At 45.0% G+C, this 57,671-nt stretch carries 53 protein-coding genes (2 of these 53 running past the window's edge); 27 read left to right on the top strand and 26 right to left on the bottom strand.

From position 1 onward, the window contains the following. The 4 genes from G496_RS0105540 to G496_RS0105525 all read right to left on the bottom strand — a co-directional run. Nucleotides 1-57, bottom strand: partial view of a hypothetical protein gene (locus G496_RS0105540; RefSeq protein WP_027178409.1) — the start only. It extends 462 nt beyond the left edge of the window; 57 of the gene's 519 nt are visible here — the first part of the coding sequence; its start codon is at nt 55-57; the stop codon falls past the left edge of the window. Further along, nucleotides 41-526: a hypothetical protein gene (locus G496_RS0105535; protein WP_027178408.1), complete on the bottom strand. Its 486-nt coding sequence runs from the start codon at nt 524-526 to the stop codon at nt 41-43. The genes G496_RS0105540 and G496_RS0105535 overlap by 17 nt, the downstream gene beginning before the upstream one ends. Beyond that, nucleotides 526-1,422, bottom strand: a complete 897-nt coding sequence (locus G496_RS18930; RefSeq protein ID WP_245577871.1) for a caspase family protein — start codon at nt 1,420-1,422, stop codon at nt 526-528. The genes G496_RS0105535 and G496_RS18930 overlap by 1 nt, the downstream gene beginning before the upstream one ends. 399 nt (nt 1,423-1,821) lie before the next feature. Continuing rightward, the gene (locus G496_RS0105525; RefSeq protein WP_027178407.1) at nt 1,822-3,036 is read right to left on the bottom strand and encodes an ISL3 family transposase; all 1,215 of its coding nucleotides are present in this window, start codon (nt 3,034-3,036) and stop codon (nt 1,822-1,824) included. Nucleotides 3,037-3,275: 239 nt separating this feature from the next. Between G496_RS0105525 and G496_RS20450 the strand changes: the two genes are divergently transcribed. The 7 genes from G496_RS20450 to G496_RS0105490 all read left to right on the top strand — a co-directional run bounded on the left by G496_RS20450 (nt 3,276) and on the right by G496_RS0105490 (nt 10,552). Next, nucleotides 3,276-4,562: a caspase family protein gene (locus G496_RS20450; RefSeq protein ID WP_156900596.1), complete on the top strand. Its 1,287-nt coding sequence runs from the start codon at nt 3,276-3,278 to the stop codon at nt 4,560-4,562. 1,067 nt (nt 4,563-5,629) lie between these two features. Then, entirely contained in the window at nt 5,630-6,586 is a 957-nt protein-coding gene (locus tag G496_RS0105515; RefSeq protein ID WP_027178406.1) for an integrase domain-containing protein, read from the top strand. A 57-nt stretch (nt 6,587-6,643) separates the two neighbouring features. Then, nucleotides 6,644-6,793, top strand: coding sequence for a hypothetical protein (locus G496_RS21065; protein WP_156900595.1), 150 nt, complete (start codon nt 6,644-6,646; stop codon nt 6,791-6,793). Between the two features lie 236 nt (nt 6,794-7,029). Beyond that, nucleotides 7,030-8,109: a tyrosine-type recombinase/integrase gene (locus G496_RS0105505; RefSeq protein WP_027178405.1), complete on the top strand. Its 1,080-nt coding sequence runs from the start codon at nt 7,030-7,032 to the stop codon at nt 8,107-8,109. A 106-nt stretch (nt 8,110-8,215) separates the two neighbouring features. Continuing rightward, nucleotides 8,216-9,118 (top strand): FecCD family ABC transporter permease, encoded by a 903-nt coding sequence (locus G496_RS18920; RefSeq protein WP_245577869.1) that lies wholly within the window; start codon nt 8,216-8,218, stop codon nt 9,116-9,118. Next, the gene (locus G496_RS0105495; protein WP_245577868.1) at nt 9,115-9,897 is read left to right on the top strand and encodes an ABC transporter ATP-binding protein; all 783 of its coding nucleotides are present in this window, start codon (nt 9,115-9,117) and stop codon (nt 9,895-9,897) included. The genes G496_RS18920 and G496_RS0105495 overlap by 4 nt, the downstream gene beginning before the upstream one ends. A 43-nt stretch (nt 9,898-9,940) precedes the next feature. Then, a complete protein-coding gene (locus tag G496_RS0105490) occupies nt 9,941-10,552 on the top strand; it encodes an FmdE family protein (protein ID WP_027178403.1) in 612 nt (203 codons plus the stop codon). 60 nt (nt 10,553-10,612) lie between these two features. Here the strand turns inward: G496_RS0105490 and G496_RS18915 are convergent, their stop codons facing one another. Both G496_RS18915 and G496_RS0105480 read right to left on the bottom strand, forming a co-directional pair. Beyond that, nucleotides 10,613-11,176: an OmpA family protein gene (locus tag G496_RS18915; RefSeq protein ID WP_051294845.1), complete on the bottom strand. Its 564-nt coding sequence runs from the start codon at nt 11,174-11,176 to the stop codon at nt 10,613-10,615. A 156-nt stretch (nt 11,177-11,332) separates the two neighbouring features. Further along, nucleotides 11,333-14,215: an insulinase family protein gene (locus G496_RS0105480; protein WP_027178402.1), complete on the bottom strand. Its 2,883-nt coding sequence runs from the start codon at nt 14,213-14,215 to the stop codon at nt 11,333-11,335. A 226-nt stretch (nt 14,216-14,441) separates the two neighbouring features. Here G496_RS0105480 and G496_RS0105475 point away from each other — a divergent pair, with 226 nt between their 5' ends. The 3 genes from G496_RS0105475 to G496_RS0105460 all read left to right on the top strand — a co-directional run bounded on the left by G496_RS0105475 (nt 14,442) and on the right by G496_RS0105460 (nt 17,032). Beyond that, nucleotides 14,442-15,071 (top strand): peroxiredoxin, encoded by a 630-nt coding sequence (locus G496_RS0105475; protein ID WP_027178401.1) that lies wholly within the window; start codon nt 14,442-14,444, stop codon nt 15,069-15,071. Nucleotides 15,072-15,303: 232 nt separating this feature from the next. Continuing rightward, nucleotides 15,304-16,038, top strand: a complete 735-nt coding sequence (locus tag G496_RS0105465; RefSeq protein WP_027178399.1) for a class I SAM-dependent methyltransferase — start codon at nt 15,304-15,306, stop codon at nt 16,036-16,038. Between the two features lie 115 nt (nt 16,039-16,153). Then, nucleotides 16,154-17,032 carry a DMT family transporter gene (locus G496_RS0105460; protein ID WP_027178398.1) on the top strand — a complete coding sequence of 293 codons (879 nt, stop codon included), beginning with the start codon at nt 16,154-16,156 and terminating at the stop codon, nt 17,030-17,032. A gap of 45 nt (nt 17,033-17,077) precedes the next feature. On the opposite strand, the gene G496_RS0105455 is transcribed toward G496_RS0105460, so the two are convergent. Genes G496_RS0105455 through G496_RS0105445 form a run of 3 tightly spaced genes read right to left on the bottom strand, consistent with a single transcriptional unit; the run spans nt 17,078 to nt 19,774 of the window. Beyond that, nucleotides 17,078-17,812 carry an OmpA family protein gene (locus tag G496_RS0105455; protein WP_027178397.1) on the bottom strand — a complete coding sequence of 245 codons (735 nt, stop codon included), beginning with the start codon at nt 17,810-17,812 and terminating at the stop codon, nt 17,078-17,080. Nucleotides 17,813-17,828: 16 nt separating this feature from the next. Next, entirely contained in the window at nt 17,829-18,605 is a 777-nt protein-coding gene (locus tag G496_RS0105450) for a motility protein A (protein ID WP_027178396.1), read from the bottom strand. Beyond that, on the bottom strand, nt 18,602-19,774 hold the full coding sequence (locus G496_RS0105445) for a cyclic nucleotide-binding domain-containing protein (protein WP_027178395.1): 1,173 nt from the start codon (nt 19,772-19,774) through the stop codon (nt 18,602-18,604). The genes G496_RS0105450 and G496_RS0105445 overlap by 4 nt, the downstream gene beginning before the upstream one ends. Before the next feature lie 197 nt (nt 19,775-19,971). On the opposite strand from G496_RS0105445, the gene chrA reads away from it, so the two are divergent. From chrA to G496_RS0105410, 7 genes are all read left to right on the top strand, one after another. Beyond that, nucleotides 19,972-21,123, top strand: a complete 1,152-nt coding sequence (gene chrA, locus G496_RS0105440; RefSeq protein ID WP_027178394.1) for a chromate efflux transporter — start codon at nt 19,972-19,974, stop codon at nt 21,121-21,123. A gap of 12 nt (nt 21,124-21,135) precedes the next feature. After that, nucleotides 21,136-22,527: a phospholipase D-like domain-containing protein gene (locus tag G496_RS0105435; protein ID WP_034632450.1), complete on the top strand. Its 1,392-nt coding sequence runs from the start codon at nt 21,136-21,138 to the stop codon at nt 22,525-22,527. Between the two features lie 67 nt (nt 22,528-22,594). After that, complete coding sequence (locus G496_RS0105430; protein WP_027178392.1) at nt 22,595-23,509, top strand: zinc dependent phospholipase C family protein; 915 nt, start codon at nt 22,595-22,597, stop codon at nt 23,507-23,509. 723 nt (nt 23,510-24,232) lie between these two features. After that, complete coding sequence (locus tag G496_RS0105425) at nt 24,233-24,487, top strand: hypothetical protein (RefSeq protein ID WP_027178391.1); 255 nt, start codon at nt 24,233-24,235, stop codon at nt 24,485-24,487. 174 nt (nt 24,488-24,661) lie between these two features. After that, nucleotides 24,662-25,633, top strand: a complete 972-nt coding sequence (gene sppA / locus G496_RS0105420; RefSeq protein ID WP_027178390.1) for a signal peptide peptidase SppA — start codon at nt 24,662-24,664, stop codon at nt 25,631-25,633. A gap of 279 nt (nt 25,634-25,912) precedes the next feature. Further along, complete coding sequence (locus G496_RS0105415) at nt 25,913-26,779, top strand: ChbG/HpnK family deacetylase (RefSeq protein WP_027178389.1); 867 nt, start codon at nt 25,913-25,915, stop codon at nt 26,777-26,779. Next, complete coding sequence (locus G496_RS0105410; RefSeq protein WP_034632447.1) at nt 26,776-27,777, top strand: glycosyltransferase family 2 protein; 1,002 nt, start codon at nt 26,776-26,778, stop codon at nt 27,775-27,777. The genes G496_RS0105415 and G496_RS0105410 overlap by 4 nt, the downstream gene beginning before the upstream one ends. Nucleotides 27,778-27,870: 93 nt before the next feature. Here the strand turns inward: G496_RS0105410 and G496_RS0105405 are convergent, their stop codons facing one another. The 7 genes from G496_RS0105405 to G496_RS0105375 all read right to left on the bottom strand — a co-directional run bounded on the left by G496_RS0105405 (nt 27,871) and on the right by G496_RS0105375 (nt 34,882). After that, entirely contained in the window at nt 27,871-29,208 is a 1,338-nt protein-coding gene (locus tag G496_RS0105405) for an HD domain-containing protein (protein WP_027178387.1), read from the bottom strand. A gap of 81 nt (nt 29,209-29,289) precedes the next feature. Continuing rightward, nucleotides 29,290-30,558, bottom strand: a complete 1,269-nt coding sequence (locus tag G496_RS0105400; RefSeq protein ID WP_027178386.1) for a dihydroorotase — start codon at nt 30,556-30,558, stop codon at nt 29,290-29,292. 11 nt (nt 30,559-30,569) lie between these two features. After that, nucleotides 30,570-31,496, bottom strand: a complete 927-nt coding sequence (locus G496_RS0105395; protein ID WP_027178385.1) for an aspartate carbamoyltransferase catalytic subunit — start codon at nt 31,494-31,496, stop codon at nt 30,570-30,572. A 115-nt stretch (nt 31,497-31,611) separates the two neighbouring features. Then, entirely contained in the window at nt 31,612-32,748 is a 1,137-nt protein-coding gene (locus G496_RS0105390; protein WP_027178384.1) for an amidohydrolase family protein, read from the bottom strand. Nucleotides 32,749-32,791: 43 nt separating this feature from the next. Further along, the gene (locus G496_RS0105385; RefSeq protein WP_027178383.1) at nt 32,792-33,145 is read right to left on the bottom strand and encodes a hypothetical protein; all 354 of its coding nucleotides are present in this window, start codon (nt 33,143-33,145) and stop codon (nt 32,792-32,794) included. Nucleotides 33,146-33,389: 244 nt separating this feature from the next. Continuing rightward, nucleotides 33,390-33,593 carry a hypothetical protein gene (locus G496_RS18910; protein WP_034632443.1) on the bottom strand — a complete coding sequence of 68 codons (204 nt, stop codon included), beginning with the start codon at nt 33,591-33,593 and terminating at the stop codon, nt 33,390-33,392. Nucleotides 33,594-33,760: 167 nt separating this feature from the next. Further along, nucleotides 33,761-34,882: an AI-2E family transporter gene (locus G496_RS0105375; protein ID WP_027178382.1), complete on the bottom strand. Its 1,122-nt coding sequence runs from the start codon at nt 34,880-34,882 to the stop codon at nt 33,761-33,763. Nucleotides 34,883-35,093: 211 nt separating this feature from the next. Here G496_RS0105375 and G496_RS0105370 point away from each other — a divergent pair, with 211 nt between their 5' ends. The 4 genes from G496_RS0105370 (at nt 35,094) to G496_RS0105355 (ending at nt 39,553) form a co-directional block, all read left to right on the top strand. Beyond that, on the top strand, nt 35,094-36,689 hold the full coding sequence (locus G496_RS0105370; RefSeq protein WP_027178381.1) for an ArnT family glycosyltransferase: 1,596 nt from the start codon (nt 35,094-35,096) through the stop codon (nt 36,687-36,689). 528 nt (nt 36,690-37,217) lie between these two features. Next, complete coding sequence (locus tag G496_RS0105365) at nt 37,218-37,457, top strand: helix-turn-helix domain-containing protein (protein ID WP_245577867.1); 240 nt, start codon at nt 37,218-37,220, stop codon at nt 37,455-37,457. Between the two features lie 14 nt (nt 37,458-37,471). Next, nucleotides 37,472-37,861, top strand: a complete 390-nt coding sequence (locus tag G496_RS0105360; protein WP_027178379.1) for a hypothetical protein — start codon at nt 37,472-37,474, stop codon at nt 37,859-37,861. Nucleotides 37,862-38,116: 255 nt separating this feature from the next. Continuing rightward, nucleotides 38,117-39,553, top strand: a complete 1,437-nt coding sequence (locus tag G496_RS0105355; RefSeq protein ID WP_027178378.1) for an HAD hydrolase family protein — start codon at nt 38,117-38,119, stop codon at nt 39,551-39,553. 118 nt (nt 39,554-39,671) lie between these two features. Here G496_RS0105355 and hemW read toward each other — a convergent pair whose 3' ends face one another. The 5 genes from hemW to G496_RS0105330 all read right to left on the bottom strand — a co-directional run bounded on the left by hemW (nt 39,672) and on the right by G496_RS0105330 (nt 45,173). Then, the gene (gene hemW / locus G496_RS0105350) at nt 39,672-40,868 is read right to left on the bottom strand and encodes a radical SAM family heme chaperone HemW (protein ID WP_027178377.1); all 1,197 of its coding nucleotides are present in this window, start codon (nt 40,866-40,868) and stop codon (nt 39,672-39,674) included. A 92-nt stretch (nt 40,869-40,960) separates the two neighbouring features. Next, a complete protein-coding gene (locus G496_RS0105345; protein ID WP_027178376.1) occupies nt 40,961-41,782 on the bottom strand; it encodes a universal stress protein in 822 nt (273 codons plus the stop codon). A gap of 341 nt (nt 41,783-42,123) precedes the next feature. Next, on the bottom strand, nt 42,124-42,678 hold the full coding sequence (locus G496_RS0105340) for an epoxyqueuosine reductase QueH (RefSeq protein ID WP_034632440.1): 555 nt from the start codon (nt 42,676-42,678) through the stop codon (nt 42,124-42,126). After that, the gene (locus tag G496_RS0105335; protein WP_027178374.1) at nt 42,671-44,137 is read right to left on the bottom strand and encodes an Rne/Rng family ribonuclease; all 1,467 of its coding nucleotides are present in this window, start codon (nt 44,135-44,137) and stop codon (nt 42,671-42,673) included. Before G496_RS0105335 ends, G496_RS0105340 begins: the two co-directional genes overlap by 8 nt. Before the next feature lie 64 nt (nt 44,138-44,201). After that, nucleotides 44,202-45,173 carry a radical SAM protein gene (locus G496_RS0105330; protein WP_027178373.1) on the bottom strand — a complete coding sequence of 324 codons (972 nt, stop codon included), beginning with the start codon at nt 45,171-45,173 and terminating at the stop codon, nt 44,202-44,204. Nucleotides 45,174-45,542: 369 nt separating this feature from the next. On the opposite strand from G496_RS0105330, the gene G496_RS18905 reads away from it, so the two are divergent. Beyond that, nucleotides 45,543-46,481, top strand: coding sequence for a tRNA (adenine-N1)-methyltransferase (locus tag G496_RS18905; RefSeq protein WP_051294844.1), 939 nt, complete (start codon nt 45,543-45,545; stop codon nt 46,479-46,481). 178 nt (nt 46,482-46,659) lie between these two features. On the opposite strand, the gene epsC is transcribed toward G496_RS18905, so the two are convergent. The 5 genes from epsC to G496_RS0105290 all read right to left on the bottom strand — a co-directional run bounded on the left by epsC (nt 46,660) and on the right by G496_RS0105290 (nt 51,709). Continuing rightward, nucleotides 46,660-47,547, bottom strand: coding sequence for a serine O-acetyltransferase EpsC (gene epsC, locus G496_RS0105315; RefSeq protein ID WP_027178371.1), 888 nt, complete (start codon nt 47,545-47,547; stop codon nt 46,660-46,662). A 202-nt stretch (nt 47,548-47,749) separates the two neighbouring features. Beyond that, nucleotides 47,750-48,673 carry a cysteine synthase A gene (gene cysK, locus G496_RS0105305; RefSeq protein WP_027178370.1) on the bottom strand — a complete coding sequence of 308 codons (924 nt, stop codon included), beginning with the start codon at nt 48,671-48,673 and terminating at the stop codon, nt 47,750-47,752. A gap of 167 nt (nt 48,674-48,840) precedes the next feature. Next, on the bottom strand, nt 48,841-50,037 hold the full coding sequence (gene nifS, locus G496_RS0105300) for a cysteine desulfurase NifS (RefSeq protein WP_027178369.1): 1,197 nt from the start codon (nt 50,035-50,037) through the stop codon (nt 48,841-48,843). A 1-nt stretch (nt 50,038) separates the two neighbouring features. After that, on the bottom strand, nt 50,039-50,875 hold the full coding sequence (gene nifU / locus G496_RS0105295; protein WP_027178368.1) for a Fe-S cluster assembly protein NifU: 837 nt from the start codon (nt 50,873-50,875) through the stop codon (nt 50,039-50,041). A 483-nt stretch (nt 50,876-51,358) separates the two neighbouring features. After that, nucleotides 51,359-51,709, bottom strand: a complete 351-nt coding sequence (locus tag G496_RS0105290) for a hypothetical protein (protein ID WP_027178367.1) — start codon at nt 51,707-51,709, stop codon at nt 51,359-51,361. Between the two features lie 412 nt (nt 51,710-52,121). On the opposite strand from G496_RS0105290, the gene G496_RS0105285 reads away from it, so the two are divergent. From G496_RS0105285 to G496_RS0105265, 5 genes are all read left to right on the top strand, one after another. Next, on the top strand, nt 52,122-52,742 hold the full coding sequence (locus tag G496_RS0105285; RefSeq protein WP_027178366.1) for a TetR/AcrR family transcriptional regulator: 621 nt from the start codon (nt 52,122-52,124) through the stop codon (nt 52,740-52,742). A 433-nt stretch (nt 52,743-53,175) separates the two neighbouring features. Then, nucleotides 53,176-53,757, top strand: coding sequence for a TetR/AcrR family transcriptional regulator (locus G496_RS0105280; protein ID WP_027178365.1), 582 nt, complete (start codon nt 53,176-53,178; stop codon nt 53,755-53,757). A gap of 53 nt (nt 53,758-53,810) precedes the next feature. Continuing rightward, nucleotides 53,811-54,413, top strand: a complete 603-nt coding sequence (locus G496_RS0105275) for a DUF1007 family protein (RefSeq protein WP_027178364.1) — start codon at nt 53,811-53,813, stop codon at nt 54,411-54,413. A 13-nt stretch (nt 54,414-54,426) separates the two neighbouring features. After that, complete coding sequence (locus tag G496_RS18900; RefSeq protein WP_051294843.1) at nt 54,427-55,395, top strand: nickel/cobalt transporter; 969 nt, start codon at nt 54,427-54,429, stop codon at nt 55,393-55,395. Nucleotides 55,396-55,642: 247 nt separating this feature from the next. After that, nucleotides 55,643-57,671, top strand: partial view of an AAA family ATPase gene (locus G496_RS0105265; RefSeq protein WP_027178363.1) — the 5' portion only. Its footprint extends 4,382 nt past the window's final position; the window shows 2,029 of its 6,411 coding nt (coding positions 1-2,029); it begins with the start codon at nt 55,643-55,645; the stop codon falls past the right edge of the window.

Here is a 57,671-nt window from a genome sequence, read left to right as displayed (position 1 = left end):
AAAAAGTAAAGCGGGTGTAAACAAAAGAGTTATAATAATGCTAATAATCATACGCATAATAATCCTCCTTTACCACTTCCCCATTGTCGATAGCCATCAAAAAGATTGTACACCGATTATTCAGTAAGAAATTATTTGAGCACTCCTGAACATATTCAAAACGCCCGCGTGCTGCTTGCACCATCCCTAATCGGTAAAGAATAATAGCTAAGTTGAAATTTCGATAATAATATTGATAGTCCAACTCGGGATAATATTTGTTTAATTCATTCAAAGCAAATAGTGCAGTTCCATAATGCTTGTGCAAGTACGCCCAGTAAGCAATTTGCCAGTGGACCCAGTACGCTCGTGGTGTTTTGTTTGCGTTATGAATAAGTGGTATAAGAGTTTTTGCCTCAGGCGCATCCGGGCTATACATTCCATCAGAATAAAGTCCATACGGTGAATTCTGATACACCTTTGTGCCACTACAGCCACAAAGCAACGCCACACACAAAACGACAAGCACAGCGATGAAGGGCCTCATTATTCTCTTAACTCCTTTTTTATCTTTTCCATTTGTTTCTGGATCTGCTGAATTTCATCATCGGTTGCGGACATTGCATTTGCTATTTTTAGTCGTTTGTAAGCCACACCATAGCGTCCTGCGCTTATGTCTATCCGCGCTTCTTGCAGAAGATCTCTGACGGATTTTTTCGTAAGCTCATCCTTACTTGGAGGGATAAAATAGAAGTCATTGAGCAAAGAGGAACGTTCCCAGGGAATTTGCTGTTGTCGACTCTCTTTTAACACCGCCACCCGGACCTTTTTGAAGATCTCTTCAATACTTAAGCCAGGTCCGGCAAGGTAGCGCAGAAGGTACTGCGTATATAGACCGTGCGTTGCCTCCCCATCCGAAGCTGGTTGACCGGGGCTAGTTGAAAAAGCAATGAATGTTCCGGAAGCCCCCTTCATAGGGGCCAGCCCTTTATTCCGCATCTTAATGGTCAAGCCCCGAATAGCCCTGTTGCTGCCTGAATAGTTTGCTGTGGACGCATCATACGGATTGACTCGACAGGCATCTAAAATTAGGATGTTAGTATTGCCTTTTATTTCAAGACAACTGAGAATTTCGTCAAGGCAAAGAGACTGTGCTGGCACCCCCGCCTCACTGCTGGCCCTAAAGCTCACAGGTAGGAGATAATTTTTACCTTCCATTTGGACGGCATGCCCAGCATAATAGAATACGACTATGGAATTTTCTGTATTCGCGTGTGCAGCAAGACGCTGTATTGCCTCAATCATGCCAGCCTGGCTCACATTCTCGAGTTCCGTCACATTGAAATTCAATTTTTGCAACTCATGAGCCATTCCCCTGACATCATTTATAGGGTTACGGAGAGGGGCAAAAGCATAGTTGGCGTTGCCTATAAGTAGTGCCAAGCGCAATGGGTTAGCCGAAGCCCAAGACCCGGAACTCAGCAAAAGAATGAAACAAATAGTAAAAGCCGCAGCCTGTCGAAAACTCTGATTCTTTAGGGAACGGCGAACGCCAAGCGAGCTACGACAACAGTTTAACAAAAAGACTCTCCCTTATTTGCGCATCAAAAAATTGAGACGATGCAACCCATCTTGGACTAGCTCTCTGTAAAAAATATCCAGTCCTTCTTCGCACGATACATATCCTGCACACCAGACAATCACCATTTAATACAATATGAAATACAAAAAGTGAAGGGTTTATCGGAGAATGCTTGCCACATGGTTCACCTGCGCAGATCGTCAACAATCTGCAATATTGATAGAAGCAATGGGGGACGGTAATCCCCCCATTTCTTGGGTTCATCCGGCTAAAGCGTACTTCGATTCATGAATGCCCATGATCCTGAGCTTGAAGAACTCAGTATCCCGATAGCCGTATGCCTGTCGTTTCAGTGTTTTGATCTTGTTGTTCGTGCCTTCGATGGGGCCTGACGAGATGAGGTGATCGTAGTAAGCGAGGATGCCGAAGCGATGTGCTGCAAGCGTCCTCGCCATGACCTGCAAAGGTCGAATTTCCGAGGCTTCGGCCCTGGCTATCCAGTCAGCGATAACCTTCTTCGCTGTTGCCTTGTCCGGCTGTGACCAGAGTTGTCGTAAGTCTTCTTTCAGATAATAGGCTGTTGCCAACGATTTGTTCAGCCGCAATGCCTCGTCCAGCCGCTGCTTTTCATCACGGCTTTCATCCAGGTTCTCCGGGTTCTTCAGGAGAATCCACCGTGTACCTTTTACTGCCTTCCTTTCAAGCGGCGATGTGAGTTCCCGAAAGAGTTGCCGCCGAATCTGGGTAATCTTTTCATTCATCAGTTTGACCACATGAAATCGGTCAAACACGATAGCCGTGTCGGGCAGACTTTCCATGACAGCGCTGATGTAGCCTGCGTTCATGTCCGTGGCCACAGCCTCAATCTTGGCTCTTGTCTTCTTGAGTCGGTTCCAGAATGGCATGAGCGTTTCTCGGCTTCGCCCCTCACCGACGAAAAAAACCGCGCCGCTTTCGAGGTCCATGACCAGCGTCAAATATTTCTGTCCTTTGCGGACGCTGATTTCGTCGATGGCGATGTACTTGAGCTTCCCCAATTTTGGCTTTGCGAAACGGCGAAACAGATACCGTTTGAAGATTGATTTGATGGTATCCCAACCGACGCCGAGAAGGTCAGCCACATCTTGAATGGTCATTTTCTTCGCCAAGGCGAGGGTATATCGCTCAAAGGCCTTGGTATACCAACGCCTTGGCTCAGCAATTTGAATGTCGATCAAGCGAATGACGCCGCAATTGCGACATCCTATCCGCTGTTCGGGAATGACCAGCCAGACAGGCTTGAAACCGATGGGCACAGTCTGAACCCATCTCTCGGCAAAGCCGTGGCGAATGATGTTTCTGGAATGACAGCAAGGACAACGAATCAAGCCATCCTTGGGCTGTACTTTCAGGATGATATTGCCTGCGATGAAATCTTGGCGAACGTAGTCGTAGCCTCGCAGGCCGAACGCGTGGTAGATGAAACTCGTGGACATGGTGATTACTCCTCCCGATGCTCAGTGGTATGATTATCGGTTGGACGCCATGTCCTTTCATTTTGTAAAAAGTTCGCTTTAGCCGGATGAACTAATTGACTCAAGCATTTCTTTACAGATATCGTTTTCTAAATGTGAGTAACAAAAATCACGTTAGGTTGTTTGTGGCGGTTTACTTTTTTTAAAATGGAAATTTTCGAAAACAAGATTTTCTATTATAATACCGAAGAAGATGCAATTTGAATAGAATTTCAAATCACATGAAGAATTTTAAGAATATTTCAAGTTTAAAAAATTTGATGTATACTGTTATTTTCTTATTGTTCGGGTGCGCTACAGTGCTCCCATATGTAGATTATAAAACAATTCCAGAGTCTAATCCTCTTTCGATTGATGGCTTATGGGTACGTGAATCTGTCATTTGGACCTTTAATGGAGAAACCAAAAAGCTTAAATCAGGTGCAGATGAGCTCACGTTGTCTATTAGAAGGGGTGTTGCATACATTGATAGCTCTAGTGACCCTTTACTTGTAGCTGGTGGAGTTTTTTTTAAGGATTTAAAAAAAGTTGGAGAGCGAAAATTTCAAGGCTTGTTCGTTCGCGATTTACTTTATGCAACATTCAAAAATGATACGAAATCTGTTGAAATCGATGTATTGTCACAGACAAGAATTCGAACAATTCATAGCAATGGTAGCGTAAGGGTGACATATGTAAAAAAGGAACTCGATAGTCCTCAGTGGTTTTTAACGGACAACTTCCCTGCTAAGAGCTCCCCTGTCATGGCACCATTACCTTCCGTTACGACGGTTAATGCGACTGAATCTGCATCCCATAATTCCCGCTTCGAAAGCTATCAAGCCCTTGTCATTGGCAATGGTTCCTATCATGCGAATCCACTTGCGAACCCTACGCATGACGCTGATGCAATTGCTACATCTCTACGCAAATTCGGATTTAATGTTATTCACAAAGACAACATGACACTCAAAGAAATGGAGCGGACGCTTGATCGTTTTTATGCAAGTCTTGGCAAAAGAAGCGTAGGGTTATTCTACTATGCAGGCCATGGGATACAGATCAATGGGCACAATTACCTTGTCCCAGTTGATGCCTCGTTACAATCCGCATCAGACACTAAGTATGAATGTTTGGATGCCGGTAAAGTTCTCGACAAGATGGGGGATGTAAAAAATTCTTTAAATATTGTTATTCTTGATGCCTGTAGGAATAATCCATTTGTCCAAAACTTCAGATCCGCCAGTCGAGGTCTGGCCCGTATGGACGCCCCCGCAGGATCAATTATTTCTTATGCTACGGCCCCGGGGCGTGTAGCATCTGACGGCACAGGACATCACAGTGTATACACTAAATATTTGTTGCGATACATGAATACTCCGGGGTTAAATATTTATGACATTTTTCTACATACTCGTAAAGATGTCGTTCAGGAGACAAATGGCCAACAGATCCCATGGGAGTCTTCATCATTGACTGATTATTTCTATTTTATCCCTTCAAATTAGTTTTTCTGTGGCCTACAATTGGTTCTCTTTGTTGTGTGATACAAACACCAATCAACATTTCTTTAAATAAAAAAACAATTTTAACAACCGCATCTGTATGTACAACAATCTAGGCTTTCGTAATTTTACCAGTAATTTGATCCTTAAAGTTTATATTGAAACCACTTGAACCAAGAAAAGCATTATCAAGGATTACTTCTTTACCATTTTTGCGGTGATTTTTATTCTTCCCTTTGACCTATGCATCTTTCCTTTCAATCGATAATAATATATTATGTCTTTTTCCATAAAAATGGCTTCGTTAAATTGATCAAGTGTGTACTTTAAATCTTTAACTACTAGCTTGCCCTCAATCCAAAGTAGGTCCGTTTTGTTGGACCACTATGCAACGTTTTTAAGGTGAATAGCAGCACGGGCGATTTGAGTTTTGGAATCCAGAGTGTCCCTCCCTTCGGCCATCCCTCTCGCCATCGCCTGTCGAAGTCACGATGCAAGCAAAGTCGTCGGGGCAAGGCCGGACCGCAACGCGTCCGACCGAAGGGCTTGCCTTGACGGCTGCTTGCGTCACGCTCGCAGGAAAAACGGCGGGAGGGGCAGAAATCCTGCCGCCTGACCTTGCGCGAAGGTTTTGGGGCGTTGTATGGTGGGCCATATCCACCGGATAAATCGGTCACCAGAATGAGGCAAAACGCTTAAGTAGGCACCAACGTGCCGTAACACCTAACACTTCGCTGCCGTTCATTTCCAAACGGCACACTTTCACATCCAAACGCCAGGCTGAAACACAGCACCCCCGCCGGACAGACGGTAGATGTCTAAAAATCTATCGTTGTCAAAATTCCCCCACGGCCACCGCTTTACACGCAGGACGAATGAGCCTGCGTGGTGGCACCCCTTATTAAATGGATTTCTGAATTTTCCTTCAGTGGGAAACGGACATTGATTTGTCTCGTGTCGGTTGTTGTGTGGCGCGTTCGCGCCATAGGCAGGTCATTCTCCGGCAAACGGGGAAGGTCCGACCTGCTTTGTCCCGGGGCACTGCCCCGAACTTCAAGAAGGAGATCCATATGAAATCCATCAGTCTGGTACTGGGCACGAACAGGGCAACCCTGTCCGGCCCCAAATCGAAACAATACAGGATTCGCCAGAATGCCAAGGCCTTTGCAAAACGGCTTCGCCATGCGGGATTTGGTGTTCGCAAGTGGTCCAAGATTTCCAACAAGCACTTTGCGGCGGTTGCGCGGCAAATGAAAGACGAAGGAACGGGTGACGGGCGAATCGCCGAAATCTTTTCGGCAGCCCGTCACCTGTGCGAAGCATATGGCAACACCGGCATCAGCCCGAGCAACGACGTCTTCGATGTCAGGCGCGGGACCATTGCCAACGCCAACAGCAAGGCGGTTGCCCCTGAATTCGTCTTGGGGGCAATCGTCAAACTGGAAACCGAATCGTCATACGAGCACGGTCCCCGTTGTGCTGCTCAGATTCGCCTGCAATATGAACTGGGGCTCCGACGCGAAGAAGCGGCCAAAGTCGATCTGGTAGCCGACTGGAACAGGGAAAGCCGCAGCCTGCTCGTCCGGTACGGAACGAAAGGAGGACGGCCCAGGACGCTGCACAATTTGTCCGACAGGCAGCAGGAAGCTCTGGAACGGGCGTTGCCTTACGTCAGCCAATCTGACAGGCCGGGGATTCATAACCTCATGCCGAGCGGGATGGGTGATAAATGGCAGGAAAAACTGTCCTACGCGGCCAGGGTTTGCGGGTTCACCAAGCGGGAAAGCGGGTGGACGCTGCACAGCAACCGCCATGAGCGGTTCCATCGCATGTATGTAGAACATACCGGCTTTCAGCCGCCCAATCAGCATGAAGCCGTGGAAGCCTTTCAACTGGCTGCACAGGCTGCGGCTGGGGATGACTGGCCCCGACTCGACGGTGAAGCCCGTGATGAAATCGAAGTGACGGCGGGACACTCCGCAGGAAGGCGGGACGTCTCAGATGCCTATCTCGGTTCCAGTAGTTAACAAAAACCCCGCCATTTCGCGCGGGGTTTTCTTGTGTGCGCAGGTTGGAGAGCGAGATTGAGAAGCCAATCTCGCTCTCCAACCATCAGCCCCATCTGTCGCCCTCCGGGCCGACAGATGGGGCTGATTCTGCGTGAGGGGAGTATGGTCTTCAAACCTTTTTGGGGAAATTCCATCCGACCCCCTCTGGTCGGTTTGACTTATTAAATGCCGGTAGTGTCAAAGTGAAGGGTTGGCCGAGTTTTCGGGCGTGACCGCCTGCTGAAAATGACAACCCGGAAGAATGATGACCTTTGACACCAATCTGAAGACCCGTGTATTATGCGCCAAGGACGTTGCCGCGTTCTTGGGTAAGTCTGTTGACTGGGTCTACGACCATGCCGAAGAAATCGGTGGCGTTAAACGTGGTGGGTCATGGTTCTTCCCGAACGAGGAAGATATCTATGACTGTCTATTTCAAGGCCGGAAAAGGGTACCGGTACGATTTCATGGTAAAGGGAAAGCGCCACACCAAGGCGTGGTTCAAGACCAAACGGGCCGCAAAAGCAGCCGAAGCCGAAAAAAGAAAGGAAGTAAAAAGACAGCTGGCAATGGCAGCCCAGGGCGACATGGACTTGCTTGATATGTTGAACCTGCGGCTTGATTACCTCCTTGAGCGAGCATACTCGGATTCGCATTACAAGAAGAGCAAGTATGCGGCTCAGCGTCTGCTGGATTACCTGGGCAATGTGCCGTGCAGCACTATCACCCGCCTGATGGCCGACGAGTTCCTGATGGCAGTGGTAAGGGAGAGCACTCCAGTCGCTGGCAACAATGACCTGAAGGTTATCCGTGCGGCGTTCTCATGGGCCATGAAACGGGGCCAACGGTTCATTCAGGACAATCCCTTCGCGGGTCTGGAATCGTTCCCCAGCGACAAGCCCAAGGAAAAGAAGCGGACGCCCACGAGTGAAGAACTGGACCGCATTATCGAAGCGGCCAAGGCAAAGGACCGACCTTACCTGTGGGTGTTGCGTGAAACCCTGGCCCGGAGCATCGAAGTCCACAGGCTCAAGTGGAAGCGTGTCAATTTTGAAAAACGGTACGTCGAGCTGAAGACGTACAAAAACAAGAACAGGGAACCGGTCCTGCGTCAGGTCCCCATGACGGACCAATTGTACGATGTCCTGTGGGAACTGTTCAAGGATCGTGATCCCGACAAGGAATGGGTGTTCTGGCATCGGTATTACAATGCCGAGACCCGTCGGATGGAAGAAGGCCCATACAATGGTGGCAGGTACAAAATGCTCCAAACCACCTGCAAGCGGGCCGGGGTGGATTACTACACTTTCCACCGCTTCCGGGCATCGGGCGCATCCGTCATGGATAACAACGGAGCATTGCTTCCCGGCATCCAGCGCGTCCTTGGTCACGCTGACCGGCGAAGCACGGAAATCTATCTGGAGAAGCTCCGTGACGTGGAACGCGACGCCATGGACATCTACGAAAGGGAAAGCCGCAAGAAGGGTGACAAAGTCGCCTAGCAATTTAACACACGCGGTTCACACACAAACATCAAACGGGTTGCAGACGTCAGTCGGCAACCCGTTGAAAACAGAAGAGAAGAGCCGATAGTCACACATAGAGGTCGTGGCTATTTCAAAACGCTTTGATCTTATCATCTGGAATATAAGATTACCTCAGGCCTTAACCGCGATTGTGGCAGGAGCCGGATTATCCCTCTCCGGTGCAGTTATGCAGGCTGTTCTGCGCAATCCTCTGGGATCACCTTTCACTCTGGGAATAACCCATGCAGCGGCCTTTGGAGCCGCTTTCTCTGTTATGGTTCTCGGTCTAGGTACTATGACCAGCTCAAATGTGGGAGCCATATCCCTGAACAGTCCCTACACAACAACAGCGGTAGCTTTCATATTCAGCCTGTTATCCACATTTGCGATTATTGCGGTCTCAAAAGCACGCAAGGCAAGTCCTGAATCCATGGTCCTTACAGGGGTAGCTCTTGGGGCCTTATTCACAGCCGGAACAATGCTTTTACAATATTTTGCGGATGACGTGCAGCTGGCGGCAATGGTCTTCTGGACGTTTGGAGATGTTGCACGAGCCACATGGACTGAACTGGGAATAATGACAGCAGCACTCCTGATCTGCGGAATCTGGTTTACAGTCCACAGATGGGATTTGAATGCTATTGAAGCTGGTGATGAAACAGCCAGAGGACTTGGAGTAAAGGTTGACCGCATCCGCCTGACCGGGATGCTTTTAACTTCTCTGGTTACAGCCGTAATTGTTTCCTTTCTCGGTATAATAGGATTTGTAGGCCTCGTCTGCCCGCACATGGTCAGAAGGCTTATAGGTGATGATTACCGCTTTCTGCTACCGGCTTCAGCCATTCTGGGAGGAGGACTCCTTCTGGCGGCAGATACTGTAGCACGACTTGTTCTTGCACCCAGTGTTCTGCCTGTCTCCATTCTAACGGCATTCCTTGGAGCTCCTGTTTTTATCTTTTTGATAATAAAGGGGAACAGGGTATGAATATGAACCCCTCCACCATAAATTTAACTGTTAATGGTTTACAGTTCAGCTACAAAAACAGCACTAACATCCTCGAAAATTTAAATTTTGAAGTAAAGAAAGGAGAACTGCTGGCCATACTCGGCCCTAATGGAGCCGGAAAAACAACACTTTTAAAATGTCTTAATGCCATTCATAAACCATCAGGCGGGACTGTCTTCATACAGGATACAAGCGTTTATGACTTAAGGCCGGACGATATAGCCAAACTTTTGGGCTATGTTCCGCAGAGAGTTGATGCCGCCAGACTCACAGTTTTTGACGCAATACTTATGGGACGCAAACCGCACATCAAATGGCGGGTCCGTGAGCACGATATTAAAATTGTTGATGCGGCAATAAAAAGGCTGTCTCTGGAAAAAATGAGCCTGCGCTATATAGACAGACTGAGCGGAGGAGAACTCCAGAAAGTTAGCATAGCAAGAGCACTGGTTCAGGAACCTGAAGTTCTTCTTCTGGACGAACCCACCAGCAGTCTGGATTTAAAAAACCAGCTGGATATTCTGAGAATGATCAAAGCTGTTGTCTGCGGTCACAAAGTCTCGGCGGTCCTGACCATGCATGACCTGAATACAGCCCTGAGATTTGCCGATAAATTTTTATTCCTGAAAGATGGCCGCATTATGGCCTGTTGTCTATCGGAGACAGTAACTCCTGAAATCATTGAAACTGTTTATGATGTTCCCGTGGAAATAGAAACCAGAAATGGAAAACCGGTTATTCACCCGATTGAGGAATAACAGACTGGAATTTTGAATATTCAACCTGAGAGAAGGAATTAAAATGAACTGCTCCATACCTGAAGAAACAATAGAGAAAGTAGCTGCTTATCACGGTCACAAATGTCCGGGACTGGCTATCGGAGTCAGAGCTTCCGAATTATGCTTACAAAAACTGGGACACAATGATCAGAATGCGCTTGTTGCAATCTGTGAGACAGATATGTGCGGAGTTGATGCCATTTCTTTTTTAACTGGTTGTACTGTCGGCAAAGGTAACCTCCTTTTCCGCGATTATGGAAAGATGGCCTTCAACTTTTTTAAAAAGGAAACCGGAGAATGCTTTAGAGCCGTTTTAAACCCTGATGCGTATGGCAGACAGGGAGTGGAGATGGTTGCTCTAATGAAAAAATTTCTCGCCGGAGAAGCGAATGAAGATGAAACCAGACTCAATTTTCAGCTGAGAAAACAGGTCGAAGACAATATCTACAATCAATCGCTGGATGAGCTGTTCAAAATAGAAAAACCGCAAATATCTCTGCCAAGGGATGCAAAAGTTCTGCAAAGCATTACCTGTGACGAATGCGGAGAGAGCACGATGGAATCAAGAATCAGATTGTTTGATGGCCGGAAGCTCTGCATTCCCTGTTTCAATAAAGTTGAGCAAAAAATATAACCAGATAAAAAAGGGACCGTGCGGTCCCTTTCATTTCAGCTTCTATATGCAGTCGTCAGGCTAAAATTTAAAATTTTCAACAGGTTCAGTTACAGGTTCTTCAGTATAACCGGGATTCGGAACAGTGGCATCACTGCCTTCAGTAATATTTACAACCTCAACCCTTCTGTTGCGGGCCTTTGCAGCAGCAGAAGAATTAGGCACAAGCGGTTCATCCTCACCACAGCCTTCAACTTTAATCCTGTCCTTTGAAATTCCATTCTTAACCATATAAGTGCGCACTGCTTCAGCACGGTGCAGGCTGAGTCGTTTATTGGCTGCCCTGCTGCCATCGGAGTCCGTGTGTCCGCGGAGAAGGACTTTCATAGCTGCTCCTCGCGGTGATTTCATAGCCGTAACAAGTTCATTAACCAGAGGTATCCCTGCCTGCTTTATTTTAGCTGAATTCACATCAAATTCAATTTTAAGATAGGCTTTACCCGGAATATCTCCACCATTACCATCTGTTTTCAATAACATTTCCAAAATTTCATGGGAATTGTGGGCAAAGATATCCTGTGCATAGGAACCGGATACTGGAAGCATAAAAAGACACAGCAAGAACAGGCATAAAATTTTTCTCATTAAAAACCTCCGACAAAATAAATACTATAATATCCTGATACAATACTACTTAGTCACATTTATATCAATTCCCCAATTACATTAATCCTGTCACAAAATTGAAAGTCCCTGCTTTTCTTAGAAAAGCAGGGACTTTACATAAAAAACTACAGTCAACTACAAAATGTCTACAAGATCAAAATCAAGTCCTGATTTTTCAAGACCTTCTCTACCGCCGATGACAACTATGTCTCCATTTTCGGCAACAGCCTTTGCGGCAATAGCGAAATTACGGAAATCATCCTGACCGCAGGTGAGGACCTCTTCACGGATTTTCTGACGCATTGCGGCATCATTATCTGTCAGAAAATACAGCAGGGAGGTAAAGCCCTTTGCGTCCGGGAGCTGATATTTATCAATATCACCTATTCCGCCGATCACAGCCTTTTCAAGCTCATCACGGTCTATTTCCACTTTTTCCAGATATGAACCTATGCCATCATATTCATTTATGGTTCCGGCAAGATTGGGATCACGGTATGAGGCATATAAAAGCGATCCGGATGCCCTGTCGAACATGGCAAAGGAACCGTAAGCCCCACCTTGAACCCTGATGCGATCCCAGAGGTATCCGGTGCGCAGAAAACGGCTGACAACAAAAGCCGAGCCGCTGAACTCATAGCCGTGACTATAAACTTCTGCACCCTTGGAGACATAATTCACCTGTGCCGGTATGCATAAACCTTCCTTGCTGGAATAGCTGCCCCGGTCACGCTTAACAGGCTGAAGTTTATTTGCCGGAAGAGCACTTCGCAAACCTTCAAGGTCTGCGGCAATACCGGAATAATGAGACTTATCGACAGTCACATTAGCCAGCAGACCGTTTTTATTTATAATTATATCCCGGAGTTTTTCGAGATCATTTTTCACGGAATCAAAATCGTCATCAATCCTTGCGGCAAGTCTACGAAGGTACTGCAATTCGGAAATACCGCTCATCTGCTCGGTAATATATCCGGCGTCACTGAAACGGGCTTTCATCCTTGTCGCGGCCATAGCATGCCCAGAGGGAATCACCCGGTGTTCAAAACGAGCTTTTGATTCAAGAATTATCTGGCGCAACCTGTCACGGTTTGAAAAATCCGCATCAAGTAAAAGTTCATTTAAAATATCGAACATTGCCGGAGCTTTTTCCACTGTAGACTTGGCACGCAGAACAAAATTGGCGGTGCAGCTTTTATCACTGTATCTGGCTCCAACAATGGAAGTCGGGCTTATGCCGCCTGTATTAGCGGCAATACGCCTTGTCAGTTCAACAAAACCGGTCCTGCTGCTGCCGAGTTCTATCAAAGCTCTACCGAATACAGGAACAAGTGAAAGCAGGCTGTCCGGAACTGCCGACATATCAAAAACAAGATCAAGATACAGAATTCCGCTGGTATCAATATCATGGAAAAGCAGTCCATCTTTTTCTTCGCAGGGAATTTCAACATTGTTCTTTGGCAGGTCGGATACTTTCAATCGGGGTATTTTCGCCAGATTCTCGGGAGAATCGGGTAACTCCTGCAGACGCTTGAGTTCAACAGCTTTCTCGGCAACGGCTTGCAGTTCAGCTTCATCCATTGCGGAAATTTCTTTCTCCAGCCTTTCAGTTTCACGCTTCCTGATTTCAGCACCAAGTCCGGTATCAGGAGACAGCAGAACTGTTGTCCGATGCTTATTTTCAAGGAAATAACGCCTGATCATCTCTTCAAATAAATTGGAACCTGATTCCAGCTGCTTTTTCAGATCAGCAAGGCGGTTCTCATATCTGACGTTCCCGAGGGGATCGCCATCGTAAAGCCATGTGGTCAAAGAATTCAGCATGACCATCAGACCACGGGGGTATGAACCGGAATTGTTTTCACGCAGGTCAAATTCAACGGTGTTCAATGCGGCTTCAATATCGCCGGAATCAAATCCTTTCTCAGCAAGGTCTGTCAGCGTCTGGAGAATTAATGCTTCTACTTTTGCGGAATCATCTCTGCGGATCCCCTTAAGCCCTACGGAGAAAAACATCTGCCGTAATTCACTTTCAAAACCGGCTCCGGCGAGATCTTCTCCAAGTCCGGAATCATTCAAAGCCTTTCTTAACGGTGAGGACGGCAAGCCAATGAGCAGTTCCTCAAGGACATCAAAAGCAAGCCCGGCTTCCGGTGAGGTGGCTTCAGGCAGCAGAAAACTTACGGTTACCATTGATTTTGAATCTTCGCCCTCAGCCGCATATTTTTTCTCTACAGAAACAGGTTTTGCAAATGATTTCTGCAAAGCTATTTCGGACTGCGGATCTTTTTGGTCATATTCTGAAAAATATTCATCAAGAATACGCAACCTTTCGTCTGGGTCATCATCGCCATAGAAAAATGCATAAGAATTAGAGGGATGGTAATACCGTTCATGGAAATTCATAAAATCTTCAAATGTCAGATCAGGGATAACAGCAGGGTCCCCACCTGAATCAAGACCATAGGTATTATCAGGAAAAATGGAATGCTGGGTGTGCTCATAAAGCAGGCTGTCAGGTGAAGAATAGACCCCTTTCATCTCATTGAAAACGACACCCTTGTATTCATAGCTGCCATCTTCTCCGGGAACATAATGCCATCCTTCCTGCATCAGAGTGTTAGGGGTGAGGGCCGGATGGAAAACAGCATCAAGATAGACATCCACAAGATTATAAAAATCCTGCACATTGGGGCTTGCTACCGGATAAACGGTTTTATCAGGAAATGTCATGGCATTTAAAAAAGTCTGCAAAGACCCCTTAAGCAGCTCCACAAAAGGTTCTTTGACAGGATACTTGCGTGAACCGCAGAGAACTGAATGCTCAAGGATATGGGCAAGACCGGTACTGTTTTCCGGCGGAGTTCTGAAACTTATTCCGAATGTTTTATTTTCGTCAGCATTGATGATTGAAAGAACACGCCCTCCGGTTTTGATATGCTCATAAACAACAGCATCCCCTCCGACTTCAGCTAACTTTTCCCTCGATACTTCCTTGAATCCGTATATTTCGCTCATGTAGTTCTCCTTTTTTCATTATTCATAAAACTTACATAAATATTTTTTTCTCTCAAGCAATACTATTTTAAAAATTAGACATATTTTTAGGGTTTTAACTCAGTAATGATAATAGTTACTTTTTACTTGACGGATAAATTTCTTTGCCCTAGTCTAATTACAACATCAACGGGAAATGATAGTTTAAAAATAAGTTCAACAGAAATATATAAACAGGAGATTAGCAATGAACTTCGATAATGAACAAGAAGAATTACTTTACGTTGCAGAGATTGGTCAGAAAGTTCCTCCGTTTGTTCTGGAGGCTTATGATCCCGAAGACTTCGGATTTACCGAAGTGGATTTCGAAAAAATCCAAAAAGAAGGTAAATGGACTGTTCTCTTCTTCTACCCGGCTGATTTTACTTTTGTCTGCCCCACAGAGCTGGCAGACCTTGCTTCAAAAGAAGAAGCCCTTAAAGAGGCTGGATGCGAAGTTATTTCAGTCTCAACAGACAGCAAATTTGTGCACCTTGCATGGAAGACTGATGAGAGACTCCTGAAAGATGTTAAATTCAAAATGGCATCCGACCCGACAGGCGAAGTTTCAAAATTCTTTAACGTGTATGACCCGGAAACAGGACAGGCACTGCGTGGCACCTTCCTGATCGACCCCGAAGGGGTGCTGGTTTCATCTGAAATAAACTACTACAATGTAGGCAGAAATGCGGATGAACTGCTTAGAAAAGTAAAAGCCTTTGTTTATGTGAAAGATCACCCGGCAGAAGCCTGCCCCGCAAAATGGAGTCCGGGTGAAAAGACACTTACTCCGTCAGAAAAACTTGTCGGCAAGGTTTACGAAGACCTTAACGATTAAAAAATATACCGGATAAGCGGATAAAACAAATAGTTACAGTCAATATTCGCCTCCTTGATATCCTCCGGCGGATTCCTTTAAAAAAGGAATCCGCCAAATTTTTTTCCAAATCATTTTTTTTATAAGTGAAGCTGTTTGACCAGCCTGTTCTCTATGTTTATGTATTGATTTGTCAGTTGCAAAGCTTGCTGTAATTTTATCAGCACAAAAACAACTCACTGTAGGGGATAAAATGGTCTGGGACGGTTTTGACGCCGAAAAATATGAGAAATGGTTTCGCACTCCAGAAGGTAAATTTGCCCTTGAACAGGAAATACGAATCATGGACCACATGATTTCCGTATGGCCGCGCAGAAAGAGCAAACTTCTGGAAATCGGGTGCGGTACCGGTATCTTCCTTGACCATCTGTACCGGTGCGGCTTTGACGTCAGCGGAATTGATCATTCTCCGGTCATGCTACAGGCTGCAAGAAAACGTATGGGTAACAAGGCCTCTCTGCATCTTTGCAATGGAGAACGGCTGGCCTTTGATGACAATGAATTTGATTTTACTGTATTATGGACTGTTCTTGAATTCTGCTCCGACCCCGGAGCCATGCTTAAGGAAGCCGCAAGGGTTTCAGCCGGAGGGGTACTGATAGGTTTTCTGAACAGACACTCAATTTATTTTCTGACCCACGGACGAATGTGGCCCTGGGCTTCCAACGGTACACTGCGTCAGGCTAACTGGTTCTCCCTGCCGGGAATGAACCGCCTCATCAGCAAATCAACAGGATGCAGATCAAGATCCACCCGTTCGGTTCTGCCGGGACCTATGTGGTCATGGAAGGAAGCTTCCCCTTGGAAGCAGCTTAACGGCTTTATATATCCCCCGATTATAGGAGCTTTCACCGTAACAAGGGTTGATTTTGTCAGCAGGAGACCGCTAACCCCTATACACGCCTGGAAAACCGCCCCGGAACCATAGCAGACTTCACTCCCCACCTTTTTGCACACTATATTTATTAATTTTTATTTGACTCATAGTTTTTTTTCGTTCAATTCCAAGACTTACTATCCTGTAAAAAACCTAAGAGAGCGAAATGAATATAAGAAGTGTAAAGGCAGATTTTTTACTGCTGACAACTGCGGTTATATGGGGAGCTGCTTTTGTGGCCCAGAGAGTCGGAATGGATTATGTCGGGCCACTGACATTTAACGGAACCAGATTCGCCATTGGAGCTTTAGCCCTAATTCCCCTTATCAGATTTCTTGACGGCAAAAAGAAAAAACAAGGCAGTTATACTCCTGCAGATAGAAAACAGCTTCTTATTGGTGGTGTTATTTCAGGCGCAGCCCTTTTTGCCGGAGCCACACTCCAGCAATGGGGGGTAGTCTACACCACCGCCGGAAACGCCGGATTCATAACCGGTCTTTACGTTGTTCTGGTTCCCATTATGGGACTGCTGTGGAAACAGAAAACCGGAACGGGAACATGGACCGGAGCGGTACTTGCCGTTGTCGGAATGTATCTTCTAAGTGTTCACGGTTCTTTGAAAATAAATTTCGGAGACATGCTTGTTTTCTTCAGTGCTTTTTTCTGGGCGGGGCATGTACTGATAATCGCATGGCTGTCACCACGTATGGATTCAATAAAACTGGCCTGCGTTCAATTTGCGGCCTGCTCAATTTTCTCGCTGATACTCGCTGTTGCACTTGAAAAAATAACTCTGGAAGGACTTATAGGGGGAGCTATTCCTATTTTATACGGCGGCCTGATGTCCGTGGGGGTAGCCTATACACTCCAAGTTGTTGCCCAGAAGGATGCCAAACCGGCACACGCTGCCATAATCTTAAGTCTGGAATCTTTTTTTGCAGCGGTTTCAGGCTGTCTGCTGCTTGGTGAAACAATGACAACTCAGGGCATTGTCGGTTGTGGTCTGATGTTATGCGGAATGATCATCTCGCAGTTGAAACAATAGCTTAACGGCCTGATCATACGGAAGAAACACTTTGATCACTGACGATCAATCAGCTTTAGATTGACCTTGTGAATCATATATAAGCAATGTAACCCGGCGGTTTTTCTTTTGATTTTCAGGGATTGAATTACCAGCGGCATCAACATTCGGGACAAGCGGTCTGGTGTCGGCCATGCCCAGAACTTTAATCTTTTTCTTACTTAATCCGGCATCAATCAGATACCTTGCTACAGCGCATGCTCTGGCTGAAGAAAGTTCCCAGTTTGAAGGGAACTGCGAGGAATGTATGGGCAGATTATCTGAATGTCCCTCAACCACAATATTATATCGGGTTGTTACAAGCTTCGGAACAATTTTACCAAGTACCGATCTTGCTCTGGCAGTAAGATCAGCCCGGCCTAGATCAAAAAAGACCGCACCTTTCAAGATTATAGCCACAGCGTCAGGACGCATTCTTATCTCAATTGCGTCACTTGATTTTCCGACAAGACGGGAAATCTCCAGTTGCAGGTCAAAAAGGTTACGTCCTTCAGGATTTATGCTTATCCGGCTTCCGGGAACAGAATAATTGCTCCGGCTCTGATCGTCAGCAACCGGAACCCCCATAGCAGAAGAAAGTGAATCTGAAACTTCTTTATATTTCTGCTTATCAACATCAGCAATTGCCAGCAAAAGCACAAAGAAGCACAGCAGAAGAGTCATCATATCGGCAAGGGTTAAAGCCCAGCCACCCTCTTCCCCTTGAGGCGCTTTCTTTTTCAGCTGAAACGGTTCAGGCATGAAACCTCCTGACAACCTATCTGGAAGCCTTTACAGTCGCCCATTTTCTAGGCGGCAGATATCCTTTAAGCTTATCCATAACAATTGCCGACGGTGTTTTTTCTTTGATGAATAAAATACCGTCCCGAATAACACACATGAGAAGTGTAATTTCATCAATACGTTTTTCAACTTTAATTGCTATGGGCATGAAGAGCATATTGGCAAACAAAGCGCCGTAAAGAGTTGTGGTCAGGGCGGTGGCCATGGCGGGACCGATGCTTGCAATATCATCACCCATGCCCTGCATCATAGCGATCAGCCCGATCAGGGTTCCGATAATACCAAAGGCAGGCGAAAGGGTTGCCATGGTGCGGTAAATACCGGCGGCACTGTATTCCTGCTCATGATACTGCTGGATGCGGTTATCCAAAATTTCCTTGATCTCATCTTTGGAATAACCGTCTATAAGCATCTGCATGCCGTCTCTCAAAAAATCATTTTCAATTGATTTCAAACTTTTTTCGAGATGGTCTTCACCCTTGCTGGCCATTTCTTTTGAAAGATTGACTATGACCCGGATATAATTTTCAAGGGGCAGCTCCTCAGCACCCATTGCCATCATAAAAACTTTAAGAACGCGCATAACTTCGCGCAGAGGATAGCAGATGAAAGTTGAAGCGATAGTTCCGCCTCCGACAATAGCTATACCCGGAAGATTTATAAATACACCGACTGAATCAGTTGAAGTGTAGGTGGCTACTCCCAGAATGGCTACGCCGAAAAGAATGCCTATTATTGTCGCTATGTTCACTTGTTGCCACCCCCTTTAATTTCGCGGACAAGTTCAAAGAGTTCGGCAACGGCATCTTCCGCTTCAGCAGGATCAACATTATCCCTGCCGGCGATTTCATCCTGAACTATCTTGGCAATTTTTTTAGCCAGATTGGCCAGTATTTTTTTTCTGGCGTCATCTTCGGCAATGCTCATCAGCAGTCCAAGCTTATGATACCCAAGACGGTTGAAAACTTCTTTAAGAGTAGCGTTGTCCACAAAAACGACATCATCTATATCTTCAAGCTCATCAATGCTCTTTTTCTTTTTTGCTACCTTGCTGAAATATCCCGGTTCCTTTCCGGCTGCCCATTCAAGGACTTTCTGCCTGTCAAACATGAACATACTCTCCGGAAAATCTTCCTGCGCCATTTTTTTATAAAGAATGTTCGGTTCCGTTTCGAGCATGGTGGCAATTTCATAAATGTCCACGACCTGAAGTTCCGAACAGGAATAACCGGAGCTTTTTTTGAGTTCCTTATACAGATTGTTGGTAACTTCGATAAATGTCTCCGGAGTGGCAATCTGAATATATTTTTCAGGAAAAGCCTTCCCTGCCCGGAGATCTTTCACCTCAATAATTCTGAGGCTTTTGAGCTTGGCCAGCACCGCATCAATTTCTGATTGCGAAACAAGTATGATGCTTCTGATTGTTTTGCAGAGTTTATTCAGCTCAAGTCCCAGATCATAATTACGCTCTTTTTTAGCTTTATCACGGGGCATATTGAGATGATCACGATAACAGAGATCAAGAATACGGCAGATACTTACAAAATCACTGCGGTGTCCCTTGGGCTGGACCATATCCCCGGTTCTGGCGAGTCTTTTAACCAGCAGCCGGGTCATGTACTGAATTGTCTTCGGGCACTGATCAAGCAGTTTCATCATGATCTGATCAGTCAGCACGACCAGATCACAATACTCAGCCGCTTCCGCACTTGCCGAGCGGCAGCCGCCGCCGATAACGCCCATTTCGCCAAAAATCTCACCCTCGCTCAGTCTGGCAAGGATTATCTTTTCATTACTGACAACTTTATAAATATTAACCGCGCCCTTTTTAATCATGTAGGCGACGCTGCTTTCCTGCCCGGCCTTAAAAATTTCCTGGCCCTTGAAAAAAGATTTAATATTCGGGCTGCTGGGCGGCATTGATGACTCCTGACTAAGTACGATTTAACAAGATAACCACCGGACATGTGACATTTGCCCGGCCGTCAATTAGAGAATACAGTGCCTCGACCGGATATTATCAAGGACACTTTCCACAAAATTATAGTATCTTTAATCTTTCTTACATTAGATCATCATAAAGAACAACAAAGACTATATTTAAAAGCCGAAACAATATGAAAGCAACATTACTAAATATTTTCCTGACATTTCTGAAACTGGGGTGTACCGCGTTTGGCGGTCCGGCGATGGTTCCGTATATAAGGCGGGATGTTGTCGAAAAATACGGATGGGTAAGCGAAGCTGATTTTTCAGCAGGGATGGGGCTTGCCCAGATAGTTCCCGGAGCTACAGCCATGCAGGTGGCAGCATGGTCCGGCCTGCGGGCCAGAGGTATAGCCGGAGCCTTGGCAGCTTATGCCGGATTCGGAATACCTGCTTTTGCCATGATGACCGCACTTTCAATAATTTATTTTACCTATGGCGAAACAGCAGTAGTCAGCAGCTTATTTACAGGTTTAAAAGCTGTGATAACTGCCTTTGTCGCCAATGCTGCAATATCGTTTGCCCGCCTTTATCTAAAAGAAAGAATACACTGGATGCTCTGCATTGCGGCATTAATACTGATGCTTGCCGGAAGCGGCCCCATCTGGGCATTGATAATAGTCTGTCTGGCTTCTGTCTTTCTTCTTAAAGAAAGCATTAAAGTGAAAAGAATTGAAACCGTTCATAAAAAAAACGGCTTTAATGTACTGCTCAAAATGCTTTCCATACTCGCTGCGGCCTGCATTATTCTTTTCCTTTTTGACAGGGAACTTTTCAAAATCTCCATAACCATGATGAAGATTGATCTTTTCGCCTTCGGAGGCGGATATGTTTCCCTGCCGTTAATGCTGCATGAGATTGTGGAAAAACATGCATGGATGAGCCGTTCGGTTTTCATGGACGGCATTGCCCTTGGGCAGGTTACTCCCGGCCCTATTGTTATGACCTCGGCTTTTGTCGGCTACAGTCTGCACCAAATTACCGGAGCTGTTATCGCCACCCTTTCTGTTTTTGCACCGTCATTTATTATCATCAACTCCGCAGCACCTTTTTATGAACAACTCAGTGGATCATCCATAATGCACAAGGCCTTAAAAGGAAGCCTTATCTCCCTTGTTGCTCTAATGGTTTACATCAGCGGACAATTCCTGATTGCCATGCCTGTTCAACCTCTGACCATTCTGATTCTGGTAATTTCATTCACTGCAATATACAAAGGTATTGATATCCTGAAAGTTGTACTGGCCTGTTCAGTAATTTCCCTGCTCGCCGGGATAATATGATCTGGAGATAAAATGGATTTAGAACTGCACCTTATTTTATGGCATCTGGCAATTGTCTGCGGTTTCCTACTTGCCGCAGCTCTGGTGATGAACATCATCGTAAAACAGAAATCATCGTCAGCCGCCCTGGCATGGCTGATGGTAATATTTTTCATTCCCTACCTCGGAGTCCCGCTCTATCTTATCTTCGGCGGACGTAAAATGAAACGCGACGCCAGAACCAAAGAAGACCTGCACCTTGAAGTTCAGGAGACAATTCCCCCTGATCAGGCAGACCCCATCGACCTGATGCTCAGAGAATATAAAATACCCGGAGCAACCTCAGGCAATTTTTTTCAACTCTGCAATGATGGTATTGAAGTCTATGAAGAACTGGTCAACCTCATTGAGTCAGCAGAGTCCCAAATCTGGATTACCACTTTTATTCTGGCAAGGGATGAAGTCGGTACCGAGATTGTTGAGCGCCTTGCCCGCAGAGCTTCCGAAGGAGTTGAAGTCAAGCTCCTGCTTGATGATATAGGATCACTTTTCACAACAAGAGGATTTCTTTCCAAACTGACCGATGCAGGCGGAGAAGTAGCCTACTTTATGCCTATCCTGCGCTCTCCGTTTCATGGTAAGGCCAATCTGCGAAATCACCGCAAAATTGCCATAGCCGACCAGCGGAGAGTTATTGCAGGGGGTACAAATATCGCCCGTGAATACATTGGGCCTAAGCCCTTTAAAGATCGCTGGCTGGATCTTTCGTTTATTATGGAAGGCCCTGCGGTCCACTTTTTCTGCGAAGTATTCAACTCCGACTGGCATTTCTCCCACGGAAAATGGCTTGAACTGCTGCCACCGTCGGAGAGGGTTACTTCATTACCGGGACGTGGTATTGCTCAGGTGGTGCCTTCCGGGCCTGATGTTCCCAACGACCCGGTGCATGACGCACTGCTTACAGCTGCGTTTACAGCTGCATCAAGAATATGGATAGTCACCCCGTATTATGTACCGGATGAATCCCTTGCTCAGGCACTGCGACTTGCTGCCCAGCGCGGAGTTGATGTCCGGGTACTGGTGCCTAAAAAATCAAATCATAATCTGGCTGATCTGGCTCGGGGAACACATTTAAGGGAGCTGGAAAAAAGCGGCGGCACAATAATAAAATATCCGCATATGGTTCACGCGAAAGTTGTTGTGGTTGATGACAGACTGGCGGTTGTAGGCTCAGCGAATATGGATATGCGCAGTCTGTTCCTGAACTATGAAATAGTCACATTCACCTACTCGGCCCATTACATAGAAGATGTCCACTGCTGGGTCGGCCGGCTCATGCGTGAAGGAACGGAAGGAGCTTCTAAAGTGGGAGCTTTCAGAAACTTGTGTGAAGGCATGGCGCGTATTGTTGCCCCGCTGCTCTAATAAAAATTGACCACAGGAGAAAAGATATTATTTTAAAAACAGGCGCTAATTATAAACAGGACCATTAATGAACAAAATTCTTCCCATTTTTATACTTGTGCTTGTTTTTATACTCGGTTTCAGTTCATGCGCTTTTGCATGGGGACCGGGAGTACACATGGCACTGAGCAATGCCCTGCTTTCAAGACTGTGGCTTTTACCTAACGAAATATCTTCGATACTGGCTGCCCACCCGGATCTCTTTCGCTACGGGAGTCTTAGTGCTGACATCTTTATCGGTAAAGGTTCAAAGGCCAAAAAAAGCCATAGCCACAACTGGAATACTGGATTCAGGATTTTGCAGAACGCTGACAACAGGTCGTTGAAAGCATTCGCCATGGGCTATCTATCACATCTGGCAGCGGATATTGTGGCCCATAATTATTACGTTCCCAACCTGCTGGCTCAAGCTCCCTCCGGTGGAAGGCTAAGCCATGTCTATGTTGAAATGCTGGCTGATGATCAGGTTGTCTGGTCTACAAAAGAGGCCGAAGCTTTATTCCGGCTGGCAGCAAAAAATGCCGATAAATCACTGTGGAGTTCTATGGATTCCAGAAAACTCAGCTTTCTTCTGAAAAAAAGAGTCTTCCATAGGTCCATTGGACTTTTGGAATACCGCCCGGTGCACGCTTCCTTAAACTTTTCCCGTAAAGTAATTCCGGCCTACCAGATAGACTACCTGCGGGCCATGCTTGATCTGTCCTTTAGAAGTGTTGTTGATCTGATTAACAACCCTTTTGAAGCCAGAGCACTTAATTATGATCCCATAGGCAGTGCTAACCTTGGAGCTGCGGGCCTCGACAATAAGTTGAGAAACTCTTTGAAAAGACGCAAAAAAGCTTTCATCGTAAAATTTGATGTGGACTCCGAACTGTTCACCCTCCCGTTTATTGAAGGCACGGACATGCTGCTCAAAGCGGATAAAGACCAATCAGGATCATAATCCCCGGAATAAAGGTTAAGTCTGTTTAAATTTCTGTTCCATTTAAATCAGCATAAGCACTCGCTCTAAGAACAAGAAGAATATTTATGAGCATCTTAAAAAATCAGAATAAAATACGAATTTATTAATTTTTCATGAATTAAGTTCTCTATTAAACAATTTTGTTATTTCAATTTTCCATTTTATGAAGGCTCTATTTTAAGCGACTGTTGTTTTAAGCTATTTCAATGTACAATTTAAAAAAGTTACATAGCTACTACATTAACGCTACATTCAAATACATTCACACTGGCTATTTATACAGACACTAGGGTAAAATATTCGATCACATTTTTTTCTCTTCACCCTTTACAAAAATTAACAATTTTAGCAAAATTTTTCTGTAAATATAATAAAATTACATAAAATCAATAAATTAAGATATTGATAAAATTGTTCATACCCATCTATAATTGGGTCAAAATGCACATCACAGAAATAGATACCAACTATTGAAAACAAGACTACTTTATATAGCAACTTTTGCCACAGGACAATAATCAAGCACTCTTACAAAAGATAAGGCACTAAAATAACTTAATTTATTTTGATAACAACGTGACGAATAAAATTTATCTTCAAACTGTTATTTTCACCTTGATACATGTTGACTTGATGCACTCTTGAACATACTTGGGAATCAACAGGAACAAAACAAAACACTCTGTTTTGGAGGATATAAAAATGTACGCAATTGGAGCTTTCAAGGCTTGGAACGCATCTCGTAAGAGCAACAGAAGCGATGAAGTAAATCACAGCATTCATGCTGTGCTGACATTGGCAACGCTCGGACTCTGGCTTCCCGTCTGGACGGTTGTATGCATCCGTCACGCTAAGAAGGTTGAGTCCATGGGAAAAAGCTCTCTGATTGATCTTCGCAAGATTGAACGTCTGGAGATTTCTCCGGAATACAAAAGCCGTCTGGCACGCTCTATGTAGAGTTATTTATATATAAAGACTGTCCACAAACATATCGGAAATCGTTGTGATTCCCGATACGGCCCCGGTAATCCTCCCGATTCCGGGGCTTTTTTTTAGGCTTTTTACTTCTAGCGGACATTGTTTTGACTGACGCGCTCTGCTATCGTCTTTCAGAACAAGGAGTTTATAATTATGAATAAAATTTTAACGACGATAATTTTAGGAACTCTGCTGCTGTGCGCTGCCTGTCAGCCCAAAATGAATCTTTTCCCGGACAGCACAGATCCTCTCAAAGAAACAGTTCTCCAAGGTGAAAGTGATCAGAAAATTCTTGTTATTCCCATTCAGGGCATAATTTCTGATCAGCCTAAAAAAGGACTGTTGTCATCAATGCCGAGCATGGTTCAGGAAGTAAGCTCAAAGCTTGCTCTGGCTTCTAAGGACCCTGAAATTAAGGCTGTAATTCTAAAAATTAATTCTCCCGGCGGAACAGTCACAGCCAGCGACATTATTTACAGGGAAATTTCTGAATATAAGAAAAAAACAGGAGTCAAAGTAATAGCCGCGATGATGGATATAGCTGCTTCAGGCGGCTACTATATAAGTCTATCTGCCGACAGGATAATTGCCCACCCGACAACTATGACCGGTTCAGTGGGTGTAATTTTCATGCGCCCGAAGCTTGACGGTTTAATGGATAAAATCGGGGTATCCATGGATGTTACCGCTTCCGGTAGAAATAAAGACATGGCCTCCCCTTTCAGAAAGGACACTCCTGAGGAAGAAAAAATAATCAGCAATATGGTTGCTGATTATGCCGCAAGATTTATTAAACTTGTGAAAGAAAACCGCACCCTGTCTCCAGAGCAGCTTGAAGAAATTAAAACAGCCAGAGTTTTCAGCGCGCAGGGAGCACTGAAAACAGGACTGGTTGATAAGCTGGGATATCTTGATGACGCAGTGGCTGATGCAAAAAAAATGGCCGGATTGCCAGACGATGCACAGGTCATAACATACAAGCGCAAGGCCTACCCGAACGACACCCTCTATAATTCTGTGGAGGCTCAATCCTTAAAAATGCCAGCCTTGGTAAACTTTGACGCAGAGGCTTTTATTCCGCCTAAAACCGGATTTTACTACATGTGGTACCCTGCAACCAGATAGCCCATCCCATATAGAAGACTCACCAATTTAAATTTTACTCCACTGTTTAATTTAAACAGTGGAGTAAAATTATTGCGGTTTCAATTTTTAAATTGAACATGAAGATATTTAAAATGTTTCAGACAGGAAAGCTGCTTTGAACCACAAATTTTTCATAAATAAAAACGAAGGTATATTCCCCGACAGCTACTTCCGATTGCATTTCATTGGTGTAAAAGAACAGGGCTTTACCTTATTTAAAGTTAGATTTAGACTGCCGCCTCTAAATTTGGAGGGTCAATGCTGGTTGTAATCAACGTAGATGATCTAGGACTTCACCCTGCGGTGCGCCGCGCGGTTGAAAAACTTCACAATGCAGGTGTGGTTACCTCTTCAACTGTTCTTGCAAACGGTCCTGATCTAGGAGAGGCTCTTCTCCTTCAGGAACGCTGCCCTGAGCTGGGACTTGGTGTGCACATGAACCTGTTGCGTGGAAGGCCTATTTCCAATCCTCAGGATATCGATTCACTGGTGGATGAAGACGGCTTATTGCTGGGCAACTATTCCAGCCTGCTGCTTAAATATTTAAGCGGACGGGTTTCAATGAAGCACATTGAAGCGGAATGGTCGGCACAGATAGAGTATCTGCTGGACCACAAAGTCCGTATCACCCATCTGGACAGTGAAAAACATATTCACGCATGGCCGGGATTATTTTCTCTGGCCGGCAGACTGGCCCGCAAATACGGAGTCTCATGGGTAAGAAAACCTTTTGAACACACTCCGCTCTCCAGATTTGACAAAGGCATGCTCAGAACAAGATTCCTCCAGGTCTGCCTTGCCGGCAACAAGTCATTTGAGATTCCGGCTAAGGCTGATTCTGTTTGGGGTATTGGTGATCAGGGTAACAGACTTAACCCTGATTTATTTGCTGGATATATAAAAAAATACACACCCAAAGTAATAGAAATCGTCTGCCACCCCGGATATGAAGACCCCGGTGACGGACCGCTACCGGCGGAATTCGGTCCTTTAAGAGTTCGAGGACAGTGGAAAGCCGAATTTGACGCCCTTGAAGGAAAGGGCTGGCTGGACCTTTTCCAGAAAATAGGGGCTACCCCTGTAAATTACGGTCGGATTGATCCCCGTACCGGAGAATTAAAATGAGTGAAAATCAGGAAATAGAAATAAGTATAGTCACCCCGATGCACAATGAGGAAGCCTGCGTTCGTGAATTCCATAAACGAATTTCCGCAGCGCTGCAGGGTATGAATACCAGTTACGAACTTATTCTGGTAAATGACGGTTCCACAGACTCCACCCCGGAAATAATCTGTGAACTCAGTACAACTGACCCTCATATTAAAGGAATTTTTCTGGCCCGCAACCGTGGGCAATGCACTGCAATCTATGCAGGCATTCAGAACAGCAGAGGTCGCTATGTCGTCATAATGGATGGAGACCTCCAGCATAAGCCGGAGGAAGTTCCTTCACTTATTGAAGAAATTCGTAAAGGATACGATCTTGTTTCCGGTGGACGCCAAAAACGCGAGGAATCACTTGTCCTGCGCAGGATTCCAAGCAAAATAGCCAATTACCTGATGCGGGCCACCAGCGGATGCCAGATCCGTGATATGGGCGGACTTTCCTGCCTGCGTGGCAATCTTGCAAGGCGTCTTGCTCTCCGTGAAGGACAGCACCGCCTTATACCAGCTATTGTCTGGTCAATGGGTGGGTCCGTCTCCGAAGTTCCTATTTCAGCTCCACCAAGATTTGCAGGTAAAAGCCACTACGGAATCGGCCGCTCCATTGATGTTCTCTTCGATATCATCATGCTCTGGTTCCAGTCTTCATTCAAACAGCGCCCCATATATCTTTTCGGGCGCATCAGTCTGGCACTCTTCAGCCTTGCTTCACTGATAATGATCTGGCTGCTTTACCAGAAATGCTTCTTTGGCATTCACATGGGAACAAGGCCGCCGTTTCTGGGTTCCATATTCCTCTACATCTCCTCACTTGGCTTCATGTCCACAGGATTTATACTGGAATCGCTGGCCAACACTTATGATGCTGTAATGGAAAACAAAACCTATCAGATAAGAGAAATTATCCACAACGGTAAATCCTGCCAGCCGGAAAAATTTCAATCTGCTAAAAAGAACTGATCTCTTAAAAATATAAGAGATAAAATACTTACCAAAAAGCCCCTCATGTTGGACAACATGAGGGGCTTAAATTTATTCAAAAAAGAACTGTTCTTAATGCAGTTTTTCCCTGCGGGCCAGTTCTTTAACATACTCTATGGCTTCTTCCATATTGCAGACATCACCTGCAATCTGTGCTTTCAACAGAGTATCGCGAAGAATACCTACGGCAGGTCCGGGTTTAAGACCTGTAGACTGCATGATCTCGTTACCGTTAAGGAACGGATCAAGAGCTTCTTCAGGAATATCTGCACGTTCAAGCATTTTAAGGTTGTGATTGAACTCACGGTACTGAGTTCCACGGGCTTTGATATCCGCACGAACCATTTCGATGAGTCTCGGATATTCATCAAGGGCTTTAAAACGCTTGATACCTTTATCAGTAAGCATGAACTGAAAACGCATATGATCACGGACCAGTTCGCAGATAAGATCCACATCTTCCTGAGGGAAGTTGAGCCGTGTAAGTATCTTGCGGGTAACCTTGGCACCGACACGATGGTGCTGCAGGAACTGCCATGTGCCGTCAACATCTTCAGCAGTGAAGAGTTTACCTACATCATGGAAGAAACAGGCCACAACACCGAACCAGTCATAGGGAAGCTCTTCCGGATAATGTTTCATAACAGCCAGAGTATGTTCGAAAACATTCTCTTTTTCTCCGGTTTCACTGTTCTTGATCTGAGTGATACGGGAAAGAGCCGCAATCTCAGGAATAAGCCCGTGGAGGAGCATAGTTTCAAAAAGCAGAGAAACAAAAAGCCACATATTTTCAGCTTCAACCTTGCGCCATTCATCCATAATCTCCGGAACAGGGACATAATCAAGGATACGCTTGGCGTTGCGGATGATTGTAGTCTTTGTGTTGCTCTCAAGCGGAAGATTATAGTTGGCAGCAAAGCGCAATGCTCTGATTCCCATCAGGTAATCTTTTTTGAGAACCTGATCCGGGATTCCGGCAAACTTAACTTCCCCTGAAGTAAGGGAAGCGAATCCTTCATAAGGATCTTTGGCTTTAGGAATAAAAGGGCATGCAAGAGTAAGAGGAATTTCGTCTTTCTTTTCAAGCTCTTTAAGCAGTCGCGGGGTCATGTGCGAAACACATTCCTCAGGATGGGAGGAATCGCTGACATCACTTAAATAAAAATAAAAATTAATTCCGCCTTCTTTAAGAATGGCTGTTACACCATCATTCTCTGTCCATTCCTCAATATTCGGGAAAAGCTTGCTGAGACCGCGAAAATCTAGTTCGGTCGCAATATCCAGCGAGACTTCATCTCCTTTATCGGCAATAGTGAGTTTTTGAAGCCTTTCATTGACGATGTAGGCATCATAACCGTTACGCATGATGGTTTTGCAGATTCCCACCGCGTCTTTAAAGGGTTCGCTCATAATTTCTCCTTAAGGCAAAGTTATTGATATCACATAGTGTTAGTTACTATAGCGGAAGGTTTACCCCTTCGTTCCAAGGACTTATACTATTTTTTTGCCTCCAAGGAAATGACTTACTACCCGGCCTTTCAGGGTTTCTCCGGCGAATGGTGTATTTTTGCCCTTTGAATACATTGTACCGGGTTCCACCACCCATTCCTGCTGTGCATCAAAAAGAAGGAAATCAGCAGGATCACCCTTGCTGAAAGTGTTTACCGGCAGACCGAAAGTAGCACAGGGATTGACGGTCCATGCTTTTATAAAAGTATCAAAATCAAGCTCGCCTGATGAGACCAGAGACCATGTTAGCGATAAGGCTGTATCAAGGCCTGAAATACCGCAGGGGGCAATAACGAACTCGACCTCTTTTTCATAAGCAGCATGTGGAGCATGGTCCGTGGCAAACATATCAACTGTTCCGTCACTGACAGCGTCCATTATAGCATGAACATCCTCAATGGTACGCAGCGGAGGATTAACCTTGGCCATCGAACTGTAATCCATTGCGCTTTCTTCAGTCAGCAGCAGATAGTGGGGGCATGTCTCGGCAGTAATTTTCACTCCGCGTTCTTTACCCCAGCGGATAAGATCAACAGATTTTTTGCAGGAGATATGGGCAAGATGTATGGACGTTCCCAGATATTCAGCAAGAAGGATATCTCTGGCAACCTGCGAAGCTTCGGCTATATCAGGCTGGGCAGCAAGACCGTTGCGGCTAGAAGTCGGTCCCTCGTTCATTCCTGCACCGAGTCCCAGATAAGGGTCTTCGCAATGATCTATAACAGGAAGGCCGGTATCTGAAGCATATTCCACAGCCCTTCTGAAAAGTTCGGTATTTTTAACCGGCACGCCATCATTTGAAAAAGCCACGCAACCTGATTCCGCCAGCTCATGCATGGGGGAAAGTTCTTTTCCTTCAAGCTTTTTGGTTAAAGCTCCAATAGGGAAAAGACGCGGACCGTCAGGCATAACCTTGGCAGCCCGGCTCAACATCTGGTCTGTAATCACACCGTTGTCATTGACCGGAGAGGTATTGGCCATGCACATAATATTGGAAAAGCCACCATGAGCGGCAGCACTAAGTCCTGATTCCAGATCTTCCTTATATTCAAAACCCGGTTCACGGAGATGAGTATGCACGTCTGTGAGTCCCGGCAGAAGATTAAGTCCGTCAGCGGCAATCTCTACAGCACCCTCGTAGGCGGCATCTGAAGTATGGATAAGATCCAGCACTTTTCCTTCGCTGACCAGAAGATCTACTTTTCCGCCCTTCCACTGCGCATTGCGGATAACTAATTCAGGATTGGACACGGGCGGCCTCCTTATTGATTTTTACGGGTTAGATAAAGGAAAAGCAGGGCCATTCTTATAGCCACTCCGCTCGCGACCTGATCAAGGATAAGACTGGAAGCGCTGTCGGCAAGCTCGGAGCAGATTTCAACACCTCTATTCAACGGTCCGGGATGAAGAATCTTCACATCCTTACCGGCAATATCAAGATGTCTTGGTCCAAGTCCGTAATATTTTGAATACTCGCGCAGATCAGGCAGGAGTCCGTCATGCTGACGTTCCAGCTGTAGTCGCAGGCACATAACCGCATCAACACCCTTCATAGCTTCATCAAGATCAGGAACAACTTCAACAGGCCAGTCCTTAAGGTATCTGGGCAGAAGTGTACGGGGACCGCAGAGCCTGACTTTAGCTCCCAGAAGAGTCAGCAGATACGAATTGGAGCGGGCCACTCTGCTGTGTGCAATATCACCGAGAATGAGGATAGTTTTACCTTCGAGACTTCCCCATTCCTGAGTAAGAGTAAGGCTGTCCAGCAATGCCTGAGTTGGATGAGCATGTCTTCCGTCACCGGCATTGATGACACTGCAATCCAGCCTGTCGGCAATAAACTTTGCTGCTCCGCTGGCCTGATGTCTTATGACTATACCGTCAGGATTCATTGCCTGAAGGGTCAAGACAGTGTCTTTCAGAGATTCACCTTTCGTCAGGCTGCTGGAGCTTTTTGCCAGAGAAAAGGTATCACACGACAAGCGTTTTCCAGCCATATCAAAAGAGGTTTTGGTTCTGGTGCTTGGCTCGGCAAAAAAAAGGACCACACTATGGCCTTTTAAAGTCGGTACCTTTTTTACCGGACGGGAGTTGATTTCCTGAAAGTAGGTGGCAGTTTCAAAAACATGCCGCACTTCATCAAGACTAAGCTGCGTAACATCAAGCAGATCCTTGTGTCGCCACTCCATATCTGTTCCTCTATCTAACCGTAGAACGGGGTTATTGGTTGTCACTAATTAATGTTACTGTAGTTCCGGCCAGCTCCATTCAGGATTTTTCCGGACTATCACTTTAGCATTCTTCTTAAAACAAAAGTTCTTCTATTCCTGACGGCATCACAGCGTAAGAGGCACTTAAGCCCGGTTCCAGCCGACCGTAAATATCATCAATTCCCAGAACTCCTGCAGGGTTTAGCGTTACAAGGGACAAAGCCTCTACCGTATCAAGTGAAAGATTTATATTCTCAAGCAGATAAGAAAGATCATTCCACAAATTCAAATCGAAATTTGAGGCAATGCTGTCCGTGCCGAGACAGGTTCTAATCCCGGCGGAAATAATTTTTTCCCAGGGAGCACGACCTTCACCGATATAAAGATTGCTGCGCGGGCAGAGACACACTCCAACCCCTCTTTCAGCCAGTATATCAATATCGCTGTCATCAACCTTTACGCAATGGACTGCAATCGTCCGCGAATCAAGGAGCCCCAGAGAATCAGCATAGGGAACAGGTCTTACAGCTTCAGGAAATTCCGGCAAAAAGCCTGCGGCTTCAAGCATTTTACCGAAAGCACACTCTTCACCGGCCAGAATCAGGTCCTCTTCCTGATTTTCAGCCAGATGCATTGAAAACGGCAAACCTGCGGCAGAATCAGCTTCCTTTACCGCTTTAAGCCGTTTGGCATTTGTCGAATACAGTGCATGTCCGGCTCCGGCTATACGACCTTTAGCTGAAGAATATTCAGGAAAAAACTTTTTACCATCCTTTGGTGCGGCATTACCCATGCTTTCGCAAAATGCGGTGAAGGCCATATCAGTCGTATCAAGAGTTCCGGCTACTTCAATTATATTGCTGGTCGAAATATCGGCACAGTAAACCGTTCCCTGAGACAGCATTTCCTGAACTTTGTTATAGAGAGCCTGCCCGTCAAAAGTCTGAAGAGGACCGGCAACAAGACTCTGCATCCACCCGGTAAAGCCCTGCCCTTTAACCGTCAGCCCTTCAAAGTGGGACAGCCCGAGATGGGTATGGGCATTAACAAGCCCCGGAGTGATGGTCACATCTCCAAGATCTTCAACGTCTGCGGTCCATGCCTTTTTAATAAGCGACCATTTTCCGGATTCAAGAATAACCCCGTTTTCAGTTATCATGGCAAAATCACTGACAACCGGGTCTCCTGCAGACATTGTTACGGCTCTGGCCGCTCTGATACATTTTTTCATACACAAAAAAATACCGGGCTTTCGCCCGGTTTAAGGTAAATATTTAAGAATTTGGATCATCAAAGAAAATGTAGTTAGTGGAGTAATCACTAAACTCGAAATAAATTTTCTTTTCCCCGGGATCAACTTTATTATTAAAATTCAAATCCATGATACCATATCCGTAACGGTATGGCCGGGCGATTCTTTCACTTGTTCCAGAAGCTGTGGAAAGTTTATCAATACGGATAAACCGCTTAACAAGCTTGCCACCGGAATAGATTTCCAGAACTCCGTTTACTCCTGTCCAGTTCTGCAAAGAACGCTCTATCCTGTTTTGAGACTCCTTTGAGCATCCGGAAAAAGCCACCAGAGAGAAAACAAGGGCAAAAACAACTAAAAGACTATTTCTTTTCACAGGGCTACCTCCAAACTTTGCTCCTCAAAGCGCACTATAATGCCTGATATTATATGCACGCGAAACTTCAAAGTAATACATTTTTTTCAGAGAAAAGCAAAGTAAAGAGTAATAAGCAGGCTTATGAAAATAAAAATCGAAGCAACGCATTAGCTGCGCAATAAAATAATTAAAAAATGGATCAGAATGACCGGGTTCAGGAGGATTGGATTTGATTTCAGAAATTCAAGGCTTTGGGAAGAATTCACCCGGCATTGCCGGAGCGCAATAAATTAATGGCAATTTCTCCTATGGCCGGTCTATATGTGCCTTCTCTGATCTGCCGGCGCAGGCTTTCGAGGTGATTCCTTTTTTCTTTTAACTCCTCTGCGGAAAATTCTTCATTTCCAGCGGAAGCAGCTGCCAGCAGATCACAGTCGCGTGCACTGCCACTTTCCTTCTTAGCCATCATATCCTCCGGTATGCCTTACATAAATTTATTTTCACTCCGCATATCGACTGATTCCGGGCTATGTTTAGTTGTGTTCGGGGCGCAATTTTCTATCCGGTAAAGATGCACATTATTAAACCTAAAGAATTGCAGAGCATATAAGATTTCCCGGAACTGAAAAAATTTTACTCAAGTAAATTTTCTTCAGCTCCGCTATTTTCAGAATTCAAAATCAGTCGGCGGTACCATGCAAGACACAAGCAGGTCATCGGCAGGGCAATGAGCAGACCAAGCAGTCCGAGGAGCTTACCCCAGATAGAAAGGGACAACAAAATTATTGCCGGTGAGAGTCCCATGGCCTTGCCCATTATTTTCGGGACCAGATAGCCGTCCTGAATAATCTGGACAACAGCGAAGACGAGAGCGGTCAGCCCGAATACAGTCAGGAACGGATCACCTGTTTCAAGAGCCTGAATGAGCGCCAGAAGTGCGGCCACAGGTATACCGAGAAGTTGCAGATAGGGGACCATATTCAACAGGCCTATGAACATGCCGAGCATAATTGCCAGCGGCAGACCGACAATTGAAAATCCTATTGAAAATAATACGCCGACAATAAACGCAACCAGAGCCTGAGCCCTGAAATACCTTCCCATAGCCAGTTGAAATTCATCGGCAACTTCCGCAACCGGGCCGCGCAATTTTTCAGGAAGATATTTATCCCAGTTGGTTTGAACATTTTTAAAATCCAGCAGCAGAAAAACTACATATAAAAGAACAACAAAAATACCGAAAAGGCCTAAAACGAGGTCCGCAGCATTATTAACAACACTCCAGACTCCCGGCAGAACTTTTTTACCTGCTGATAAAAGAGTTGTGGAAACTCCATCGCTTTTAAAAAACTCCTGAATTTCCGGTCTGCCGAATATTTTTTTAATACTTTCAAAAATATCAGGAGGAAGTCTTTCTGCGGCCTTGCGGGCTATTCCCGAATCTCCTACAAAGCCCGAAACAAGCTTTCCCATATGCTGCAATTCAGATAAAAGGGTCGGCACGACGATCCAGAAGATCAGTCCGGAAGCGACAGCAAGAAGCACAATAGCGGCAAGAACTGCGATAACCCTGTTTTTAAGCAGGGATTCCAGACGGTTTACAAGGGGATTAAGAAGGTAGGCAATTAACAGCGCTGCAAAAAAGGGAATCAGGACATCACTCAAATATCCCATGACAGCCACTGTTCCCCAAAGCAGCCCCACGGCTATGGCTATGCGGACTACTTTATCGAATGTAAATTGCTCTTCAAACATTAGTTCTCCGAAGCGTTTGCTTTTTAAAAAATGAATATGCCATAACTGGTCATATAAAGGTCACCGGGACAAGGTCACGGCAGGCCGGAAATTTAATCTTGTCAGAACTGTCACCGGAGCATCCCCGGTTCAAGTTTAAGCTCTGATAAAGATAACCGAGGTTGTCAACAGTTTAAGCCTCGGCTAAATGTGTCCTCTCAAGGAGGTTAATTTGTCATCAATTAGTGAATCTTTCCGAAAAAATCCCATAGTATGGGGTGTTTCTATAATTTTACTCAGTACTGTAGCCCGAATATGGTTTCTTGGTACTGAACAATTAAATCTTGTTCAGGATGAAGCGCAGTACTGGGACTGGACCAGACATCTGCAACTGACCTACTATTCCAAAGGTCCCCTGATCGCATGGATAATCAAAACAGGGACTATTCTTTTCGGTAATACTGAAACAGGTGTAAGATTCGGATCCCTTGTCGGATCAACACTGACCCAGATTCTGCTCTATTGGGGAATTTCCAGAATATGGAAAAGACCGGTCGCCGCTGTTTGGACCCTTATAGTCTATAACTCCATGCCGATCTTTCTGGCTCTCGGTATATTGATGACCACTGACAACCCATTCATTCTGAGCTGGACCGGAGCCCTCTTCTCCCTCTACTGCGCGACAATACCCTATGAGCCGGATATTGAGCGGGATTCCAACGAATCACGCGGACTGCCTTTTATTTTTATCACCATCTGCCTTGCAGTAGGAATTCTCGCTAAATATACCATGCTGGGCTTTATCGGCCTTTCAATCATCTATGGTCTGGTTCTACAGCGTCAGGGACTTCTGCCGCGCCGTTTCTGGCCAAGACTGTTAAAAGCTCTGGCCGCAGGTCTTATCCTCGGTTTTCTGCCTACACTCATCTGGAATTTTCAGAATGACTTTGTAGGCTACAAGCATGTAATGACCCTTATCGGAGTTGAAGGCAAACAGGCTTCAACACTTATCCGCTTTAACAGATTCCTTCCCTTCCTAGGTGAACAAACCGGTCTGGCAACACCATGGTGGCTGATCCTGATGATTGTTACAGGATTCAAATGCGCCAAATATGCTCTGAATAAAAAAACACTTGAAAATACTTTCGGACTGAATATCAGACAGTCTGCCATGCTGGCAGTCTTCTTTCTCCCGGTATGGTTCTTTTTCTTCATGTGGAGCTTCCATGCCAAAACCCTCGGAAACTGGGCTGTAATCTCCTATGTCTCCGGAGTGATGCTGGCAGGATTCGGATTTGAGCATTTCTGGAACAACAAAGGACGCTTCCGCACCGTAATTCTGACTCTTTGTATTATCATTTTTTCGGTGCTGCACCTTCAAAATCTCATCCCTGTTCCGGCAAACCTCAATCCCACGCACAGACTTAAGGGCTGGACCGATCTGGGAACTCAGGTAAAAAAACTTGAGCAAACCCAGTTTAAAGACCCCTCAAAAGTTTTTGTTTTCAGCAGTCTCTATGACATGACCGCAGCACTGGCTTTTTATGTTCCCGGACAGCCGAGAACATACTGCGCATGGATAGACAGGCGTATGAACCAGTATGATCTGTGGCCCGGACCTCAGGATAAGGTCGGCTGGGATGCCGTATTCGTTTGTAAAAGGTTCCACGACTCCCCGGAGCCACCGGTTGGTAAAATGTTCAAACGGATCAGCGCACCGATTTATATCCAGACAACCTTCAAGGGTAAGCCGGCAAGAAAATTCACAGTATTCCTGTGCTACGGCTATACCGGTTTATGGCCTGACGGCAATCATAATAAGTTTTGATAACTTGCGCATTTAAGAGCAGTCAGAATCCCGTGCGGTAAATTTACCGCACGGGATTTTTTAAAATTTTCACATAAATTTATCCTAAGAAATACAGGACCATCCCGACCGGACAAAAATCAAGCCTAAAAGATGACCACTTTAATAGCCTAACATAACTATCTTTCTTATTTATCGAGTCGTGACGATGACCTCAAAGTCACGGTTGACCCTCTTTTACTGATCAGTTAAGCACCCTTTTCTTTTTCACGGAGTTGGAAAAAATTATCACTTTTTTCAGCTTCAAGCGATATTCATTATAATAGACTGTATTACCGGATAGTTAACGCTTAAATATTTTCAGCTTCCTTATTGCGGTAATACACAACGGTTTTTCCATTTATACGTTAAAAACCTTTCTTTTTAACTGCTTATCAGCTGTTGATGTATTGTGGCAGAAAAAGATGACTAACAGTGACATTCTTTGACATTTTTTGACATTGCATGACATAGTCTGTACATCGTTGTGTAATTTTGAAAAATCAGGGAATGTCTTTGACACCTTCGCCCAAGCTATACACTGTGCAGGAAATTGCCGATGCCTTGAGAGTCCATTCCAGAACAGCCTACAGGCTGGTAAAGGAGGGAAAAATCAAGGGGATAAAAGTCGGCAGTCAGTGGCGCATTCCGGAAAGCTCGCTGCTTGAATATATAGACTCGGGCTGGAAGGAAGGTCTTGAGAAGAAAAAAGGCAAAGACGGCCCTGAACAACTGAAACTGCCCTTATAAGCGGGAGTACGGATATGGCTCAAAATGAGAGCAAGGCCCTGAAGCGGATCACCCTTGAAAATGATTTCGGTGCCCAGATTTCCTTTACCGGTTATCTTGAAGGCGAAAGCATTGATTACGAAGACTCAACCAATTCACTGATTTCAGAAAAAATTTATAGATCTGAAGAAGGACGCACCGGTTACAGCATTGTTATCGGACGTGATGATTTGCGCGAAAGAAGGGCCTATTTGATAGAACAGCAGAATGAAACCTGCATGGTTTCAAACGGTTCACTCACACTGGGGCTGGACACGGAGATGCTGCTCACTTTTCTGGGCAAAGCTCTTGAAGATCAGGAAGAAAGCGCCACAGAAGACAGCTTGAACCACATAAGAAAACAGCTTCAGGCTGTTAACGAATAAACCGGCAAAGGTCATCGACCTTATAGTTATACCGACTCTTAAAAAGCACCTGCCCTTAAAACCGGCAGGTGCTTTTGTCATCAGTTGTAACCTGCCCGCGATAAATCCTGAACAATTTTTTGCAAAACTTCCATCCATGCCGAACTCTTGCCCGACTGCTTATTAAATACGGCGGTTAGGCGAGCTTGACTTGTCTACGGGTGGCCTTAACTTTCAGGGCATAATTATTTCACCCCAATCTATCTGGAGCATCTTTTGTCACTTAACAATAAATTAATTTCGCTTTTTCCGGAACGCCCGGAGATTTCAGCTGATAAAATAGATGATAATCTGGCCGCATCTCTTTTTCCTGAAGGATCAACCAGACTCGCGCATATGCGCCGGGTTTCAGAAATGTCCACACGCATTGCCCGGCAGTTGAAATTACCTGCAAAACAAGCTGATAAACTCATAACAGCCGCACTGTTTCATGATGTTGGCTACTCTGAAAAACTTAAACGCACCGGTTTTCATCCTCTTGACGGAGCGGTTTTTCTTGCTCACCTCGGAGTGAATGAAGAAATCGTTGAAACAGTTCTGTGGCACTCATCAACAATTCACGACATTACATATCTGCCGGAAATAAAAGCTGTTTACGATAAGCTCACTCCACGCCCCGAAAACAGTTTCATGTTGAAAATTGTGAGCTTCAGTGATTTCAGGTCTTCCCCGGTCGGCGAAGCTTTTTCATTTGGTCAGCGGATAAGCGAACTTATGGAACGCTACGGAACTGAAAGCAGTCAGGTAGCGACATCAAAAACCATGCTCGGAGCTTCGCAGGAAACCCTGCGGGAATATGTGGATAAAATCCGTAAAGTCCACGGTCTCAAGCTGCCATGGATTTTCTGTGACATTGACAATACCCTCGTCCATCCGGGAACGCTTCTTAACGAAACAAGCCGTCAGGCCATCCACAGGTACATGGATGCCGGTGGTAAATTTTCCCTTGTGACCGGAAAGCATCTCATCAGCATAATGAATTATATTAAAGAAGGTGGCCTTCCCGGACCTCATTCAGGCATAAACGGGTCGGTAATCTATGAAAATGACAGTATTAAACCCTTTGGTCCGGTCTTGCATTCGGTTGTTGAACTTGAAGATATCCTGATGGCTGAAGGCATTCATTATACCTCCTATTGTGAAGACTCAATCTGGACAAGATGTGAACTGACAGAAGCAGAAATTGAGCGCTACAAAGAAGTTGCCGAAGTTCTTCCGCGCAAGGGAGCAACTCCTCAGGACCTCCCGGTATTTAAAATCCTCACCTTTTCACCACAGTCAAACAGAGAACGCTGCGGATTTGTTAGAAAACTTGCTCTAAAAAACGACCTCGGCTGTGTAAGAACATCCAAACATTTTCTGGAACTAATGCCCAAAGGGCACGGCAAGCACAGTGCAGCCATGGAAATAATGCGCAGAGCAGAATGGCCGGACCTGTTTTCAATTGCAATCGGTGACAGTGAAAACGATATGCAGATGCTCGGGATAAGCGGCTACAGTGCGGCTGTTTCCAATGCGGAGCCGGAAGTTGCAGCAGCTGCGGACCTGCACCTGCCCCATTGCGAGGAAAACGGTGTAGCAACCCTTCTGGACGCTCTTGTTGAAAATGCCGAGGCCCAGGACTGGCAGCTTCCAGAACAGTTTTTAAACTGATCAGAAAACGCTAAGAAATAAGACGACAAAATCCCCTGCAGGCAACATCCGGCAGGGGATTTTTAAATATGCAGCTATCACCGGTAATAAGGTGAGCGCAAAAAATATAGATTCCAATTCAATCAAAAGCCAGCGACTGAATTATTGAATTTGAAACAAGCATTCCATTTTTGGTTAAACGTAAAAATCCGGCACTCATCTTTATCAGCCCGTTTTTGTGCAGGGCGGTTATGATGCCTTTTTTCTCTGCGATGAGATCTCTCCCGGTTAATTTCTTATGCTCCAGCAATTTAAGCCCCCGTGCAGTTCTTAGGCTGAGCATAACCAGCTCCTCCGCTCTTACTTCAGGGGTAAGCTCTTCATAATCCTCACCAAGAAACTTGCCACGCACCGCTGCGTCATAGGCATCCATAAATTCTGGATTGGTAAACCGGCGACTTCCTAAAGTTGATACTGCGGAAGGCCCCATCCCCAGATAATCAAGCCTGTCCCAGTAGCCCTGATTATGTCTGGAAACGAATCCCATGCGGGCAAAATTGGATATTTCGTACTGAATGTACCTCATTGATTCCAGATATTCGGCCCCGTAAATAAACATTTTAGCCTGTTCACTGTCCGGCGGCAGTTCAAGATCAACATCCTTTTGCATCCGTTCAAACGGAGTCCCTTCTTCAATGCTTAAGCCATAGCAGGACATATGTTCAGGCTTGAGTTTCACCACAGCTTTAAGCTGCTCCATCCACGATTTCAGCTTTTGTTTGGGCAGTCCCCAGATCATATCAATGCTGATGTTCGTAAAACCGGCCTGCCGGGCAAGCTGAAAAGCTTCAACAGCCTGTCTGCTGTTATGCGGGCGTCCCAGAGAACGCAGAGTCTGATCCTCAAGGCTCTGAAACCCCAGACTCAGCCTGTTGACTCCCATAGCGAGCAATGTCTGAAAATAGCTTAAATTAGTGACAGAATCGGGATTGGCTTCGATGGTTATTTCCATCGCTTTGGTAAAAGTAAAATTTTTCCTGAGGGCATCCATTACCAGTTCAAGCTGAAACGGAGGAATAAGACTCGGAGTCCCGCCGCCGAAATAAATTGTTCCTATCTCCGGTTTGCGCAGCCTCTTACCCCAGAGATCAATTTCAGCGAGCAGAGTTTTAAGATACCAGGCAAAGGTAACCTGATTAAAAATCTGGGAAGGAAAAGCACAGTAATTACATTTGCTGCGGCAAAACGGTACATGGATATATATCAGAAGATTTCTGGCTTCCTTACCGTCACCCTGAAGCAGGGGTGCAATCAACATAGCTGGATAACCCGGCATCTTTGCTCCACTTTCAACTTTCCATCAAAGCTAACTCAGCAGCTGGGCCAACTACCGCACAACATGCGGTCCCATGATGGAGATAATTAAATTTATTTGCTGATCCAGAGAGTTTCCGGCTCAGCCGAGCGTAAAAGCTTAACGCTTACAGAACCCGGCATGAACGCCTCTCTGGCACTTTTACGGTGCTGCCCTCTTCCCACTGCTACAACAGCATATCCACCCTTAGAAGACTGATTTTTAATTGCTTTGAAGACGTTGTTACTGCGAACCGAAAGCTGCTTAATACGTTCTTCAGCAACCCCATTGGCAATGAGAATTTCTCTGGCACTTGTAAAAATATAGTCCGCATCAGTCTGCGCCTTGCCGGTATCAACATGAAAAAGCGTTATATCATGCCCTTCGTTATCATTAAGAATAAAACCGACATGATCAGCCATACGCATTGAAGGCTCGTCATTATCAACACAGAGCAGCACGCCGGAGCGTTCGCCGTCACTAGGAGTACAGCAGAACCAGATTGGAAAGCCTATTTCCTCCCACAGGATTCTATGACTTACGCTGTAATCAAAAAGTTCTTCAAAAATAGAGGAATTCCTTCTACCGATAAGAACAGCATCATAAAGCTCTTTGTGAGCTTCCTGCACTATCATCTTGGCAGGATCACCATGCGAAGGAAGTGTTTTGAGATCTATCTTGCCCGGATCACAGAACTGTCTGTTTTCAAACCAGGTGCGGGCTTTTTCAAGCATACCATTGCCTTTTGCCAGAGCCGACCTGTCAGCATCCCTGGGAGTGACAAAAAGTAATGTCATCCTGACATCACAAGGTGTTTTGAAAAAACGGGCCACAAAATTCATAGAAAAAGAAGCTGCCACATCATCGGAAACACAGATCAGAATATGCTTTTCCATTACAGTCTCTCCGCTTTAAACCTGCTTAAGAATCAAGCTGAAAAAATACTGCCGCAACAAATTGAATTTACAGTTGCGTCTACACTGTATCCGTCTTCATTCATACTGCAAAAGTAACGCTGCACCTGTAGAACAAAATAAATCAGACATTAACGGATATCCTGATTTGCCTGACCATCCACGTCTTAAATAAATTTAAATTATGCAGTATTAACGCAGTATGTCTTTTCTATGAATTATATTTAATTAAAGATCTTAAAAAGTGTCCAGCAGTAATTTTTTTAAACAGGCTTAAAGACGTTTAAAACAGAATCTTATGCGGAACAATTACACACCTTGGTTCAGCTGTCGTTACGCAATTCCTTTTGAAATCTTTCATTTTCACTGAACAGGCACCCGCAATACTGCTGTCTATAAATACCCATTTCTTTTGAACGTTCTATTCCTTCTTTCCAGCCTTCCCGAAAGTCGTAATAGTAAAACGCAGTATCGCCTTTGCCGGCGATATCATAGCCAAGTCTTTTAATTTCATCATGCTTCTGAAACTTGCTGTAAAGAAGTGTGGAGCTGAAAAAATCAAATTTACCGCGTTTGGCAATGGAGTAGGCCCGTTCAAGCCGACCTGAATAGCAGTAGAAGCAGCGGTTGTCCTCACGGTGTGAAACGTTTCTGAACCATTTTACGGAATCATATTCGTCATCTTTATAGATAACTTTAAAATCCATAATCCGGGCAACTTCGCGCAGAGCTTCGCGCCGGCGGACATACTCCTGTAGCGGATGTATATTCGGATTATAATAAAATCCGGTAACTTCAAATCCCTGTTCCTGCAAAATGCGGACAGTGCTTATTGCGCACGGTCCGCAGCATATATGCAGTAAAATTCTTTTAGTCATCAGCTATGGTCTCAATCTGCACGCTTTTTTTGAACATCTTTTCAAAGTCCATTATCAGCTCACGCTTATTGTTCAGCAGATATATGGCTAGCTCTTTTTTAGCTTCATAAACAAAAACATCAGGACAGGATGCTCTGCGCAGCTGTCTGTAGATTTCTTTCAAAGCCTGCATGGACTGCCATTCCATATTCCGGCGGATACCGGTTCCTTCACAGACAGGACATGGTTCGGTACTAACCGCAATTGCGGATGATCCCAGACGCTGTCTGACAAGTTCCATCAGCCCGAAGCGTGAAATTCTGCCAACATCTGTTCTCGCACGGTCGTTTTTAAGTGCGGCACGCATGGTCTTTTCCACTTCGCGGCAATGCTTGGAATCCTTCATCTCAATAAAATCTATAACAACCTGTCCACCAAGATCACGGAGCTTAAGCTGTCTGGCTATCATTTCAGCACTTTCAATATTGGTCTTTAAGGCCATTTCTTTGAAATTGCGTTCTCCGCCAATTTTACCGGAGTTAATATCAATAGCGGTGAGAGCCTCAGTCTGGTCAAATACCAGACGTCCGCCGGAAGGCAGCACAACCTCACGGCTGTATATCTGCTCAATCTGTCTGACAAGGTTGAATCTTTCCCACAAGGTCTTATCCGCATCAGCGTGGAATTTTACCAGATTGGTCTTTCTGGGAAAGGACATGGCTGCAAGACGTTTGATTGTCTCTGCGGTTTTTTTATCATCAATCCATATTTCAGCGACATCAGAGGAAAGATAGTCTCTGACGGAGCGTGCGGCCAGATCCATTTCCTCATAGACGAGTGAAGGAGCTTCGGCGTCAAGAGCCTTGAGCCTTACATCCGTCCAGAGCCTGTTCAGAAATTTAAAATCACGGGTAAGAGATGTTTTGCTCTGGCCCTGACTAGCGGTTCTGACGATAAGACCGATACCGTCATGGTGACTGACCTGATCAATAATATCTTTGAGACGGCCGCGTTCTTTTTCTTCGTCAATTTTGCGGGAGATTCCGACCTGCTCTCTGCCGGGAGTCAGTACGAAGTAACGTCCGGGGAGTGAAAGATATGAAGACAGAAAAGCACCTTTCTTTCCTGTGGGTTCTTTAACAACCTGAACAAGAATTTCCTGTCCCGGTTTTAGAACTTTCTGCAACAGGGGAAAACGCTGTCCCGGCTTAAGTTTGTACGCACCCTGATAATATTCAGGATGCACTTCATCAACCTGCAGAAAACCATTACGTTCTGCGCCATAATTGATGAAGGCGGCCTGCAGGGCCGTATCTATGTTGTGGATATAACCTTTGTAAATATTTCCTTTGGTCTTAGCCTGATGGAGCATTTCAACATAATACTCCACAATCTGGCCTTCAACAGTCAACGCAACTTCCACCTGCTCATTGGGAAGCACGCTGATAAACATTTTCTCTTTTTTCTTTTTAGGTGTCATTCTGATCCCGGGAAAAGTTAAATTTGTTTCTCCGGACTCAGCTCTTCAGATGTTCAGGATCGACTCACGGTTTCATACTGTAAAAAATATCACCGCTGCCGGATCGTTCCATCAAATTTCCGCCCTGCTTCAGCCTGATAAGGACTTCCCGCACTTCTTCATTTGAAATGCCAAGAGCCTGCTCAAGCTGCGCCGCTGTTTGCGGCCTGCGCGTTAAAGAAGCCTGAATCCGGTCATAGGCATCGGCATCCCCACCATTATTTTGTGATGATACCGTGCCGCTTCTCTTCTCTGCTTTCTCTCCGGAACCGCAATCCCTTTCCTTTTTGGGCGCGGCATCGAGTTCCTTCTTCCAAAGCTCCATGACTTCCTTTTTTACTGGTCTGGAGTTTTCAAGAGTTCCGGGGCGCGTGAGAGTGACCACATCTACGCGGTCAGGTCTGAGTCTTTTACGAAAATCAGCCATAAGTTCAAGGTTTTGCAATGAATCATTATAGCCCTCAGCCAGAAGCACTTCCAGAAAGATTTTGCCTTTGAATTCCTTTCGGAATTCGATCAGAGCCTCCGCCACTTCAACGGGATCTGTTCCCGCACATGGCCTGTTTACAGCTCTGAATTCCGACGGAACCAGAGAATCCATTGACGGAAGGATTACATCCACTTCCGCAAGTTCCCTGCGAACGCCGGGGTCCGTCATCGTGGTAGCATTAGTTAAAACCGCTACCGGTATCGACGGGAAAAGTTTTTTCACACCCCTTATAACTTCCGACATTTCGGAATTAAGGGTAGGTTCACCAAGTCCGCCCAGAGTCACCACATCCGGCAACTCGTGTTTTTCATTCTTCCAGTTTTCCAATTCATCCAGAATTTCAGCAGCGCGTACATAAGGTCTGCGCTCGGAAGTTAGATTACTGGTTTTGCCCACCTCACAATAAACACAATCCATCGAACAGACTCTGTCTCCAAGGAGATCAAGCCCGAGTGAAAGTCCCAGCCTGCCGGACATTACCGGACCGAATACATACTTATAACTCATAATTGTCCCGTCAAGAAGCAAAAAATTAATTTTTTCTAAAAAGAATAATAACCTGCCGCAGAACGATGTTCAATTCAGCGAGCATAAAGAATCTATCCATAATAAAGCTGTAAATTCAGGCGGGCTACCGGAACACTATCAATACTGCTCGTTTTTTATCAGGAATGAAAGCCTGTTAAACTCATTACAGAAAAATATTCAACAAAAAAATAGACAATATCAGTGTATAATGCAGAGTTTTTTCGTATAACAGAATTATCGGAGAATAATTTACAGACTGTCTCCAAAAGAAACACAGCAAGACGGCTTTCCTTGACTTCCTGCTCTTCAAGCCGTACTTCGTCCAAATATTTTAATAGGAGGATGTCCATGCTCGACTCCGGAGAACTGGTACAGCTCATCAGTCCCAAGGGCAAGCGTTATTTACGCATTGTCAAAGAAGGCAACGACCTTCACACCAACGACGGTATGATAACTATGGAAGCAATTGCCGCCGCTGGGTACGGTAAAATAGTAAAAACCCACCTCGGTCGCCAATATAAAATTCTTAAACCCACTGTGTACGATCTTATCAAAGGCGTCAAACGCCAGACCCAGATCATGTACCCTAAAGAAATCGGTTATCTTCTGCTTAAACTCGGAGTAGGTCCGGGAGCAAGAGTTATTGAATCCGGTTCAGGATCAGGCGGACTCACCGTTGCACTGGCATATTATGTCGGTGACACTGGTAAAGTCTACACACATGAAAGACGCCCTGAATTTTACAAGCTGGTGACCCGCAACCTGAAATGGGCCGGTCTTGAAGACCGTGTTGAACAGTTCAATCTCGATATTGAAGACGGATTTCAGGCTACAGGCGCGGATGCTCTTTTCCTTGATGTCCGTACTCCGTGGGACTATCTGCACCACATTTCGGCAGCGGTTATTCCCGGTGCAATGTGCGGATTCCTCCTGCCCACAACCAATCAGGTCAGCGATCTTATCCGCGGACTGGAAAACGGTCCTTTTGAAGATATAGAAGTAGTGGAGATTCTTGTCCGCCGCTATAAGCCTGTTGCAGACCGGCTTCGCCCTGAAGACCGTATGGTTGCTCACACAGGATTTCTGGTTTTTGCCCGCTGCATAGAACCCTATGTTGAGGAAGAAACAGAAAACGAATCCCCTGCGGAAACAACTGAAGAGACCACAGACTCAGCTGACGTTTTGCCGGAAAGTGAAACTGTTGCCGAAACTAAAGAAATCCAAACAGAAGATGCTCAGGCTGAAGATGTTAAAATAGAAGAGCAGGATTCGACAGACAACCAGTAAAAATAATTTATAAAGCTATCAGCAGGCGGACGGGTAAACTGTTCGCCTGCTTTTTTATGTTATATTCAAATCTGTTACGTTTTCAACAGCCAGACTACAATTATCCACAACAGATTAACGGCATAAGAAAAGCCGGCCTGAAATTCAGACCGGCTCACATTTTTATTAACCTGAAAGACTACTGCTGCTGAGTTATTCTGGACCCTGCGGGAATATCCTCAGTCACCCAGACATTACCGCCTACAGTTGCCCCCTTCCCGATAGTTACTCTGCCGAGAATAGTTGCCCCTGAGTATACGGTAACGTCATCTTCAACAATAGGATGACGGGGAATACCTTTTATAAGCTTACCTGAATCGTCCTCTGGAAAACTTTTAGCCCCGAGAGTTACACCCTGATACAAACGGACATTACGCCCGATTATTGAAGTTTCACCAATAACGGTTCCGGTTCCGTGGTCGATAAAGAAATGTTCACCGATTGTCGCACCGGGATGAATATCAATACCTGTTTTGGAGTGGGCCATTTCACCGATAATACGGGGGATAAGCTCAACACCGAGTTTATAAAGTTCATGGGCGATACGGTGATGAGTGAGAGCGGTTATGCTCGGATAACAGAAAATGGTCTCACCGGGACTTTTAGCGGCAGGATCGCCCACAAAAGCTGCCCGGACATCGGTTGCAAGAAGCCTGCGGATTTCCGGCAGTGTAGCAATGAAACTGGTTGCCAGATCACGGGCTTCAATTTCGCATCTGTCACATTCTCTATCACTTGCGTCACAGAAAAAACAACGTCCGCGCATTATCTGCTCAACAAGAAGCCTGTAAACAATATCAAGGCTGGTGCCGATATGATAATTCATGGTTTCCGGCTTTATTTCAGAATTGCCGAAATACCCCGGAAAAAGGACCGACCGCAAACGCTCCACAACTTCACTCAACGCTTCAAGCGAAGGCATGGGCCATTCATGTCCGGGCATGTGAAAGACAGCCTGATATGAAGACTCTTCACACAGAGCGTTCACTACATCGGACAGGGTTTCATTGGTATATCTTTTAATCATAATTGATCCTGTATATTCTAATCAGTTTTCCGCTCACTAACATTCTCTGAGATATGCGGACAATAATGTGAAGCCTGTTGCCGCAGCGGCGGATTCCCTTAAATCCGTCTCTCATGAAAGTATCCTGATAAAGCAGCCCTCAAACCGACTTTATCAGACAAGTCAGAAAGCCAAGTGTTCAATCCCGGCTATGGGTTCCTTACTACCCTTTAAAAAGAGCTGTGCTCAAATACCTTTCACCGGTATCAGGAACGATGAAAACAATCACTTTATCTTTATTTTCAGGGCGTTTTCCTATCTCCACAGCAGCATGGGCCGCGGCTCCGGCGGAAATACCACAGAGGATGCCCTCCTCACGCGCAAGTCTGCGAGACATTTTCAGAGCGTCTTCATCGTCAACCTGAAAGACTTCATCCAGAATTTCTGTGTTAAGAACTTTTGGAACAAATCCGGCGCCAATACCCTGAAGGCCGTGCGGTCCGGATTTACCACCTGATAAAACAGGCGATTTTGAAGGTTCAACAGCGACAACACTGACCTCAGGCTTAAGTTTTTTAAGCTCTTCACCAACTCCGGTAATAGTGCCTCCGGTTCCGACTCCGCAGACAAAGATATCAACTTTTCCGTCAGTATCTTCCCATATTTCTTTTACAGTAGTTTTACGATGGGCTTCAGGATTGGCAGGATTATCAAACTGTAGCGGGAGAAAAGATTTTTCATTCTCAGCAGCCATTTTTTTAGCTTTTTCAACAGCCCCGGTCATACCTTCTGACGCTGGTGTAAGAACAATTTCAGCTCCGAAAGCTTTCAGCAGATCACGCCTTTCCTGACTCATGCTTTCAGGCATGGTCAATACAAGGCGATACCCTCTGGTGGCACATACAAAAGCAAGTCCCACTCCGGTATTACCGCTGGTTGGCTCTATGATCAGAGTATCACTGTCTATGAGCCCTTTCTTCTCGGCTTCCTCGATCATGGAAACACCGATACGGTCTTTTACCGAAGAACACGGATTGAAAAATTCTATTTTTGCAACAATATCTGCTGCGCAATCCTTGCTTACACTGTTCAAACGGACGAGAGGAGTCTTTCCGACAAGCTCCACCATTGATTCATGTATATTCATAAGTCCGCCTCCTTGAATAATTATCGGTTGAAAAAGGAGTACGCCGTGACAGGAAATATAGCAATATCCCTTTACTTATTTCGAATTTTACCCCGGCTGATTTTACGCGAAACAAGCGAACAGGATATAAAAGTCCTGTCCGCCTGCATATATTATAACATTTTTATTTAATCATGCGAATGTTTTTCAACCCAGTCCAGACCTTCGTCACCTTCTCTGAAAGGAGACATAGCTCTAAGTCTTTCAATAATCGGCGGCAGCTCTTTAAGCACGGTATCAACTTCTTCTTCCGTATTGTACACGGAAAGCGAAAAACGCAATGAACCGTGTGAAAAAGTAAAAGGTATGCCCATGGCCCTTAGAACATGTGAAGGTTCAAGACTACCGGAAGTACATGCCGAGCCGGAGCTGGCACAGATGCCGAACTGGTTCATCATAAGCAGCATGGCTTCACCTTCAATATATTTGAAAGCGATGCTCAAGGTATTGGGCAGCCTGTTTTCGGGGTCACCATTTACAATCGCGTCAGGAATAGCATCCATCAGCCCTTTTTCAAGGCGGTCACGCATAGCGCGTACTCGGGTGTTTTCTTCCTCTATACCGGCTTTGGCCAGCTCGATGGCTTTCCCGAGGCCGACAATACCGGGCAGATTTTCAGTGCCGCCACGGCGTCCCCTTTCCTGATGTCCGCCAAGGAGAAACGGTCTGAACTGTGCTGTACGGCGGACAAAAAGGACACCTACTCCCTTGGGAGCATGAATTTTGTGTCCGGAGAATACCAGATAGTCCACCGGCAGCTCCGCAAGATTGATATCTATCTTTCCAACGGCCTGAACAGCATCAGTATGAACCGGAACTCCGTGCTCGCGAGCTATTTCCGCAATCTCTTTTATGGGGAACACAACTCCGGTTTCATTATTGGCATACATCACAGAAATAAGCGCGGTATCCGGCCGTATTGCTGCCCGAAGCTCATCAAGATCCAGACGTCCCAGATTGTCTACACCAAGGTAGGTAACATCATACCCACTGCGCTCAAGATGGTTGGCAACATTGAGTACCGCAGGATGCTCAACCTTTGTAGTTATGAAATGCTTCTTTTCAGGATGGGACTGCAAAGCAGAATGAATTGCAGTATTATCACCCTCGGTGCCGCATGAGGTAAAAATTATTTCATCAGGGCTGCAACCCAGAGCTGTGGCAACTTTCCCTCTGGCCTCGGCAAGCAGTCTGCCTGAACGTTCACCAAGATTATGCATACTTGAGGGATTACCGTATTCATCATTCAAAAGAGGAATAATGGCATCACGAACTTCCGGGGCAACCATTGTTGTCGCATTGTTGTCAAAATATATCGGGGTCATGCTACACTTCCTTTACAGTAATTGCTTCTTCTACAGTTTCCTTCAGTCTGCGCTCTACAAGATTCTTGAGAGTTATATGGCTTGAAGGACAGCCAACACAGGCTCCACGCAGAGAAACAGTTACTTCGGTACCATTTATATCGATCAGCTCAATGTCACCGCCGTCCTTCTTGAGAGCCGGACGAATTTCATTATCAATGATCTTTGTAACAAGCTGCATGCGCTGAATATTGGTCATCGGGGCCTTTTCATCGGACTTTGAAACTTCAGGAGCAGCGCAGCCTCTGACTTCAGCGATAATTTGAGCTATCTTCTCGTGACAATCACCACATGCTCCACCAGCCTTGGTATAATTGGTCACTTCTTCTACTGTTGTAAGATTGTTCTCTTCAACAGCCCTGCGAATAAGCACGTCCGTAACGCCAAAACACTTACAGACAATTTCGCCTTCAGGAGCGGGGGCCGCTTCTTCACCGCGGTAATTTCTTATAGCGTCTTCCAAAGCTTCCTGCCCCATGACGGAACAGTGCATCTTTTCCTTGGGGAGACCACCAAGCTTTTCAGCAATGTCCTTGTTAGTCACTTTTGCGGCTTCATCAAGAGTCATGCCCTTAATCATTTCTGTTAATACAGAGCTTGAAGCAATGGCACTCGCACAGCCAAAAGTCTGAAACTTGGCATCTTCAATACGTTCTCCTTCACCTATCTTCAGAAACAAACGCAGAGCGTCACCGCATGAAAGCGATCCGACTTCTCCTACGGCATCGGCATCTTCAATTTTACCGACATTCTTAGGGTTAAGAAAATGTTCTGTTACCTTTTCAGTATATTCCCACATACTTCCTCCCCGGCTGACTCAGCCTATCACGGAAGTTAAATTATTTAACAATAGCTATGCAATATTTCAAAATTACACAGAATCCTTATCCAGTAGAAATATTTATCCGTGCTGTCAGCCTTAGACATTAGCAGATATTATTCTCACTTTAACATGGCTTAAGCAATCCGTCAGTAAACCTTTAAATGCATAGCCGTGTTAAACTTAATTAAATTTCATACCTTTTTAGTATGGTTTATTTTACGCCCTGTTCCTTCGACGTGCAAGTAATATATACCTTAATGATAGGAAATCAAGGGATGGAAAGTATAATTTTTAATGAGAACTATTATTAATAAATAAAAATATAATATTTCAATATGATAGACTAATTATAAATTTAAACAACTACAAATATGAAATTCAATTGAAATTATTGCCCCGCAAAGAGAACCCATGATCCACCAAACAGAACTTCTATAGAACCCAGCAAGCCCATTACAGCTACAGCGGGCGCAGGTCGATAAAAAGGATGCAAAAAAGAGCGGAACATAATGATCCTAAAATAAGGAAAGCCCCATAATCTACTCTTTTAGATAGTACCAGAACACCCATAATGAATGAAGTGACAGCGAGGATCAGACCAAGGAGTCCGAAAAGCCAGCTTAAAGCAAGGCACCCAAGCCCTATACGGCAGAACATAAGCCTCCTGTGTTCACTCGTCCCGGACTCGTATGGATTTTCCGCAACAATAGCATAAAGAACAAAAGCCAGTGCGACCACCCAATGCAGGGCTGGGTGATCAAAAAAGTAATCGGTTGAAATATCAACCCAATTGTCAAGTAAATCGAACATGAAAAAGTCTCCAGACCAAACCATATTAACAGCGACCAGAATATCCAGTCCGCCAGAATAAGGCTTGCTAACAGCATAATTAATTATTTTTATAATATAGAGTTGCGCATACAAGGTCAAAAGAATGTCGAGTCCAATCTAAAAAAATTTATAATATCAAATAAATACTAAAACCAATTTATGTATCGTTTAGTTGGATTTTATGAGCACAACAAAAATCACCCCTCCCCTCATGGCAGAACCAAATAAGCTGTGTCTGAAGCCCGGCAAAGGAATCAAAAGCGTAAAACTGGCATTTATGCTAATTTAATTTTGGACTGAACTATGCAGACTTTTAGACTTTATATTGCAGTTACCAGAATAATCATCCCGACCGGGTTGACTATCACCAATTCCAGCCGCATTTTTTAATATGAGCTTAAAAGTAGTTTCAATAAATTCACTCTCGTCTACAAGAGACAATATTTTAAAGGCAGCCTATAAAACCCTAGCCTGTAAGGGATTTATAAATTTTTCCCCGGACGATGTTGCAGATGAGGCCGGAGTAACCAGAAAAGCCCTTTTCAGACAATTTCACGGCATGAGAAATCTGATAAAAGAGCTGGGAGACTCTGGCATTTACTGGCCTCTTACCTCTGAATTAATATCACTGGCTCCTAAAAAATGTCCAGAGATTGCACCGGAAGACCAGATCGAAGCTTTCTTCTCAAGCATGCGCAAGGCTCTCTTCATCAGGCCGGAAACCCTTAGAATTCTGGGTTGGGAAATCATGGAAAGATCAGCCCTGTCAGAAGAGCTTGAAAATATCAGAGAACGAACCGCACTGGAATTTTTTGAACATCTCAAACCAGATGTTCCGGATGACATTGATCTTGGAGCAGCCGTGGCTCTGATTGGAAGCGGTTTTAACTATCTGGCTATCAGGTCACTGAATACAAGGACTTTCGGTGGGATCGAACTTCAGACGGATGAAGGCTGGGAACGTATTGAAAGGACAATGAAGGTGATGCTGCGCGGGCTGCTTTTCCCCTAAATGCCGGACCTGATTAATAACCGGCCTCTATCTGAAAAGGCCGTGAACAACAACCACAACAATACACTACACAAGACTGCCCTTAACTGTGGCTGCCAGCTAAAACCAGAACCAGAGTTAAAACAATTCCTGATTATATTTCACCCTGTGCTCTTGCTGAGTTAATGGCGACTACTTCATGTCCTATCATTTTATATTGCTCCACAATTGCTTTCACAAGGTAAGGACGCTACCCCTTTTAATCTATTTCCCCTGCCATACGTCCTAACTATAGGCATTTTACGATATCCGGGTTTGACCAGTCTGCCAAAGAAGTTTATTCCAGTTGTGCCGTAAAAAAGAAACGCACAACCTTCCGTAGGCACTGGAACTAAACATCCTCAAAGGATTAATTCCGGCCTAGAAAAACTTACCCTCAACACAATAGACCGCCATGAAAGAAAAAACCAAAAAAGAAGCAATACTTTACGCCGCTCAGGAAACATTTGGCCGCTATGGCTATGCAGGGACAACTGTTAAAATGATTTCCGAACGTGCAGGAGTGGCTTTCGGGCTTATCTCGCATTACTTCGGTTCAAAAGAAGAGCTCTTTCTCACTGCCGGCATAGCAATGGTTGACGCACTTATGATTGAGATCAACAAAGCTATAAATGAGACTGAAAGCGGTATTGAAGCCGTTTCATCCTATATGAGAACTTATCTTGGTTTTACCCTGAAACAGCGTAATACTTTTCCGATTCTGCTAAGATGCTCCCCTTTCAGTGATGTCCAGATTCAGATGGACCGTGGCAAAATAGCTAAAAAATTTCAGGAACTCCTGAATATTATCAGGGTCTGTGTAAAAAAAGGTATCGAGGACGGAAGCATACGCCCGCTTTCCATAGACGACACTTCAACTATAATTTATTCCAATATAGTCGGAACTGTCCGCACACGTTTTCTTTCACCATACGACCTGCCTGATTTATATGAAGAGACCGCTGATTTCGTTGTCAGAAGTATTAAATCAAGGTAGAAGGCTGCTCAATCAACTTGAAACCAATCAACTAAGCAGGTTAACCTCAAAAGATGCCCCAGAAATTAAACTTATTGATATTTTTACTCTCACTCCTGATCTCATTTTTTTCGCCGGTTAAATCTTACGCCCACCCCCATGTATTTGTAGACTGTCAATTGACCTTTGTCTTTAATGACAAAGGTCTTGCAGGCATAAATGAAGACTGGATCTTTGACGAGATGTTCGGGTCCATGGTTCTTGGCGAACACGATAAAAATAACGATCTCAAAATTTCCCCGGCAGAAGAAAAAAGCATATATAACGGGGCGTTCATAAATTTAAAAAACTTCGATTATTTTACCCACCTGAATCTGGACGGAAAACACATAAGTGTAGCTACGGCTGAAAAATTTAAAGCTTTTGTAAAAGAGGGACTGCTGCATTATAACTTTTTCATACCCTGTGAAATAAAATTCAGCGCTAAAAAACACCGGTTGCTGACTGCAATATACGACAAGACCTACTACACTGCGATACTTCTCGCTGAAAACAATAAAATTAAAGGTCTTAAAGACTCAAAGAAGGTTTCCCTCGATTTTAACCAGCTTGAAGAGCTTTCCTATTACTATGGGCAGGTCGTTCCGGATGGAGCCATACTGACAATCAATCCCTGAGATTAAAACTACCATGAATAAAAAGTTAATATTAATATCAGTTGCGGCTCTTTTACTGTTGGCAGCAATCAATGCTTACGCCGTACCGGGAACCACAAACCCTTTCCTCACTCCCCCAAGTCAGGAACAGGGTAAAATATCATCTCCAGCGGCTACTCCAACTGATTCAGCTGAAGCCGTCACCCCTGCGCCATACAGCCACAGTCATTCAGGACTTTATGGCAAATTGCTGACTGAAATTTCGCTATGGCAGAAAATGCTGCGTGGAAAGATGGCGATGTTCGGCCATAAAATTCATTCAAATCCTTTTGGGAAATCATTCTTCCTTTTTCTGGCATTTTCTTTTTTTTACGGGGTAATCCACGCAATCGGACCCGGTCACGGAAAATCCGTGGTCTGTGCCTACTTCATGACCCGTGAAGGAAAGCTTTTTTCAACAGCTTTTCTTTCATGGATGATAACTCTTGTTCATGTAGGTTCAGCCACCATTGCTATCTGTGGAGCTTATCTTCTGCTGAAAACAGGGATGTCCGGGTTTGAAAGATTCAGCAGCTATATGCAGAACATAAGCTTTTCGATCATCATTCTTATAGGATTATGGTTGTTTATAAGTTCAATTAGCGGAATCATTAAAAAATTAAAGCCTGAGCAGGAAAGCCCCTCTCCACAAAAATACGCCTCAATTTCCGAAATGGCCACGGTAGCTTTTTTCACCGGCATCATCCCCTGTCCCGGAGCCGCCATAATACTGGTTTATACCATCTCCACAGGGATCATGTGGGCCGGACTTATTTCCATGGTCGTGCTGGCAACCGGAATGGCCATAACAACATTCCTTTTCGCATTTACAGCTTTCACCACCCGCAAAGCGATAAACTGTAGCAGCTCAGACTCCGGCATAAAAAGATTCATACCTTCCGCTCTTTCTCTCATAGGATCACTGGTCGTGATAGCTTTCGGTATACTGATGCTTGAGGCATAGTTTTATCCCATACTCCTCATAATATTTTCATATTAAAAACACCATAAAAACAGGACAATAGCGCTGCGTACAGAAAGCACCAGCAATCATTACCTGCTAACCGCAACACTCTGCCAAAATCATCAGGAGGCTTAAAAAACCTTTTTAACATCTTAAATGACATATTTATCCAATAATGCTAATTTGAAGTCAGGCTCAGGCAAACTTTTTTTGAAATGGACTTTCAAGCTGTTTTCAGATGCTCAAAATGATAGATTTAGCAGGATATCAGGATAAAATTCTTTTACTCTCAGGTGAAAGTTACATGGTCTACAGGGCCGTGCGCAGTCACGACCGAATGCCGGTAATAATTAAAACACCATCTACAGCTTTCCCTTCCCAGCGGATAGTCAGCCGCCTGCGTAATGAATTCGCCATAGCCTCTGAACTTTATAAAAGCGGAACTGTCGAGGTCCTGAATATTCAAAGAAGCGGCGAAAGTCTGGCTATGATCATCGCAGACAGAGGTTACACATACCTCAGCAGCATTATAGGCAATCCCGACTACTCAATAGATGACAAGCTGAAACTTACAATCAAGGCAGTCCAGTCACTGGGCAAAATACATAAAAAGGGATTTCTGCACCGGGATATAAGACCAAGAAGCTTCATGGTCAGTCACGACTTTGCAGATGTTGTGGTCTGCAACCTTCAGTTTGCTGCAAAAATTCCGGTTCCGGCATCAAATGCTCTTCCTGAACTAATCTCCACTGAATTACTGAACTATATTTCTCCCGAACAAAGCGGCAGAATTAACAAGATGATGGACTTCCGCTCTGATTATTATTCATTCGGAGCAGTACTTTATAAACTCTTTACCGGTAAAGTTCCTTTCGAGGCCGGGGACAAGCTGGAGCTTATCCACAGCCACATAGCTAAAGAACCAACTCCTCCTGACCAGATAAATCCCGAAATCCCGGCATGTCTTTCCGACATCATTCTTAAACTGCTGGCTAAAAACTCTGGAGACCGCTACCAGAGTGCATCAGGACTTTTAAGTGACCTTACGGAATGCTTACATATCGTTGAAGGGAAAAAAACTTCATCCAATTTCTTACTTGGCGGAGATGATATTTCCGATACGTTCACTCTCCCTGAACGTTTATACGGACGCAAACAGCAGAAAAAAATTCTTATAAAGGCTCTGGAACGCACAATTCTCGGCAGCAGAGAAATAGTTCTTATCAGCGGAGAACCGGGTTCAGGCAAAACAACCCTGATCAGAGATATCAGCAAATCTGTAATAGAATCCCGAGGCGAACTTGTCTCAGGAAGATTCGAACCCGGCGGGCGCAGCACTCCTTTTAATGCTCTTATTCAGTGTTTCAGAGAACTTATCCGCAAAACACTTGCCAGACCGGAACCCGTTATAGAAGCGTGGAAACGTAGGATTAACAATGTTCTTGGTGAAAGCGTGGCCATAATTTCCGAAGTGATGCCGGAGCTTGAACTTATTGTAGGCAAGCATGACGCTCCTCCTGAACTACCGCCTACGGAAACACGCAACCGTTTCAATGTAGTCTTTAAAAATTTTGTGCGCCTTTTTCCAAACCTTGATCAACCCCTGATCCTGTTTCTCGATAATTTACAGTGGGCTGATGATTCAACTCTGAGCCTGATAATAGAACTTGGTGGCGACACCACTACCCGCCACCTTTTAATAATCGGAGCCATAAGAGATACCGCCGATGGTGCGGCCAGAGTAACCAATGAAATTATTGACGGCCTGAAAGAAACAGACTGCAAAGTAACTTCCATTGCTCTGGAAAGACTTGATTTCAGGCATGTGCATGGTCTCATATCGCGGACTCTGCGTGCCCCCAGACAGCAGACTCAAGCCCTCACCTCGCTTGTTTTTGACAGAACCGGAGGAAATCCTCTGCTTGTCAAAGAATATCTTAAAGAGCTGCACCAGTCCGGAATGATTAAATTCAATTATGAAAAATCCTGCTGGAAATGGGACATAAACAGAATAAGGGAGAACTATTTCAACGGTGATATCGTTAAACTGATGGTCGGTAAAATCATGAAACTTGATCCGTCAGTAAGGGAATTAATAAAAACAGTTTCATGCTTTGATAATAAATTCAGCCTCAAACATACCGTACTTACGGCTGATATGGATAGAGAAATAATTATATCCTATCTTTCCAAAGCGATGAAAGAGGGGATAATTGTTCCTGCCTCTGAAATCAGTCTGGAATCACTCACAAACTCTACTGATCTTGATGATCTTG

This window comes from Maridesulfovibrio bastinii DSM 16055 (assembly GCF_000429985.1).
Lineage (GTDB): Bacteria > Desulfobacterota > Desulfovibrionia > Desulfovibrionales > Desulfovibrionaceae > Maridesulfovibrio > Maridesulfovibrio bastinii.
The sequence above is the reverse complement of the archived record's forward strand: the minus strand, read 5'-3'. Positions and strand labels throughout refer to the sequence as shown.

Coding starts and splice junctions, on each gene's coding strand:
- G496_RS0105535 (WP_027178408.1), bottom strand. CDS start 526: ATGAGGCCCTTCATCGCTGTGCTTGTCGTTTTGTGTGTGGCGTTGCTT.
- G496_RS0105525 (WP_027178407.1), bottom strand. CDS start 3,036: ATGTCCACGAGTTTCATCTACCACGCGTTCGGCCTGCGAGGCTACGAC.
- G496_RS0105515 (WP_027178406.1), top strand. CDS start 5,630: ATGAAATCCATCAGTCTGGTACTGGGCACGAACAGGGCAACCCTGTCC.
- G496_RS0105505 (WP_027178405.1), top strand. CDS start 7,030: ATGACTGTCTATTTCAAGGCCGGAAAAGGGTACCGGTACGATTTCATG.
- G496_RS0105495 (WP_245577868.1), top strand. CDS start 9,115: ATGAATATGAACCCCTCCACCATAAATTTAACTGTTAATGGTTTACAG.
- G496_RS0105490 (WP_027178403.1), top strand. CDS start 9,941: ATGAACTGCTCCATACCTGAAGAAACAATAGAGAAAGTAGCTGCTTAT.
- G496_RS18915 (WP_051294845.1), bottom strand. CDS start 11,176: ATGAGAAAAATTTTATGCCTGTTCTTGCTGTGTCTTTTTATGCTTCCA.
- G496_RS0105480 (WP_027178402.1), bottom strand. CDS start 14,215: ATGAGCGAAATATACGGATTCAAGGAAGTATCGAGGGAAAAGTTAGCT.
- G496_RS0105475 (WP_027178401.1), top strand. CDS start 14,442: ATGAACTTCGATAATGAACAAGAAGAATTACTTTACGTTGCAGAGATT.
- G496_RS0105465 (WP_027178399.1), top strand. CDS start 15,304: ATGGTCTGGGACGGTTTTGACGCCGAAAAATATGAGAAATGGTTTCGC.
- G496_RS0105460 (WP_027178398.1), top strand. CDS start 16,154: ATGAATATAAGAAGTGTAAAGGCAGATTTTTTACTGCTGACAACTGCG.
- G496_RS0105455 (WP_027178397.1), bottom strand. CDS start 17,812: ATGCCTGAACCGTTTCAGCTGAAAAAGAAAGCGCCTCAAGGGGAAGAG.
- G496_RS0105445 (WP_027178395.1), bottom strand. CDS start 19,774: ATGCCGCCCAGCAGCCCGAATATTAAATCTTTTTTCAAGGGCCAGGAA.
- chrA (WP_027178394.1), top strand. CDS start 19,972: ATGAAAGCAACATTACTAAATATTTTCCTGACATTTCTGAAACTGGGG.
- G496_RS0105435 (WP_034632450.1), top strand. CDS start 21,136: ATGGATTTAGAACTGCACCTTATTTTATGGCATCTGGCAATTGTCTGC.
- G496_RS0105430 (WP_027178392.1), top strand. CDS start 22,595: ATGAACAAAATTCTTCCCATTTTTATACTTGTGCTTGTTTTTATACTC.
- G496_RS0105425 (WP_027178391.1), top strand. CDS start 24,233: ATGTACGCAATTGGAGCTTTCAAGGCTTGGAACGCATCTCGTAAGAGC.
- sppA (WP_027178390.1), top strand. CDS start 24,662: ATGAATAAAATTTTAACGACGATAATTTTAGGAACTCTGCTGCTGTGC.
- G496_RS0105415 (WP_027178389.1), top strand. CDS start 25,913: ATGCTGGTTGTAATCAACGTAGATGATCTAGGACTTCACCCTGCGGTG.
- G496_RS0105410 (WP_034632447.1), top strand. CDS start 26,776: ATGAGTGAAAATCAGGAAATAGAAATAAGTATAGTCACCCCGATGCAC.
- G496_RS0105405 (WP_027178387.1), bottom strand. CDS start 29,208: ATGAGCGAACCCTTTAAAGACGCGGTGGGAATCTGCAAAACCATCATG.
- G496_RS0105395 (WP_027178385.1), bottom strand. CDS start 31,496: ATGGAGTGGCGACACAAGGATCTGCTTGATGTTACGCAGCTTAGTCTT.
- G496_RS0105390 (WP_027178384.1), bottom strand. CDS start 32,748: ATGAAAAAATGTATCAGAGCGGCCAGAGCCGTAACAATGTCTGCAGGA.
- G496_RS18910 (WP_034632443.1), bottom strand. CDS start 33,593: ATGGCTAAGAAGGAAAGTGGCAGTGCACGCGACTGTGATCTGCTGGCA.
- G496_RS0105375 (WP_027178382.1), bottom strand. CDS start 34,882: ATGTTTGAAGAGCAATTTACATTCGATAAAGTAGTCCGCATAGCCATA.
- G496_RS0105365 (WP_245577867.1), top strand. CDS start 37,218: ATGTCTTTGACACCTTCGCCCAAGCTATACACTGTGCAGGAAATTGCC.
- G496_RS0105360 (WP_027178379.1), top strand. CDS start 37,472: ATGGCTCAAAATGAGAGCAAGGCCCTGAAGCGGATCACCCTTGAAAAT.
- hemW (WP_027178377.1), bottom strand. CDS start 40,868: ATGCCGGGTTATCCAGCTATGTTGATTGCACCCCTGCTTCAGGGTGAC.
- G496_RS0105345 (WP_027178376.1), bottom strand. CDS start 41,782: ATGGAAAAGCATATTCTGATCTGTGTTTCCGATGATGTGGCAGCTTCT.
- G496_RS0105340 (WP_034632440.1), bottom strand. CDS start 42,678: ATGACTAAAAGAATTTTACTGCATATATGCTGCGGACCGTGCGCAATA.
- G496_RS0105335 (WP_027178374.1), bottom strand. CDS start 44,137: ATGACACCTAAAAAGAAAAAAGAGAAAATGTTTATCAGCGTGCTTCCC.
- G496_RS0105330 (WP_027178373.1), bottom strand. CDS start 45,173: ATGAGTTATAAGTATGTATTCGGTCCGGTAATGTCCGGCAGGCTGGGA.
- G496_RS18905 (WP_051294844.1), top strand. CDS start 45,543: ATGCTCGACTCCGGAGAACTGGTACAGCTCATCAGTCCCAAGGGCAAG.
- epsC (WP_027178371.1), bottom strand. CDS start 47,547: ATGATTAAAAGATATACCAATGAAACCCTGTCCGATGTAGTGAACGCT.
- cysK (WP_027178370.1), bottom strand. CDS start 48,673: ATGAATATACATGAATCAATGGTGGAGCTTGTCGGAAAGACTCCTCTC.
- nifS (WP_027178369.1), bottom strand. CDS start 50,037: ATGACCCCGATATATTTTGACAACAATGCGACAACAATGGTTGCCCCG.
- nifU (WP_027178368.1), bottom strand. CDS start 50,875: ATGTGGGAATATACTGAAAAGGTAACAGAACATTTTCTTAACCCTAAG.
- G496_RS0105290 (WP_027178367.1), bottom strand. CDS start 51,709: ATGTTCGATTTACTTGACAATTGGGTTGATATTTCAACCGATTACTTT.
- G496_RS0105285 (WP_027178366.1), top strand. CDS start 52,122: ATGAGCTTAAAAGTAGTTTCAATAAATTCACTCTCGTCTACAAGAGAC.
- G496_RS0105280 (WP_027178365.1), top strand. CDS start 53,176: ATGAAAGAAAAAACCAAAAAAGAAGCAATACTTTACGCCGCTCAGGAA.
- G496_RS0105275 (WP_027178364.1), top strand. CDS start 53,811: ATGCCCCAGAAATTAAACTTATTGATATTTTTACTCTCACTCCTGATC.
- G496_RS18900 (WP_051294843.1), top strand. CDS start 54,427: ATGAATAAAAAGTTAATATTAATATCAGTTGCGGCTCTTTTACTGTTG.